Annotated in this window: 56 protein-coding genes and 2 pseudogenes; 18 read left to right on the top strand and 40 right to left on the bottom strand. The window is 71.3% G+C overall.

Annotated elements, in window-relative coordinates:
- Positions 1 to 102: 102 nt before the first annotated feature.
- On the bottom strand, positions 103 to 2712 hold the full coding sequence (pepN, locus tag ACFV2X_RS46875) for an aminopeptidase N (RefSeq protein ID WP_385628351.1): 2610 nt from the start codon (positions 2710 to 2712) through the stop codon (positions 103 to 105).
- A 166-nt stretch (positions 2713 to 2878) separates the two neighbouring features.
- A complete protein-coding gene (locus ACFV2X_RS46870; protein ID WP_370656717.1) occupies positions 2879 to 3229 on the bottom strand; it encodes a chorismate mutase in 351 nt (116 codons plus the stop codon).
- A gap of 281 nt (positions 3230 to 3510) precedes the next feature.
- Between ACFV2X_RS46870 and ACFV2X_RS46865 the strand changes: the two genes are divergently transcribed.
- On the top strand, positions 3511 to 3888 hold the full coding sequence (locus ACFV2X_RS46865; protein WP_385628348.1) for a VOC family protein: 378 nt from the start codon (positions 3511 to 3513) through the stop codon (positions 3886 to 3888).
- Here the strand turns inward: ACFV2X_RS46865 and ACFV2X_RS46860 are convergent.
- Together ACFV2X_RS46860 and ACFV2X_RS46855 are read right to left on the bottom strand one after the other, a co-directional pair.
- Positions 3873 to 4556: an MBL fold metallo-hydrolase gene (locus ACFV2X_RS46860; protein ID WP_385628343.1), complete on the bottom strand. Its 684-nt coding sequence runs from the start codon at positions 4554 to 4556 to the stop codon at positions 3873 to 3875. The genes ACFV2X_RS46865 and ACFV2X_RS46860 overlap by 16 nt on opposite strands.
- 110 nt (positions 4557 to 4666) lie before the next feature.
- On the bottom strand, positions 4667 to 5464 hold the full coding sequence (locus tag ACFV2X_RS46855; RefSeq protein WP_385628341.1) for a S1 family peptidase: 798 nt from the start codon (positions 5462 to 5464) through the stop codon (positions 4667 to 4669).
- Between the two features lie 219 nt (positions 5465 to 5683).
- On the opposite strand from ACFV2X_RS46855, the gene ACFV2X_RS46850 reads away from it, so the two are divergent.
- Both ACFV2X_RS46850 and ACFV2X_RS46845 read left to right on the top strand, forming a co-directional pair.
- Positions 5684 to 6580, top strand: coding sequence for a hypothetical protein (locus ACFV2X_RS46850; RefSeq protein WP_385628338.1), 897 nt, complete (start codon positions 5684 to 5686; stop codon positions 6578 to 6580).
- A gap of 45 nt (positions 6581 to 6625) precedes the next feature.
- Positions 6626 to 7099 carry a PPOX class F420-dependent oxidoreductase gene (locus tag ACFV2X_RS46845; RefSeq protein ID WP_089511383.1) on the top strand — a complete coding sequence of 158 codons (474 nt, stop codon included), beginning with the start codon at positions 6626 to 6628 and terminating at the stop codon, positions 7097 to 7099.
- A gap of 233 nt (positions 7100 to 7332) precedes the next feature.
- Here ACFV2X_RS46845 and ACFV2X_RS46840 read toward each other — a convergent pair whose 3' ends face one another.
- The 17 genes from ACFV2X_RS46840 to hisI form a co-directional block, all read right to left on the bottom strand.
- Positions 7333 to 7524 (bottom strand): hypothetical protein, encoded by a 192-nt coding sequence (locus tag ACFV2X_RS46840; protein WP_385628336.1) that lies wholly within the window; start codon positions 7522 to 7524, stop codon positions 7333 to 7335.
- Positions 7521 to 8468: an ATP-binding cassette domain-containing protein gene (locus tag ACFV2X_RS46835; RefSeq protein WP_385628333.1), complete on the bottom strand. Its 948-nt coding sequence runs from the start codon at positions 8466 to 8468 to the stop codon at positions 7521 to 7523. The genes ACFV2X_RS46840 and ACFV2X_RS46835 overlap by 4 nt, the downstream gene beginning before the upstream one ends.
- Positions 8469 to 8481: 13 nt before the next feature.
- On the bottom strand, positions 8482 to 8916 hold the full coding sequence (locus ACFV2X_RS46830; RefSeq protein WP_385628359.1) for a GntR family transcriptional regulator: 435 nt from the start codon (positions 8914 to 8916) through the stop codon (positions 8482 to 8484).
- Between the two features lie 129 nt (positions 8917 to 9045).
- Positions 9046 to 10506 carry a glutamate synthase subunit beta gene (locus ACFV2X_RS46825; protein WP_385628331.1) on the bottom strand — a complete coding sequence of 487 codons (1461 nt, stop codon included), beginning with the start codon at positions 10504 to 10506 and terminating at the stop codon, positions 9046 to 9048.
- A complete protein-coding gene (gltB, locus tag ACFV2X_RS46820; RefSeq protein ID WP_385628357.1) occupies positions 10499 to 15007 on the bottom strand; it encodes a glutamate synthase large subunit in 4509 nt (1502 codons plus the stop codon). The genes ACFV2X_RS46825 and gltB overlap by 8 nt, the downstream gene beginning before the upstream one ends.
- 329 nt (positions 15008 to 15336) lie before the next feature.
- Entirely contained in the window at positions 15337 to 16068 is a 732-nt protein-coding gene (locus ACFV2X_RS46815; protein ID WP_385628329.1) for a VIT1/CCC1 transporter family protein, read from the bottom strand.
- 170 nt (positions 16069 to 16238) lie between these two features.
- A complete protein-coding gene (gene lgt, locus ACFV2X_RS46810) occupies positions 16239 to 17234 on the bottom strand; it encodes a prolipoprotein diacylglyceryl transferase (protein WP_385628327.1) in 996 nt (331 codons plus the stop codon).
- A gap of 78 nt (positions 17235 to 17312) precedes the next feature.
- Entirely contained in the window at positions 17313 to 18077 is a 765-nt protein-coding gene (locus tag ACFV2X_RS46805; protein ID WP_385628325.1) for a DsbA family protein, read from the bottom strand.
- A 68-nt stretch (positions 18078 to 18145) separates the two neighbouring features.
- On the bottom strand, positions 18146 to 18955 hold the full coding sequence (gene trpA / locus ACFV2X_RS46800; RefSeq protein ID WP_385628324.1) for a tryptophan synthase subunit alpha: 810 nt from the start codon (positions 18953 to 18955) through the stop codon (positions 18146 to 18148).
- Positions 18955 to 20187: a tryptophan synthase subunit beta gene (gene trpB / locus ACFV2X_RS46795; RefSeq protein ID WP_385628321.1), complete on the bottom strand. Its 1233-nt coding sequence runs from the start codon at positions 20185 to 20187 to the stop codon at positions 18955 to 18957. The genes trpA and trpB overlap by 1 nt, the downstream gene beginning before the upstream one ends.
- An 861-nt stretch (positions 20188 to 21048) precedes the next feature.
- Positions 21049 to 21222: a tryptophan biosynthesis modulator TrpM gene (gene trpM, locus ACFV2X_RS46790; protein WP_385628319.1), complete on the bottom strand. Its 174-nt coding sequence runs from the start codon at positions 21220 to 21222 to the stop codon at positions 21049 to 21051.
- A 7-nt stretch (positions 21223 to 21229) separates the two neighbouring features.
- Positions 21230 to 22039 (bottom strand): indole-3-glycerol phosphate synthase TrpC, encoded by an 810-nt coding sequence (trpC, locus tag ACFV2X_RS46785; RefSeq protein WP_385628317.1) that lies wholly within the window; start codon positions 22037 to 22039, stop codon positions 21230 to 21232.
- Between the two features lie 203 nt (positions 22040 to 22242).
- Positions 22243 to 22650: a DUF2752 domain-containing protein gene (locus tag ACFV2X_RS46780; protein ID WP_385628316.1), complete on the bottom strand. Its 408-nt coding sequence runs from the start codon at positions 22648 to 22650 to the stop codon at positions 22243 to 22245.
- A 256-nt stretch (positions 22651 to 22906) separates the two neighbouring features.
- Positions 22907 to 23155, bottom strand: coding sequence for an HGxxPAAW family protein (locus ACFV2X_RS46775; protein WP_089511390.1), 249 nt, complete (start codon positions 23153 to 23155; stop codon positions 22907 to 22909).
- Between the two features lie 110 nt (positions 23156 to 23265).
- Positions 23266 to 23955 carry a TIGR02234 family membrane protein gene (locus ACFV2X_RS46770; protein ID WP_385628314.1) on the bottom strand — a complete coding sequence of 230 codons (690 nt, stop codon included), beginning with the start codon at positions 23953 to 23955 and terminating at the stop codon, positions 23266 to 23268.
- 122 nt (positions 23956 to 24077) lie between these two features.
- Entirely contained in the window at positions 24078 to 25592 is a 1515-nt protein-coding gene (locus ACFV2X_RS46765) for an anthranilate synthase component I (protein WP_385628312.1), read from the bottom strand.
- Between the two features lie 11 nt (positions 25593 to 25603).
- Entirely contained in the window at positions 25604 to 25969 is a 366-nt protein-coding gene (gene hisI, locus ACFV2X_RS46760) for a phosphoribosyl-AMP cyclohydrolase (RefSeq protein ID WP_385628309.1), read from the bottom strand.
- A 135-nt stretch (positions 25970 to 26104) separates the two neighbouring features.
- Here hisI and ACFV2X_RS46755 point away from each other — a divergent pair, with 135 nt between their 5' ends.
- Positions 26105 to 27127 carry a hypothetical protein gene (locus ACFV2X_RS46755; RefSeq protein WP_385628307.1) on the top strand — a complete coding sequence of 341 codons (1023 nt, stop codon included), beginning with the start codon at positions 26105 to 26107 and terminating at the stop codon, positions 27125 to 27127.
- Positions 27128 to 27236: 109 nt separating this feature from the next.
- Positions 27237 to 27869, top strand: coding sequence for a TIGR03085 family metal-binding protein (locus ACFV2X_RS46750; RefSeq protein ID WP_385628304.1), 633 nt, complete (start codon positions 27237 to 27239; stop codon positions 27867 to 27869).
- Positions 27870 to 27988: 119 nt separating this feature from the next.
- On the opposite strand, the gene leuA is transcribed toward ACFV2X_RS46750, so the two are convergent.
- Positions 27989 to 29809 carry a 2-isopropylmalate synthase gene (gene leuA / locus ACFV2X_RS46745; protein WP_385628302.1) on the bottom strand — a complete coding sequence of 607 codons (1821 nt, stop codon included), beginning with the start codon at positions 29807 to 29809 and terminating at the stop codon, positions 27989 to 27991.
- Between the two features lie 240 nt (positions 29810 to 30049).
- Here leuA and ACFV2X_RS46740 point away from each other — a divergent pair, with 240 nt between their 5' ends.
- The 6 genes and pseudogenes from ACFV2X_RS46740 to ACFV2X_RS46715 form a co-directional block, all read left to right on the top strand.
- Positions 30050 to 30775, top strand: coding sequence for a FadR/GntR family transcriptional regulator (locus ACFV2X_RS46740; RefSeq protein WP_385628300.1), 726 nt, complete (start codon positions 30050 to 30052; stop codon positions 30773 to 30775).
- 168 nt (positions 30776 to 30943) lie between these two features.
- Positions 30944 to 31126 (top strand): hypothetical protein, encoded by a 183-nt coding sequence (locus ACFV2X_RS46735; RefSeq protein ID WP_385628298.1) that lies wholly within the window; start codon positions 30944 to 30946, stop codon positions 31124 to 31126.
- A gap of 18 nt (positions 31127 to 31144) precedes the next feature.
- Entirely contained in the window at positions 31145 to 31699 is a 555-nt protein-coding gene (locus ACFV2X_RS46730; RefSeq protein ID WP_385628295.1) for a hypothetical protein, read from the top strand.
- Positions 31700 to 32317: 618 nt separating this feature from the next.
- Positions 32318 to 32812 carry a hypothetical protein gene (locus ACFV2X_RS46725; RefSeq protein ID WP_385628292.1) on the top strand — a complete coding sequence of 165 codons (495 nt, stop codon included), beginning with the start codon at positions 32318 to 32320 and terminating at the stop codon, positions 32810 to 32812.
- 13 nt (positions 32813 to 32825) lie between these two features.
- A complete protein-coding gene (locus ACFV2X_RS46720; RefSeq protein WP_385628290.1) occupies positions 32826 to 33395 on the top strand; it encodes a hypothetical protein in 570 nt (189 codons plus the stop codon).
- A gap of 30 nt (positions 33396 to 33425) precedes the next feature.
- Positions 33426 to 33542, top strand: a pseudogene (locus ACFV2X_RS46715) (GntR family transcriptional regulator); the annotation flags it as partial.
- A gap of 16 nt (positions 33543 to 33558) precedes the next feature.
- On the opposite strand, the gene ACFV2X_RS46710 reads toward ACFV2X_RS46715, so the two are convergent.
- The 3 genes from ACFV2X_RS46710 to ACFV2X_RS46700 all read right to left on the bottom strand — a co-directional run bounded on the left by ACFV2X_RS46710 (position 33559) and on the right by ACFV2X_RS46700 (position 34669).
- The gene (locus ACFV2X_RS46710; protein WP_089511400.1) at positions 33559 to 33900 is read right to left on the bottom strand and encodes a nuclear transport factor 2 family protein; all 342 of its coding nucleotides are present in this window, start codon (positions 33898 to 33900) and stop codon (positions 33559 to 33561) included.
- Between the two features lie 145 nt (positions 33901 to 34045).
- A complete protein-coding gene (locus tag ACFV2X_RS46705; RefSeq protein ID WP_385628288.1) occupies positions 34046 to 34180 on the bottom strand; it encodes a hypothetical protein in 135 nt (44 codons plus the stop codon).
- A 120-nt stretch (positions 34181 to 34300) separates the two neighbouring features.
- Entirely contained in the window at positions 34301 to 34669 is a 369-nt protein-coding gene (locus tag ACFV2X_RS46700; RefSeq protein WP_385628285.1) for an ArsR/SmtB family transcription factor, read from the bottom strand.
- A gap of 163 nt (positions 34670 to 34832) precedes the next feature.
- Between ACFV2X_RS46700 and ACFV2X_RS46695 the strand changes: the two genes are divergently transcribed.
- On the top strand, positions 34833 to 36383 hold the full coding sequence (locus ACFV2X_RS46695; protein ID WP_385628282.1) for an MFS transporter: 1551 nt from the start codon (positions 34833 to 34835) through the stop codon (positions 36381 to 36383).
- Here the strand turns inward: ACFV2X_RS46695 and ACFV2X_RS46690 are convergent.
- Genes ACFV2X_RS46690 through ACFV2X_RS46680 form a run of 3 tightly spaced genes read right to left on the bottom strand, consistent with a single transcriptional unit; the run spans position 36343 to position 39698 of the window.
- Positions 36343 to 37461 (bottom strand): NADH:flavin oxidoreductase, encoded by a 1119-nt coding sequence (locus ACFV2X_RS46690; RefSeq protein ID WP_385628279.1) that lies wholly within the window; start codon positions 37459 to 37461, stop codon positions 36343 to 36345. The two genes, ACFV2X_RS46695 and ACFV2X_RS46690, sit on opposite strands and share 41 nt — an antisense overlap.
- A 39-nt stretch (positions 37462 to 37500) precedes the next feature.
- Positions 37501 to 39081 (bottom strand): MDR family MFS transporter, encoded by a 1581-nt coding sequence (locus ACFV2X_RS46685; protein WP_385628276.1) that lies wholly within the window; start codon positions 39079 to 39081, stop codon positions 37501 to 37503.
- A 17-nt stretch (positions 39082 to 39098) separates the two neighbouring features.
- The gene (locus ACFV2X_RS46680) at positions 39099 to 39698 is read right to left on the bottom strand and encodes an NADPH-dependent FMN reductase (RefSeq protein ID WP_385628274.1); all 600 of its coding nucleotides are present in this window, start codon (positions 39696 to 39698) and stop codon (positions 39099 to 39101) included.
- A gap of 119 nt (positions 39699 to 39817) precedes the next feature.
- Here ACFV2X_RS46680 and ACFV2X_RS46675 point away from each other — a divergent pair, with 119 nt between their 5' ends.
- The 3 genes from ACFV2X_RS46675 to ACFV2X_RS46665 all read left to right on the top strand — a co-directional run bounded on the left by ACFV2X_RS46675 (position 39818) and on the right by ACFV2X_RS46665 (position 43324).
- Positions 39818 to 40573, top strand: a complete 756-nt coding sequence (locus ACFV2X_RS46675; protein WP_385628272.1) for a TetR/AcrR family transcriptional regulator — start codon at positions 39818 to 39820, stop codon at positions 40571 to 40573.
- 231 nt (positions 40574 to 40804) lie between these two features.
- Positions 40805 to 41725, top strand: coding sequence for an MBL fold metallo-hydrolase (locus tag ACFV2X_RS46670; protein ID WP_385628269.1), 921 nt, complete (start codon positions 40805 to 40807; stop codon positions 41723 to 41725).
- A 129-nt stretch (positions 41726 to 41854) separates the two neighbouring features.
- On the top strand, positions 41855 to 43324 hold the full coding sequence (locus ACFV2X_RS46665; protein WP_385628266.1) for a PQQ-binding-like beta-propeller repeat protein: 1470 nt from the start codon (positions 41855 to 41857) through the stop codon (positions 43322 to 43324).
- A gap of 78 nt (positions 43325 to 43402) precedes the next feature.
- Here the strand turns inward: ACFV2X_RS46665 and hisF are convergent, their stop codons facing one another.
- The 8 genes from hisF to hisD form a co-directional block, all read right to left on the bottom strand.
- The gene (gene hisF / locus ACFV2X_RS46660; RefSeq protein WP_089511407.1) at positions 43403 to 44176 is read right to left on the bottom strand and encodes an imidazole glycerol phosphate synthase subunit HisF; all 774 of its coding nucleotides are present in this window, start codon (positions 44174 to 44176) and stop codon (positions 43403 to 43405) included.
- Entirely contained in the window at positions 44173 to 44580 is a 408-nt protein-coding gene (locus ACFV2X_RS46655; protein ID WP_385628264.1) for a RidA family protein, read from the bottom strand. The genes hisF and ACFV2X_RS46655 overlap by 4 nt, the downstream gene beginning before the upstream one ends.
- A complete protein-coding gene (gene priA, locus ACFV2X_RS46650; protein WP_089511409.1) occupies positions 44577 to 45308 on the bottom strand; it encodes a bifunctional 1-(5-phosphoribosyl)-5-((5-phosphoribosylamino)methylideneamino)imidazole-4-carboxamide isomerase/phosphoribosylanthranilate isomerase PriA in 732 nt (243 codons plus the stop codon). The genes ACFV2X_RS46655 and priA overlap by 4 nt, the downstream gene beginning before the upstream one ends.
- A 61-nt stretch (positions 45309 to 45369) precedes the next feature.
- Positions 45370 to 46035, bottom strand: a complete 666-nt coding sequence (gene hisH / locus ACFV2X_RS46645; RefSeq protein ID WP_385628355.1) for an imidazole glycerol phosphate synthase subunit HisH — start codon at positions 46033 to 46035, stop codon at positions 45370 to 45372.
- Positions 46032 to 46196 (bottom strand): hypothetical protein, encoded by a 165-nt coding sequence (locus tag ACFV2X_RS46640; RefSeq protein WP_179285467.1) that lies wholly within the window; start codon positions 46194 to 46196, stop codon positions 46032 to 46034. The genes hisH and ACFV2X_RS46640 overlap by 4 nt, the downstream gene beginning before the upstream one ends.
- Positions 46193 to 46786: an imidazoleglycerol-phosphate dehydratase HisB gene (gene hisB / locus ACFV2X_RS46635; RefSeq protein WP_014180479.1), complete on the bottom strand. Its 594-nt coding sequence runs from the start codon at positions 46784 to 46786 to the stop codon at positions 46193 to 46195. The genes ACFV2X_RS46640 and hisB overlap by 4 nt, the downstream gene beginning before the upstream one ends.
- On the bottom strand, positions 46783 to 47901 hold the full coding sequence (locus ACFV2X_RS46630) for a histidinol-phosphate transaminase (protein WP_385628260.1): 1119 nt from the start codon (positions 47899 to 47901) through the stop codon (positions 46783 to 46785). Before ACFV2X_RS46630 ends, hisB begins: the two co-directional genes overlap by 4 nt.
- Positions 47898 to 49223 (bottom strand): histidinol dehydrogenase, encoded by a 1326-nt coding sequence (hisD, locus tag ACFV2X_RS46625; protein WP_385628257.1) that lies wholly within the window; start codon positions 49221 to 49223, stop codon positions 47898 to 47900. The genes ACFV2X_RS46630 and hisD overlap by 4 nt, the downstream gene beginning before the upstream one ends.
- A gap of 169 nt (positions 49224 to 49392) precedes the next feature.
- Between hisD and ACFV2X_RS46620 the strand changes: the two genes are divergently transcribed.
- Genes ACFV2X_RS46620 through ybaK form a run of 3 tightly spaced genes read left to right on the top strand, consistent with a single transcriptional unit; the run spans position 49393 to position 52271 of the window.
- The gene (locus ACFV2X_RS46620; protein ID WP_385628254.1) at positions 49393 to 50988 is read left to right on the top strand and encodes an oxidoreductase; all 1596 of its coding nucleotides are present in this window, start codon (positions 49393 to 49395) and stop codon (positions 50986 to 50988) included.
- A gap of 33 nt (positions 50989 to 51021) precedes the next feature.
- Positions 51022 to 51762, top strand: a complete 741-nt coding sequence (locus tag ACFV2X_RS46615; RefSeq protein WP_385628251.1) for an LON peptidase substrate-binding domain-containing protein — start codon at positions 51022 to 51024, stop codon at positions 51760 to 51762.
- 14 nt (positions 51763 to 51776) lie between these two features.
- The gene (gene ybaK / locus ACFV2X_RS46610; RefSeq protein ID WP_385628249.1) at positions 51777 to 52271 is read left to right on the top strand and encodes a Cys-tRNA(Pro) deacylase; all 495 of its coding nucleotides are present in this window, start codon (positions 51777 to 51779) and stop codon (positions 52269 to 52271) included.
- A gap of 70 nt (positions 52272 to 52341) precedes the next feature.
- Here the strand turns inward: ybaK and ACFV2X_RS46605 are convergent, their stop codons facing one another.
- From ACFV2X_RS46605 to ACFV2X_RS46590, 4 genes and pseudogenes are all read right to left on the bottom strand, one after another.
- Positions 52342 to 52998: a DUF2567 domain-containing protein gene (locus ACFV2X_RS46605; protein WP_385628246.1), complete on the bottom strand. Its 657-nt coding sequence runs from the start codon at positions 52996 to 52998 to the stop codon at positions 52342 to 52344.
- Between the two features lie 59 nt (positions 52999 to 53057).
- Positions 53058 to 53858 carry an ABC transporter permease gene (locus ACFV2X_RS46600; RefSeq protein ID WP_370656884.1) on the bottom strand — a complete coding sequence of 267 codons (801 nt, stop codon included), beginning with the start codon at positions 53856 to 53858 and terminating at the stop codon, positions 53058 to 53060.
- 118 nt (positions 53859 to 53976) lie between these two features.
- Positions 53977 to 54996, bottom strand: coding sequence for an ABC transporter ATP-binding protein (locus ACFV2X_RS46595; protein WP_385628243.1), 1020 nt, complete (start codon positions 54994 to 54996; stop codon positions 53977 to 53979).
- 311 nt (positions 54997 to 55307) lie between these two features.
- Positions 55308 to 55921, bottom strand: a pseudogene (locus ACFV2X_RS46590) (NYN domain-containing protein); the annotation flags it as partial.

The raw sequence follows: 55921 nt of genomic DNA, 5'->3' as shown, positions 1-55921 counted from the left end.
CCGTCGGGGGCGGCGGCCCGGGGGCGGCGGCAGCGCCCCGGCCGGGGCGCCATCACTCCGGCGCGCCCGCAGGGCCCGCGCGCGGCTCTGCCGCCGGGGCCGCTACGCCCCGCCCTCCGTGGCGGCCGCCTCCTCCTGGGCCCGCTGGACGTGCAGCGCCCGGCGCAGATCGTCGAGCTCGTCGGCGAAGCGGCGGCGCAGCGTCGGGGACACGGACGGGTCGTCGGCGCTCAGGCACTCCTCCCCCAGCCGCAGGGTCGTCTCGTCCACCGTCGTCGGGAAGCCCCAGCGGGCGACCGAGTCGGCGATGGCCGGGCCGCGGCGGACGGCCAGGTCGACGGCGGCCGGGAAGTAGCCGTGGACGTACTCGGCGAGGAGGGCGTGCTGCTCGGGCTGCCAGAAGCCCAGGGCCGTCGCGGTGACGAGGTAGTTGGACAGCTCGGGGCCGTCGGCCTCGAAGAGCGCGGCCCAGGCGGCGCGCTTGGCCTCGGCGTCGGGGAGCGCGGCGCGGCAGCGGGCCGCGCCCTCCTGGCCGGTGGCGCTGGAGTCCCGGGCGAGCTCGGCGTCGATATCGGCCGGGGTGACGGCCCCGAGGACGGCGAGGCGCCGGAGGACCTGCCAGCGCAGCTCGGGGTCGAGGTCCGGGCCGCCGGGGACGGTGTCGCGGCCGAGCCAGTCGCTCAGCTCGGCGGCCGAGGTGGCGCTGTCGACGAAAGTGCGCACGGCGGCGAGCCGCAGCCCGGGCCCTGAGCCGTCCTCGGTGCGGCGCAGCAGATCGCGGCAGGTGGCGGAGATGGTGGCGAGGGCGGCGGCGCGCTTGTGGGCGGGGAGGTAACGGTCGGCGATCTGGGTGCGGGCGAAGGCGAGGACGCCCTGGACGATCGCTATGTCGGTCTCGTGCGGGAGATGGGCGCGGGCGGCGTCGAGGTAGGCGCCGGGCGGCAGTTCACCATCGCGCACCATGTCGCGCGCGGCGTTCCAGACGACGGCGCGGCTGAGCGCGTCGGGGAGGCCGGACAGGGAGCGCAGGGCGGTCTTCCAGGAGCCGGGGTCCAGCCGGATCTTGGCGTAGGTGAGGTCGCTGTCGTTGAGGAGCAGCAGGTCGGGGCGGGGGCCGGTGAACGGGAGGGTCAGCGGGGAGCCGTCGGTCAGCTCGGCCTCGACCCGGTCGCGCAGTACGAGCTTGTGGGGGGCGGCGGGCTCGTGGTCGTACAGGCCGATGGCGATGCGGTGCGGGCGGCTGGTCCCGCCATCGCCACCATCGCCGGCTTCGCCGCTTCCGCCGTGGCTTCCCTTGTGGTGGATCTCGGCCGTCCACTGGCCGCCGCTCGTGGTGATCACCGGCGTGAGGGTGTCCACGCCGTCGGTGCGCAGCCAGCGGTCGGCCCAGGCGTGCACATCCCGGCCGGATGCCTCGGCGAGGGAGTCGATGAAGTCGGCGAGGGTGGCGTTGCCGAAGCGGTGCCGGGCGAAGTGGTTGTTGATGCCGTCGAGGAAGTTCTTCTCGCCGAGCCAGGCGACGAGTTGGCGCAGCGCGGAGGCGCCCTTGGCGTAGGAGATGCCGTCGAAGTTGAGGCGCGCGGCTGCGGTGTCGGGTACCTGCTCGGGGGTGGGGGCCACGGGGTGGGTGGAGGGGCGCTGGTCGGCGTCGTAGCCCCAGTTCTTGCGGCGGACGCCGAAGTCGGCCCAGGTGTCGGTGTAGCGGGTGGTCTCGGTGAGGGTCTGGTAACCCATGTACTCGGCGAACGACTCGTTCAGCCAGATGTCGTCCCACCACTCCATGGTCACCAGGTCGCCGAACCACATATGGGCCATCTCGTGGGCGATGACCATCGCGCGGGTCTGCCGTTCGGCGTCGGTGACGGCGGAGCGGTAGACGAATTCGTCGCGGAAGGTGACGAGGCCGGGGTTCTCCATGGCGCCGGAGTTGAACTCCGGGACGAACGCCTGGTCGTAGGAGTCGAAGGGGTACGGCTCGTCGAAGATCTCGTGGTAGCGGTCGAAGCAGCGACGGGTGATGTCGAAGAGCTCGTCGGCGTCGGCCTCCAGGTACGGCGCGAGGGAGCGGCGTACGTGCAGGCCGAAGGGCAGCCCGGCGTGCTCGGTGCGCACCGAGTGGTACGGCCCGGCGGCCAGCGCGAGCAGGTAGGTGCTGATGGGCGGGGTGGGCGCGAGCTGCCAGCGGCCCTCGTGCGGTTCGCCGACGCGGGTGGCGATGCCGTTGCCGAGGACGGTCCACTCGGGCGGGGCGGTGACGTGCACCTCGAAGACGGCCTTGAGGTCCGGCTGGTCGAAGCCGACGAAGACGTCATTGGCGTCGGACATACAGCACATGGTGTAGAGGTACGTCTCGCCGTCGGCGGGGTCGGTGAAGCGGTGCATGCCCTCACCGGTGCGGGAGTAGCGCATGTCCGTCTCGACGCGCAGCTCGTGCTCGCCCTCGGCGAGCCCGGTGAGCGGCAGCCGCCCGTCGGCGATCACCTCGTCGGCGCCTGCGAGGGGGAGCTCCTGGCCGTCGAGCACGATGCGGTGCAGGGCGGCAGGCATGAGCTCGGCGAAGGTGTCCACGTCCGGCTGGCGCGCGCTGAAGCGAATGGTGGTGGTGGAACCGAAGATCTCATCGCCACGGGTCAGGTCGAGGTCGAGGGTGTAGTGATGGACCTCGATGAGGCGAGCTCGGGTCTGCGCTTCGTCGCGCGTCAGTACGGACATGGAGACATGCTGCCCTACTGCCTGCGGGCGTCACACGCCCGGGAAGAGGTTGCGCGGCGCGGTGCGGTTCTGTGTGGATTTGGGGGTGGTGCGCCGGGGGTGCGGCCTTCCCCTCCGCCCGGCGCCCCGGACCGCGCCCCCTTTGACAGCAGGCCCTGGGCAGTCCTCAGGAGCGCGCGATCGTCTCGTGGTGGCGGATGACCTCCGCGATGATGAAGTTGAGCAGCTTCTCCGCGAAGGCCGGGTCGAGCTTGGCGCTCTCCGCGAGGTCGCGGAGCCGCTTGATCTGGCGGGCCTCCCGGGCCGGGTCGGCCGGGGGGAGCTTGTGCTCGGCCTTGAGGTAGCCGACCTGCTGGGTGGCCTTGAAGCGCTCGGCCAGCATATGGACCACGGCCGCGTCGATGTTGTCGATGGAGTCGCGCAGCCGGGTCAGCTCGGCGCGGACGGACTCGTCGATCTCGTCGTTGGTGCTCATGGTGGCGGCCCCGTCGGTCCCCTCGGTCTCGGTTTGCGTCATGACACGTGACCCTATGCGGCCCGGGGCGCTGCTGTGACCAAGGGACCAGTGCGTGGACCGGGACGAGGTCCGGGGCGGGAGTCCGGCGTGGAGTCCGGGGCGGGGTCGCGGAGACCGCCCCCGACCCCTGTGGGGGGTTGGGGAGGGGCCGAAGGCGGTCGTTCCCCTTGGAGTGCTCTCCCCGGTCGAGCGCCTCCACCGTGGAGGAGTGGGTTTATGGACCCAGAGGTTCCATGTGTGTTCGGTTTTCCTCAGTGCGCCTCGCGCCTATCGTCGAGGGCATGATTGCGAAGCTCCAGTGCACCGTCATCGACTGCCCCGACCCCGTAGCGCTGGCCGGTTTCTACGCCGAGATCCTGGGCTGGCGAGTGGACGCGGCCGATCCGGAGTGGGTGTGGCTCATCTCTCCGGACGGCCAGCGGTTCGCCTTCCAGGCGGCCCCCGACCACAAGCCGCCACGCTGGCCGGACCCGGACCATCCGCAACAGTTCCATCTGGACTTCGACGTGGACACGATCGAGGACGTGGAGCGGGCGCAGCGGGAGGTGATCGCCCTGGGCGCGACCTTCCTGCACGACAGCGGCGGCGAGCGGTCGGGGTTCCGGGTCTTCAGCGACCCCGCGGGCCATCCTTTCTGTCTCTGCTACCGGCAGAGCTGAGCGGCGGCGGCGCGTAGCGCCGCTCCGGCGCCGGTGCGGATCGGGTCGCCGTGGCCGAAGCAGGCGGTCTCCACGTCCAGGGCCGCCTGCTTGTGGAAGGACCTCACGGTGTCCTCGGGGTCGACGTTGAAGACGCCCGGCATCAGCTGCCCGACGTTCGCGATCGAGTCGCCTGTGAACAGGGCGCGGGAAGACGGCAGATGGAGGGCGACGCTGCCCGCCGTATGGCCGGGCACGTGCACGATCCGCGCCTCCTGGCCCCAGTCGAGGGTGTCGCCGTCGGCCAGTTCGCGGTCGACCGGGACCGGGCGGGGCGCCGGGACCTGGGGCGCGTTGGCCTCGTAGAGGGGCCGCTCCCAGTCGGCGAGCACGGGCGGGGGGATCGTCTCCGCCCCGCTGATGGCGGCCACGTCGGCGGCGCCCGCGAGGATCCGGGCGCCGGTGGCCTCGGCCAGGCCGGCGGCCGCGCCGTAGTGGTCCGTGTGGCCGTGGGTGATCAGGATCTCGCGCAGCTCGCCGAGTCCGCGCAGCGCGTCGAGGATCCGCCGCTCGTAACCCGCCCAGCCGCAGTCGACGAGCGCGTAGCCGTCGGGGAGTCGTACGGCGTAGGCCTGGCCGACCGGGAAGCGCAGCATCCGGATGTCCGCGGTGATGGCTGTGATCTCCATCCCGCAGACAGTAGGAACCGGGGCGCGGGGTGCCGAGGCGGTTCTGCCCCTGGCAGACACGCCAGGGGCGAACGCCGGGGCCGGCGGGGAGCCGGCCCCGGGGCGGTGGGTCAGCCGCCGAGCTGGGTGGCGCCCGCCTTGATGTCCTTGGCGAAGGTGCTCACCTCGGTGTAGACGCCGGGCTTGCCGGGGCGGGCGCAGCCATCGCCCCAGCTGACGATGCCGACCTGGATCCACGCGCCGGAGTCGTCCTTGCGGAACATCGGGCCGCCGGAGTCGCCCTGGCAGGTGTCGACGCCGCCGGTGGCCATGATCCCGGCGCAGATCTCCTCGCCGGCGACGAGGTCGCTGTACGCCCTCTTGCAGGTGGTGTCGTCGACGAACGGCACGGTGGCCTTGAGCAGGTAGCGCTGCTGGCCGCCGCCCTCGACGGCGGCGCCCCAGCCCGCGACGGTGAAGTCGCCCTTGTTGTAGGCGGTGGTCTCGGCGATCTTCAGGGTCGGCTGGTTGATGGGCTTGGCGAGCTTGATCAGCGCCCAGTCCTTGCCGGTGCCGTTGTAGCCCGGGGCCTGCAGCACCCGGGTGGACTTGACCTTGACGGCGCTGGAGCTCTGCAGGTCCACCACGCCGGCGGTGGCGGTGATGGAGGTGTTGGCGCCGCTGCCGTCGACGCAGTGGGCGGCGGTGAGCACGATGTCCTGGGTGTAGAGTGCGCCGCCGCAGCCCATGGACAGCCGCACCATGAAGGGGAATTCACCCTGGGCGGCGCGGGTGCCGCCGACGACGGAGGGGCTGGGCTCGGCGCTCTTGGCCTGGGCCAGGGAGGTGCCGGGCATCAGGCTGAACGCGGCGAGCGCGACCGCTCCGACGGCGGCCGATCTCTTGACGGGCTTCCGGAGATTCCGCAACGGAGTTCCTTTCGTGGGGGGTTGAGCTACTTGCCAGGCTCATGCCAAGCAGCGTTGCGATTATCTGGACGCACCGATCGGCCTGACAAGGGTCGCTTTCCGGCCACACCCGTCGGCCACACCGACCGGCCCGGCCTGCGGCGCGATCGGGTCCGGCGCCCGTAAAGTTGAATCAGGGGGACACGAGTCAGGGGCATCCAACGGCTACGGGGTGACGGCGTGGCGGCACCGGGCAGCGACATCGAGCACGGATTCCCGCACCTGGACACCGTCCGGGCCGCGCTCACCGCGCTCTACAAGCGGCTGTCGTACGACGGGGTGCGGACCTACGAGCTCAGCGTGGCCCCCGGCGATGTGGCCTTCTGCGACCAGGACGATCTCTACCTCGGCGTCCAGCGCGTCGCCCGGGTCATGGTGCGGCAGCTGCGCCTCCCGGACGCGCGCATGATCGTCAGCTTCCGCGAGATGCGGCACGCGGGAAACATCGAGCTGGCCGCCGGACCGGAGTACTTCATCGAGCTCAACTCCCGCTTCAAGACACACCGCCGGGACATCGGCGCGGCGCTCGCCCACGAGGTCACCCACGTCTATCTGCACCGGCTCGACCTGTCGTTCCCCGGCACCCGCGCCAACGAGATCCTCACCGACACCACCGCCGCCTACCTCGGCGCGGGCTGGCTGCTGCTCGACGCGTACCGCCAGGACTCCGTCTCCAGCCAGAAGCTCGGCTATCTGACCCCGGAGGAGTTCGGATACGTCCTGGCCAAGCGGGCGCTGGCGTTCGGCGAGGACCCCGCCATCTGGTTCACCAGCCCGCAGGCGTACGAGGCGTACACCAAGGGCCTGGACGTGGCGCGCGGCGACGAGCGGCAGCCGCCACTGGCCGCGAGCGGCTGGGCGGGCCGCCGCCGCTATGCGCGGGACCGCCGGTTCGCGCAGGCCGACCCCGCGGCGCCGCAGCCGGTCGGCCCGGCCGGATACGCCTTCGAAAGCGGCTCCCCGCTGCGCGTCTCCTTCCCCTGCCCGACCTGCCGGCAGCGCATCCGGGTCCCGGTGCGCGGCCGGATCCGGGCCCGCTGCGGGCTGTGCCGCACGGTGCTGGAATGCGACACCTGACCGGTGCATGCCGCGCCGCGCGCCCGACGCCGTAGGCTCGGCCGCATGAGCCCCTCCATCGCCACCAACACCCGGGTCGGCCGCGACGAACTGCTGGAATTCGTACGGCCGCGCCACCGCGCCATCCTGATGACCCGCCGGGCCGACGGGTCGCCGCAGGCCTCGCCGCTGACGTGCGGCGTCGACGACGCGGGGCGCGTCGTCGTGTCGACCTACCCCGAGCGCGCCAAGGTCCGCAACGTACGGCGCGAGGCGGCCGTCAGCATCATGGTGCTCTCCGACGAGTGGAACGGGCCGTGGGTGCAGATCGACGGCACCGCCGAGGTGATCGACACCCCCGAGTCCGTGGAGCCGCTGGTCGAGTACTACCGCAATATCGCGGGCGAGCACCCGGACTGGGACGAGTACCGGGCCGCCATGGTCAAGCAGGGCAAGTCGCTGATCCGGATCACCCCGGAGCGCTGGGGCCCGATCGCCACCGGCGGCTTCCCCGCCCGCCTGGTCGAGGACGAGAAGTAGGGGTCCGGGCGCGGCAGGGTCCGCCTTCGAAGGCGGCCCCTGTCCCCCGTGGCCTGCCGCGCCCGGTCAGCAGGCGCCGGGCGGGCGTAGAGGACGAACACCATCCCCCGGACCTCCCGCCCGGCGCAGCGGCGGAAGGAGCGGTCGAGCACTTCGCGCTTCATCCGCTCCTGCGGGGGTGTCGTCCAGCGGCTGGCCGGGCGGGTCCATCACCACGGCGATCCGCTGGACGGTCAGCATGCGGGTGCGGATACGGGGCGCGGGCAGCTCGATATATACCCGGCCATCTGGGCGCGCTGCCACACGATGTACGCGGCGACCGCCACGACCAGGGCCGGGCCCGCCCAGAGCGCGGCCCGGTGCTGCCGCCACACCAGCCACATCAGTCCCCGAATGCGCGGCCTCCTGGCACCGGCCGTGCTCACGCCCCCAACTCCACGCCGGGCGGGCGCGCGCCCGTGGTGATCAGCGGCGGGGCGTCGGGGGCGCCCAGATAGCCGAGCAGGACCTCTTCCAGGGACGGTTCCGCGACGATCCAGCCGTCCTCGGTCACCGCGGCCGACGGGCGTATCAGCGCTGTGAGCTGACGGCCCGTCGCCCGGGTCCCGACCACGGTGTGGCGGGCGACCTCCCCCGGTGTGCCCCCGTCGGTTCCGCGCGGTCCGGTGATCAGTCGGTGGGCGGCCTGGACGGCGTCGGTGTCGCCCGCCAGGCGGAGCCGGCCGCCGCCGATCAGCAGCAGAAAGTCGCAGACGCCGTCGAGTTCGGCGAGCACATGGGTGGAGACGACCACGCTGGTGCCGCGCTCGGCGGCCTCCGCCATCAGGGCGCCCATCAGCCGGTGCCGCCGCAGCGGGTCCTGATCGGCCATCGGCTCGTCGAGCAGCGACAGGTCGGCGCGTTTACCGAGGGCGAGGGCCAGGGCCACGCAGGTGCGCCGGCCACCGGAGAGGGAGCCGACCCGGGCGGTCAGCGGAACCTCGGCCTCGGCCATGATGCGCTCGGCGGCCGACTGGTCCCAGCCGGGGTTGAGTTCGCGGCCCAGGCGCAGGGTCTCGGCGACGGTGAAGCGTGGGTAGAGCGGTTTGCCCTGGGCGACGAAGGCGATACGCCGCCGCGCCTCGGCGGACCGCGGATCGGCGCCGAAGACCCGTACGGTCCCGGTGGTCGGCGCGAGCAGATCGGCGGCCAGGGACAACAGGGTGCTCTTGCCCGAGCCGTTGGGACCGACCAGGGCGCAGATGCGCCCGGCGGGCAGCCGGAACGTGAGGTCCCGCAGGGCCCAGCCGCGCCGGTACCTCTTGCCAAGACCGGTGGCTTCCAGGGCGGTGGCTTCCAGGGCGGTGGAGGGTTCGTATCGGTCGGTCACCCGTGCTCCCTGTTCAGGGCTGTGCTGTGCCCTTGCCGGTGTCGGTGGTCGGGGCGATCGGGGCGACCGGGGCATCGGCGAAGCGCTCGTCGAGGACCGAGGCGATCAGCGCCGCGACGTCCTCGCGCTCGAGCCCGGCGGCGCGCGCCCGGTCGGCCCACGCGGCCAGTTCGGCGCGCAGCGGCGAGTCGGCGGCGGCGCCGGGCCGGGCCAGGGAGCGCTGTACGAAGGTGCCGAGGCCGGGCCGCGGCTCGACCAGGCCCTCCCGCTCCGGTTCGCGGTAGGCCTTCAGGACGGTGTTGGGGTTGATCGCGGTGGCCGCGACGACCTCCTTGGCCGTGGGTAGCCGGTCCCCCGGCTGGAGCAGACCAAGGCGGAGCGCCTGTTTGGTCTGCTGGACGATCTGCAGAGACGATCCCTGGGCAAAGTCAAGGCGAGCTGATGACAGTAGGTGCGTAAAACCACACGGCGCCCGCCCCCGGTCGGGAAGGGGGCGGGCGCCGTGCGCCGGTCCGTACGCCGTTGTACGGGCGGAGTCCAGGTGGTGCCTGGAGGTGTGGAAGAGGTGCGGAAGGGGTCAGACGGCCAGTGCGCGGTCCGTCGGGCGGATCGGGGCGGGCAGGGCGCTGGTCCCGGCCAGGTAGTGGTCCACTCCGCGGGCCGCCGAGCGGCCCTCGGCGATGGCCCAGACGATCAGCGACTGGCCGCGGCCCGCGTCGCCGGCCACGAAGACACCGTCCACGTTGGTGGCGAAGTCCGCGTCGCGGGCGATGTTGCCGCGGGCGTCCAGCTCCAGGCGGAACTGCTGGACCAGGCCGTTCTCCTGGTCGGTGCCGGTGAAGCCCATGGCCAGGGTGACCAGCTGGGCCGGGATCTTCCGCTCGGTGCCCGGCTTCTGCTCCAGCTTGCCGTCCTTGAACTCCACCTCGATCAGGTGGAGCCACTGCACATTGCCGTCCTCATCGCCCTCGAAGTGGGTGGTGGAGACGGAGTAGACCCGCTCGCCGCCCTCCTCGTGCGCGGAGGTGACCTTGTAGAGCATCGGGAAGGTCGGCCAGGGCTGGGCCGCGGGGCGCTCGTCGCCCGGGCGCGGCATGATCTCCAGCTGGGTGACCGAGGCGGCGCCCTGGCGGTGGGCGGTGCCGACGCAGTCCGCGCCGGTGTCGCCGCCGCCGATCACCACGACGTGCTTGCCCTCGGCGCTGATCGGGGCGGTGACGTAGTCACCCTCCTGCACCTTGTTGGCCAGCGGCAGGTACTCCATGGCCTGGTACACGCCCGTGAGCTCGCGCCCGGGCACCGGCAGATCGCGGGCGGTGGTGGCGCCGGCCGCGATGACCACGGCGTCGTAGCGCTTGCGCAGCTTGGCGGCGTCGATGTCGCGGCCGATCTCCACACCGGTGCGGAACTTGGTGCCCTCCGCGCGCATCTGCTCGATCCGCCGGTTGATGTGGCGCTTTTCCATCTTGAACTCGGGGATGCCGTAGCGCAGCAGCCCGCCGATGCGGTCGGCGCGCTCGTACACCGCGACCGTGTGGCCGGCCCGGGTCAGCTGCTGGGCGGCGGCCAGGCCGGCCGGCCCGGAGCCGATGACGGCGACGGTCTTCCCGGACAGCCGCTCGGGCGGCTGCGGGGTGACGTCGCCCGTCTCCCATGCCTTGTCGATGATGGAGACCTCGACGTTCTTGATGGTCACGGCGGGCTGGTTGATGCCCAGCACACACGCGGCCTCGCACGGGGCGGGGCACAGCCGCCCGGTGAACTCCGGGAAGTTGTTGGTCGCGTGCAGCCGCTCGCTGGCCTCCCGCCAGTCCTCGCGGTAGGCGTAGTCGTTCCACTCGGGGATCAGGTTTCCGAGCGGACAGCCGTTGTGGCAGAACGGGATGCCGCAGTCCATGCAGCGGCCGGCCTGCTTGCTGATGATCGGCAGCAGCGAACCGGGGACGTAGACCTCGTTCCAGTCCTGGACGCGCTCGCCCACCGGACGGGTCTTGGCGACCTCGCGGTCCGTGCTCAGAAAGCCCTTGGGATCAGCCATTGGTCGCCGCCTCCATCATCTTCTCGGTGGTCTCGGACTCGGAGAGCCCGGCTCGCTCGGCGGCGTCCTTGGCGGCGAGCACTGCCTTGTACGTGGTGGGGATGATCTTGCTGAAGCGGGGGAGGGCGGCGTCCCAGTCGGCGAGCAGGGTGCCCGCGACGGTGGAGCCGGTCTCCTCGTGGTGGCGGCGCACCACGTCGTGCAGCCACCGCTGGTCGGCCGTATCGAGCGCTTCGACGGCGTCGATGTTGCCGGCGTTGACGTTGTCCCGGTCCAGGTCGACGACGTAGGCGATACCACCGGACATGCCCGCCGCGAAGTTGCGGCCGGTCGGGCCGAGCACCACGGCCCGGCCGCCCGTCATGTACTCGCAGCCGTGGTCGCCCACGCCCTCGGAGACGACGGTCGCGCCCGAGTTGCGGACGCAGAACCGCTCGCCGACGCTGCCGCGCAGGAACATCTCGCCGCCGGTGGCGCCGTACGCGAGAGTGTTGCCCGCGATGGTCGAGTACTCGGTCAGGTGGTCGGCGCCGCGGTCCGGGCGGACGATCACCCGGCCGCCGGACAGGCCCTTGCCGACGTAGTCGTTGCCGTCGCCCTCCAGGCGCAGCGTGACACCGTGCGGCAGGAACGCGCCGAAGGACTGGCCGGCCGAGCCGGTGAAGGTGATGTCGATGGCGTCCTCGGGCAGACCCGCGCCGCCGAACTTCTTGGTCACCTCATGGCCGAGCATGGTGCCCACGGTCCGGTTGATGTTGCGGATCGCGATCTGCGCGCGGACCGGCTGGGCCGCCTCGGCGCTCTCCGCGTTCAGCGCATCGGACGCCAGCTTGATCAGCTCGTTGTCCAGCGCCTTCTCCAGGCCGTGGTCCTGGCCCACCACCTGGTGGCGCACCGCGCCCTCGGGCAGGTCCGGGACGTGCAGCAGCGGGGCGAGGTCCAGGCCCTGCGCCTTCCAGTGCGCCACGGCGCGGGTGGTGTCCAGCAGCTCGGCATGGCCGACGGCCTCGTCGAGGGTGCGGAAGCCCAGCTCGGCCAGGAGCTCGCGGACCTCCTCGGCGATGAACTCGAAGAAGTTCACCACGAACTCCGGCTTGCCGCTGAACCGCTCGCGCAGCACCGGGTTCTGGGTGGCGATGCCGACCGGGCAGGTGTCCAGGTGGCATACGCGCATCATCACGCAGCCGGAGACCACCAGCGGGGCGGTCGCGAAGCCGAACTCCTCGGCGCCGAGCAGCGCGGCGATCACGACATCGCGGCCGGTCTTGAGCTGGCCGTCGGTCTGCACCACGATGCGGTCGCGCAGTCCGTTGAGCAGCAGCGTCTGCTGGGTCTCGGCCAGGCCGAGCTCCCAGGGGCCGCCCGCGTGCTTGAGCGAGGTGAGCGGGGAGGCGCCGGTGCCGCCGTCGTGGCCGGAGATCAGCACCACATCGGCGTGGGCCTTGCTGACGCCCGCGGCCACGGTGCCCACGCCGACCTCGGAGACCAGCTTGACGTGAATGCGCGCCTTCGGGTTGGCGTTCTTCAGGTCGTGGATCAGCTGGGCGAGGTCTTCGATGGAGTAGATGTCGTGGTGCGGCGGCGGGGAGATCAGGCCGACGCCCGGGGTGGAGTGCCGGGTCCTGGCGACCCACGGGTAGACCTTGTGGCCGGGCAGCTGGCCGCCCTCGCCGGGCTTGGCGCCCTGCGCCATCTTGATCTGGATGTCGTCGGAGTTGACCAGGTACTCGCTGGTGACGCCGAAGCGGCCGGAGGCCACCTGCTTGATTGCCGAGCGGCGCGCCGGGTCGTAAAGACGCTCCGGGTCCTCGCCGCCCTCGCCGGTGTTGGACTTGGCGCCCAGCTGGTTCATGGCGATCGCCAGGTTCTCGTGCGCCTCCTTGGAGATGGAGCCGTACGACATGGCGCCGGTGGAGAAGCGCTTGACGATCTCGCTGACGGGCTCGACCTCGTCGATCGGGATCGAGGACCGCCCGCTCTTGAAGGCGAACAGGCCGCGCAGCGTCATCAGCCGCTCGGACTGCCCGTTCACCCGCTCGGTGTACTTCTTGAAGATGTCGTAGCGCCGGGAGCGGGTGGAGTGCTGCAGCCGGAAGACCGTCTCGGGGTCGAACAGATGCGGCTCGCCCTCGCGGCGCCACTGGTACTCGCCGCCGATCTCCAGCGCCCGGTGGGCGGAGGGGATACCGGAGACGGGGTACGCCTGGACGTGGCGCGCGGCGACCTCCTGGGCGATGACATCGAGGCCCGCGCCGCCGATCTTGGTGGCGGTGCCGTGGAAGTAGCTGTCCACGAAGGACTCGTCCAGGCCGACGGCCTCGAAGACCTGCGCGCCGCGGTAGGAGGCCACGGTGGAGATGCCCATCTTGGACATCACCTTGAGCACGCCCTTGCCGAGCGCCTTGATCAGGTTGCGGATCGCGGTCTCGGCCTCGACGCCCGGCAGGAACGTACCGGCGCGGACCAGGTCCTCGACCGACTCCATCGCCAGGTACGGGTTGACGGCCGCGGCGCCGTAGCCGATCAGCAGCGCGACATGGTGCACCTCGCGCACGTCGCCCGCCTCGACCAGCAGGCCCACCTGGGTGCGCTGCTTGGTGCTGATGAGATGGTGGTGGACGGCGGAGGTGAGCAGCAGGGAGGGGATCGGGGCGTGCTCAGCGTCCGAGTGGCGGTCGGAGAGCACGATCAGCCGGGCGCCGTCCTCGATGGCGGCGTCGGCCTCGGCGCAGATCTCGGTGAGGCGCGCGGCAAGGGCCTCGCCGCCCCCGCCGACCCGGTACAGGCCCGAGAGGGTCGCGGCCTTCAGGCCCGGCATGTCGCCGTCGGCGTTGATGTGGATGAGCTTGGCCAGCTCATCGTTGTCGATCACCGGGAAGGGCAGGGTGACGCTGCGGCAGGAGGCCGGGGTCGGGTCCAGCAGATTGCCCTGCGAGCCCAGCGAGGAGATCAGCGAGGTGACCAGCTCCTCGCGGATGGCGTCCAGCGGCGGGTTGGTGACCTGCGCGAACAGCTGGGTGAAGTAGTCGAACAGCAGCCGCGGCCGCTCGGAGAGGGCGGCGATCGGGGAGTCGGTGCCCATCGAGCCGATCGGCTCGGCGCCGGTCTTGGCCATCGGGGCCAGGATGACGCGCAGCTCCTCCTCGGTGTAGCCGAAGGTCTGCTGGCGGCGGGTGACCGAGGCGTGGGTGTGCACGATGTGCTCACGCTCGGGCAGATCGGCCAGGTCGATCAGGCCGGCGTCCAGCCAGTCGCCGTACGGCTGCTCGGCGGCGAGCGTGGCCTTGATCTCATCGTCCTCGATGATGCGGTGCTCGGCGGTGTCGACCAGGAACATCCGGCCGGGCTGCAGCCGTCCCTTGCGCACCACCTTGGCCGGGTCGATGTCGAGCACGCCGACTTCGGAGGCCAGCACGACCAGGCCGTCGTCGGTGACCCAGTAGCGCCCGGGACGCAGACCGTTGCGGTCCAGGACCGCGCCGACCTGGGTGCCGTCGGTGAAGGTGACGCAGGCCGGGCCGTCCCAGGGCTCCATCAGCGTGGAGTGGTACTGGTAGAAGGCGCGCCGCGCCGGGTCCATGGAGGGGTGGTTCTCCCACGCCTCGGGGACCATCATCAGCACGCTGTGCGGCAGCGAGCGGCCGCCGAGGTGCAGCAGCTCCAGGACCTCGTCGAAGGTCGCGGAGTCGGAGGCGTCAGGGGTGCAGATCGGGAAGACCCGCTCCAGCCCCTTGTCCCCGAACAGGTCGCTGACCAGCTGCGACTCCCGGGCGCGCATCCAGTTGCGGTTGCCCTTGACCGTGTTGATCTCGCCGTTGTGGGCGACGAAGCGGTACGGGTGGGCCAGCGGCCAGCTCGGGAAGGTGTTGGTGGAGAACCGCGAGTGGACCAGCGCGATGGCGGTGGCGAAGCGGCGGTCGGACAGGTCGGGGAAGAACGGCTCCAGCTGACCGGTGGTCAGCATCCCCTTGTAGACCAGGGTGCGCGAGGACAGCGACGGGAAGTAGACCCCGGCCTCCCGCTCGGCGCGCTTGCGCAGCACAAACGCCTTGCGGTCCAGGGCGAGCCCACTGCTGGCGCCGTCGGTGACAAAGAGCTGGGAGAAGGCCGGCATGACGGAGCGGGCGGCCTCGCCGAGCAGGTCGGGGGCGACCGGGACCGCGCGCCAGCCGAGGACGGTCAGGCCCTCCTCGGCGGCGATCCGCTCGATGTGGTCGGCGGCGTCGGCCTCGCCGTCCGGGAGGAACGCGATGCCCACGGCGTACGAGCCGGCCTCGGGCAGCTCGAACCCGCTGACACTCGTCCGGAGGAACGCGTCCGGCACCTGGACGAGGATGCCCGCGCCGTCACCGGACCGGGGATCGGCACCGGTGGCTCCGCGGTGCTCAAGGTTGCGCAGCACGGTCAGAGCCTGCTCCACGAGCTCATGGCTGGCCTCGCCGGTGAGGGTCGCCACGAAGCCCACGCCACAGGCGTCGTGCTCATCGCGCGGGTCGTACATCCCCTGTCGGGCGGGGTGGGACGCGGAACGCATCGGCTCTCCCGTCGTCGTCTACGGCATTTGGGTGTGCCGAGGGACGACGCTGGCCCTCCGCCAAGAAATTTTCGTGCAGGTTACATGATGGGTTGCTTCTCGGAAAGTGGATAGCACGTTCCATCATGCGGACACCGGACACGAAGGGTGAAGTAAGGCAAGGGGGGATCAAAAGATCGCCCCGCCAAAGCGCGAAGCGGGCGACGCTGCCCACGGCGCTACGGCGTTATGCCCGTCGGTAAACGGATTGAAACCGTCAAGTAACGGCGTAATCTTGCGGCTCGCCGTATGGTAAATCAACCCACGGCCGTGCCAAAGAGTATGCCCAAGGCATATGTCACACCGGCCGCCGCGCCACCCAGCGCCAGCTGCCGCAGCCCGCTGAACCACCAGCTGCGGGCGGTCACCCGCGCCACCACCGCACCGCACGCGAACAGCCCGATCATCGCCAGCGCCACGGCCGGCCACAGCGCCGTCGCCCCCAGCAGATACGGCAGCACCGGCAGCAGCGCGCCCAGCGCGAACGAGCCGAACGAGGACACCGCCGCGACCAGCGGCGACGGCAGATCGTCCGGGTCGATGCCCAGCTCCTCGCGGGCGTGTATCTCCAGCGCCTGCTCGGGGTCCTTCGACAGTTGCTCGGCCACCTGACGCGCCAGCTGGGGCTCCACGCCCCGCGACTCGTACAGCGCCGCCAGCTCCTCCAGCTCGTCCACGGGATGCCTGCGCAGCTCGCGCCGCTCCACCTCCAGCTCGGCCTCCACCAGCTCACGCTGGGAGGCCACGGAGGTGTACTCCCCGGCCGCCATCGAGAACGCGCCGGCGGCAAGACCCGCAAGACCGGTGATCACGATCGTCTGGCGGTCCACGGCGCCGCCCGCGACACCGGTCATCAGCGCGAGGTTGGAGACCAGACCGTCCATCGCACCGAATACCGCCGGGCGCAGCCAGCCGCCGTTCACATCGCGGTGGGTGTGGTTGTCACGGTGCGCGATGTGCGGAGGTTCGGTACTAGCAATGACGGACATAGTGCTCCCTTCAGGGGGTGCGGGCGCGGCCGCCCTCAACCCAACAGTTCGAAGGTACGCACGAATTCCCTGCCGCCGCCAGCAAGGAAGGCCGAACTTACCTCGCTGACCTGCGGAAACGCAAAGGCCGCCGAACCCGTGCGGGTCCGGCGGCCTCTCGGCGACGCTCGCTACTTCGAGGCTTCGGCCTCCGGCTTCGACTCCTCGTCGGCTCCGGTCTTGCCCTCGGCCCTGGACTCCGCCTTGGCCTCGGTCTTGCTTTCGGTCTCGGCCTCAGCCTTGCTTTCGGCGTTGGCCTCCGCCTCGCCGCCACTCTCGCCCTGGGCCTGCTCGGCCTCGACCGCTGCGGCGGCGGGCTCCACGATCTCCTCCCGCCCGGGGGCCTTCTTCGCGGAGATCACGAAGTAGGCCACCGCCGCCAGGAAGACGACGATCGCCGTCCAGTTGTTCAGCCGCATGCCCAGCACATGGTGGGCGGTGTCCACCCGCAGGTACTCCACCCAGAAGCGGCCTACGGTGTACGCGGCGACGTACAGCGCGAACGCCCGGCCGTGTCCCAGCTTGAACCGCTTGTCCGCCCAGAGCACCAGCAGCGCCACGCCCACGCACCACAGCGACTCGTACAAGAAGGTCGGCTGGTACGTACCGGCGACGCGCCCTATGTCTGGGTCGGCGTCGATCTTCAGCCCCCAGGGCAGATCGGTCTTCTTGCCGTACAGCTCCTGGTTGAACCAGTTGCCCCAACGGCCGATCGCCTGGGCGAAGGCGATCCCCGGCGCGATCGCGTCCGCATACGCCGGGAGCGGGATCCCCCGGCGCCGGCAGCCGATCCAGGCGCCGAGGGCGCCCATCGCGATCGCACCCCAGATCCCGAGGCCGCCCTCCCAGATCTTGAAGGCGTCCACCCAGTCGCGACCGTCGGTGAAGTACAGCTCATAGTCGGTGATGACGTGGTACAGCCGACCGCCGATCAGGCCGAAGGGCACCGCCCATACGGCGATATCGGCGACCGTGCCGACCTGGCCGCCCCGTTTGACCCAACGTCGGCCGCCGAGCCAGACCGCCACGAAGACACCGAGGATGATGCAGAAGGCATAGCCGCGCAGCGGGATCGGGCCGAGGTAGATCACGCCGGACGACGGGCTGGGAATGTATGCGAGGTTCATGTCGGAGTCGACGCTACCGTGCCGGGCGGTCAATACGGCAACCCACCCGGCGCAACGGCTCCGTAACGGCACGGGTTCCTAGCCCTTCCCGGTGACCATCCGCTTGAGCTTCCGCGGACTCAGCGGCTTGTTCGGGTCCCCGTAGATCGCCTTCCCGTCCAGCAGAACGGTCGGCGTCATGCTGTACCCCGAGCGGGTGAAGACGCTATTGGACTTCCGCACCCACCCGTCGTGCTTGCCCTCCTCGACGCATCTGCGGAACGTCTCGGTGTCCAGCCCCGGGACCTTGCCCGCGAGCTTGATCAGCTTCGACTTGTCCGCGTACGAGTCCTTGGTCTCCGACGGCTGGTTCTTGTAGAGCACATCGTGGTACGCCACATACTTCCCGGCGTCCTGCGCGCAGCCCGCCGCGTTCGCCGCGTACAGCGAGCCGGTGCCGCCCATATTGCCGTCGATGATCGTCACCAGGTGGTAGCGGACCTTCATCCGGCCCTTGTCCTGCAGCTGGTGCACGGTCTTGCGGAAGACGTCCTCGAACTGCTTGCAGCCGGGGCAGCGGAAGTCCTCGTACACGGTCAGCGTCTTCTGCGCGCTCGCCTTCCCCGTCGGGATCACCGTGCCGGTCGCGCCCCGGGGGGCCACTGCCCGGCTGCCGGACTTCCCCGAGTCCCCGCCGCTCTTCGAGGCGACCATGCCCACCCCCGCGGCCACCCCCAGCACGGCCACCACCGCCCCGGCCACGCCCAGGCCGCGCCTGCGCTTGGCGCGGATCCGGTCCTTCTCTCGCTGTTCCCGCAGCCGCTCCCGGGCGCTGCGCTTCCCCTCACGGTTTTTCTCGCTCACGCCACGACAACGAGGCGGAGGAGCCCCACTGAACCCCTCCGCCCCGTATTCGCTCTATCGAGGGACCCCTACCGGGGGACGCGGACGCCCTCCGCCAGCTCACCCGCCAGGTCCCGGACGGCCGTGAGCCCCGTCTCCAGGTCCTCGGCGTCCATCAGCCGCCGCACGAACGCCGTTCCGACGATCACGCCGTCCGCGTACTCGGCCACCTCGGCGGCCTGCCGGGCATTGGACACCCCGAGCCCCACGCACACCGGCAGCGAGGTCGTCGCACGGGTGCGCGCCACCAGCCCCCGCGCCCCCTCCCCCACCGAGTCGCGGGTGCCGGTCACGCCCATGATCGAGGCCGCGTACACAAAGCCGCTGCCCGCCGCGGTGATCTTCGCCAGCCGCTCGTCACTGCTGCTCTGGGCGACCACGAAGACCGTGGCCAGCCCATGCTGCTCGGCGGCCTTCCGCCACGCCTCCGACTCCTGGACCGGCAGATCGGGCAGGATGCAGCCCGCCCCGCCCACCGCGGCCAGATCGGCGGCGAACCGCTCGACGCCGTACCGGTCCACCGGATTCCAGTACGTCATGATCAACACGGGCGCCCCCGTCGCCGCATGCACCTCGCCGACCGTACGGATCACATCGCGGATGCGAACACCGCCCCGCAGCGCGATGTCGTCGGCGGTCTGGATGACCGGACCGTCCAGCACCGGATCGCTGTACGGCAGACCGACCTCGATCACATCGCAGCCGCCCTCGACCATCGCCGTCATCGCCCGCACGCCGTCGCCGACGGTCGGATAACCGGCCGGCCAGTAGCCGATGAGCGCGGCGCGCCCCTCCTCCTTGGCCTTCGCCAGCACGGACCCCAGCAGCTCTGCGCTCATCACTTCTCTCCCTCGTAGAGCCCGAAATACCGCGCGGCCGTGTCCATGTCCTTGTCGCCCCGGCCCGACAGATTGACCAGCACCAGCCCGTCGCCGCCCAGCTCACGCCCCAGCTCCAGCGCCCCCGCCAGGGCGTGCGCGCTCTCGATCGCCGGGATGATCCCCTCGGTCCGCGACAGCAGCCGCAGCGCCTGCATCGCGGCGTCATCGGTGACCGCCCGGTACTCGGCCCGCCCCGTGTCCTTCAGATACGAGTGCTCCGGACCGACCCCCGGGTAGTCCAGACCGGCCGAGATCGAGTACGGCTCCAGGATCTGCCCGTCCTCGTCCTGCAGCACATACGACCGGGAACCGTGCAGAATCCCCGGCTCCCCCTTGGTCAGCGTGGCCGCGTGCTCCCCCGTCTCCACGCCGTGCCCGGCCGGCTCGAAGCCGAACAGCCGCACCGACTCGTCCTTCAGGAAGGCGTGGAACAGCCCGATCGAGTTCGACCCACCCCCCACACACGCCGCGACCGCGTCCGGCAGCCGCCCGACCCGCTCCAGGATCTGCCGCCGCGCCTCCACGCCGATCACCCGGTGGAAGTCGCGCACCAACGCCGGGAACGGGTGCGGTCCGGCGGCGGTCCCGAACAGGTAGTGCGTACGGTCCACGTTCGCCACCCAGTCGCGGAACGCCTCGTTGATCGCGTCCTTGAGCGTCCGGCTGCCCGTCTTCACGGAGACGACCTCGGCGCCCAGGATCCGCATCCGCGCGACGTTGAGCGCCTGGCGCTCGGTGTCGATCTCCCCCATGTAGATCACGCACTCGAGCCCGAACAGCGCACACGCGGTCGCCGTCGCCACACCGTGCTGCCCCGCACCGGTCTCGGCGACCACCCGGGTCTTGCCCATGCGCTTGGCGAGCAGCGCCTGGCCCAGCACGTTGTTGATCTTGTGGGATCCGGTGTGGTTGAGATCCTCCCGCTTGAGAAAGATCCGCGCACCCCCCGCATGCTCCGCGAACCGCGGCACCTCGGTCAGGGCACTGGGCCGCCCCGAGTAGTTGACCAGCAGATCCTCGAGCTCGGCGGCGAACGACGGATCGCTCTTCACCTTGTCGTACTCAACGGCGACCTCATCCACCGCGGCAACCAGCGCCTCGGGGATGAACTTGCCGCCGAAGGCGCCGAAATACCCCTCGGCGGTGGGGATATGACCCTCCGGGTCCGGAACAAAGAAGTCAGACGGCATCTGACGTACTCCTCAGTCGGGGCGGATGCCCCACAGCTCATAACGGACAAATAACCACGATGATCGCTGCGCGACGGCGCCACGCGCGGGAGGTTGCGGGGGGCTTTCCCTCACCCCGCCCCTTCCCGAACTGTGGGCTCCGCCCCCAGACCCCCGGCTCCCCCAGCGGTAGCTGAGGAGACGGCGGGTCCGCGAAGCGCGGGGTGGCACGGGGCTCCGCCCCAGCCCCCAGCGGTCGCTGGGAACCGGGTGGCGTCGGTCAGGGCGCTGCCAGTGGTGACGTGAGACGTCGCCCCGCCCCGGGCACCCCTTCCGGCACCGGACCGGCCTCGGACACCCCACCCCGCCCGGCCGACGAACCGGCCGAAAGAAGCCGGGGCCACCCCGCACCCGAGCCGCATCTGAAGCCAGACACCACCTGAGAGGAAGCCGGAGCAACCAGCCCCACGCCCCAAGCCGAATCCGAAACCGGACCCACCCGAAGAGGAAGCCACAGACCACCAGCCCGGCATCCGGAACCAGGCCAGGCCCGAATCGGAGCCACCCGAGGGGAAGCCGCGCATCGGCTGCGGGTGGCGCGCCCGCCTGCCCTCGACCGGATCGGGACGACCCGCCCCAGAAGCGGAGAAGAGGCGAAGCCCACCCTCACCGCAACCGCGACGGGCCCGGGCCGGGGTCACCGGTCGGGAGTCGCCGACGAGGCGGGAGGGGGTGGGGGTGCAGGGGTGGTGCCCTGGACGCTTACGCATATTTGTGGCGCCAAGTTCCGAGCGACCCTACGTTTCGGGCCATCGGCGCCGTAAATATGCGGTCCAGGGTGACAGCCCCGGAGGCCACGCCCCCGGCACCCACCGCGAACGCTCAGCGCACCCCGCGCAACCTCAACGCAGCGAGCGATCCACGCCATCGGCGCCCGTTGACCTGCCCCGGCTCGCATCCGATGTGGTAGCGCACGCGCCGCCCCCGCACCCGCCTCGCGGGCGCACGGCAGCCACGGGGGCGGCACCCCCGGGCCAGGCGCGCGTACGTGTCCATGGCGGCCTCAGTCCCGCCCGTGCCGCAGCGCCGGGTGCGCGCCCGCCGCGACCAGGTCCGCGACCGCGCCCTTCGGGTCGCGGCCGGTGACCAGGGACTCGCCCACGAGCACGGCGTCCGCGCCGTCGTTCGCGTAGGCGATCAGATCGTGGGGGCCACGCACACCCGACTCCGCGATCTTCACGATGTGGTCCGGGATCTCCGGCGCGATGCGCGCGAAGTTCCCGCGGTCCACCTCGAGCGTCTTCAGGTTCCGCGCGTTGATGCCGATCACCCGCGCCCCCGCGTCCACCGCCCGCGCGGCCTCCTCCTCGTCGTGCACCTCGACCAGCGGCGTCAGCCCGATCGATTCGGCACGCTCGATGAGCGAGACCAGCGCCTCCTGGTCCAGCGCGGCGACGATGAGCAGGGCGACATCCGCGCCGTACGCCCGCGCCTCCCACAGCTGGTACGAGGTGACGATGAAGTCCTTGCGCAGCACCGGGATGTCGACCTTGGCCCGCACGGCCTCCAGGTCGGCCAGCGACCCGCCGAACCGGCGCTGCTCCGTGAGGACGCTGATGACCGCGGCGCCGCCCGCCTCGTAGTCGGCGGCGAGCCCGGCCGGGTCGGCGATCGCGGCGAGCGCGCCCTTGGAGGGGCTGGACCGCTTGACTTCGCAGATCACCTTGACGCTGTCGCCCTTGAGCGCGGCGGCGCCGTCCTTGGCCTGGGGTGCCTTGGCGGCCCGCTCCTTGAGCTCGTCGAGGGTGACGCGCGCCTGCCGCTCCGCGAGGTCGGCACGGACTCCGTCGATGATCTCGTCGAGCACACTCACGCGAGCGGCCCCCTTCCGGACGGGGATGGAGCTTCTGATCACTACCGGCGCAGCGGGCGTCCTCTGGGGGACGAGCACTTCACCAGGCACTGCGATGGTATCTGGCGGAGAACCGAGGTCTCGCATCCGGTTGACGCGGACCTGCACAATCCGCCGCCGTGAACCCGATACGGAACCAACGGGTACCCCCATCAAACCAACGGTCACGGCGTGAGGAAACTTCCGAAGGGGAAGTTCCGGATAACCGTGAAACCGAGAACCACCCCGCCGAGCACCCACCCATGTACGGCCCGCAGCGGGACCACCGGTCCCGCCACCCCCACCGTCCGCCGCCCCCGTACGCAGGCCACGAACCACCGCAGCCACACCACGGCGAACCCGAGGTAGCCGAGGACGGCGAGCGCATTGGCCCCGAGCGCGGTGAACGGTTCGCCGTGAGCGATCGCGTACGCGCTGCGCAGCCCGCCGCAGCCGGGGCAGTACACGCCGGTGAGCCGCAGCAGCGGGCAGGCGGGGTAGTGGCCCGGTTCATTGGGGTCGACGAGCCCGACGAAGGCGAAGGCGGCCACGACCGCCGCGAGCGCGCCCACAGGAGGGCCCAGCCGACGCACCAGCCCGACCCCACGGCCGCCGGCCCCGCGCCCACCGGCCCCACATCCGCCGGCCCCACGGCCGTCCCCCGGAACGTCCGTCGGCGCAGGTGTTTCCTCGGTCACATCGCCGAGTCTCCCCGCGGATACACGAAGGCGCAGCTCAGGGTCCGCGCATCTGCCTCCGTACGGCGCTACGACCGTACGGCCGTAGCGCCCGGACCCCGCGCCGCACCTCGAAACAGACCTGCCGGGTCGCCCCCGACCCGGCCTCGGCCTACTGCTGGGTCTGCGCCTGCGGCTGGGCCGCCCGCTGCGCCTGGGGCTGCCGCTTCGGCGTCATGCCGAGACCGGCCGCGCGCATCGCCAGGCCGACGACACCGCCGAGGGCCACCACGACCATGCCCGCCCAGAAGCCGATCGGGTTGGCCAGCACGACAAACGCACCGGCGACACAGAAGCCGATGAAGGCGATGGTGACGCCGGTCCAGGCGGCCGGGGTGTGTCCGTGGTTGTTACCCGCCATGAATACTCCTCGTTGCTCTACTGCCCCCGGGTTCCGGGCGCGCGGGGCGAACGCTCCCACGTCATTGTCCCCGACGCGCGCAAATGTCTTGAGCGGGGGGTCCTAACCGCTCAGGCCTCGCGGCTCGCCGACCGCTCTGTCGGATCCTCGCCCCGGTCAAGCGCTTTCCACAGCTCCTCGGGCCGCTCCGGATCCCCCGCGGCCCCACCGCGCCGCGCCCGCCCGGCCGGGCCGCGGCTCCCCTTGCCGTCTCCCGCGCGCTCGTACCGGCCGGACATGGCGGGCCAGTGGCGGCCGTAGCCCAGCGCGAGCACCCCGGCGAGCAGCAGCAGGAGCCCGCCCACCATGGCGACCCAGGGCCACGGGGTGTACGCGACGTCGTGGATGGCGCTGTCGGCCAGGCCGGTCGCCTGGGACGCCTTCTCCTCGAGCGCCGCCTTGTCGGACGCGCCGAGCACCGCGCTGACCACGATGCCCGCCCCGCTGAGGGCCAGCAGTCCGGAGACGACCCAGCGCCCGACGCGGTTGACGGCGAACACCGCGACGAGCGCGGCGAGGCCGACGACCGCCAGCGCTCCGGGCAGCCCGGTGATGTCGTCACCGTTGGCATGCTGCGGCAGGGTGCCCTTGGCGACCGCCGCCGTGCCCTTGGCCCAGGTGCGGCTGGTGGCCAGCAGCACGAGCGCGGCGCCGAGCGCGCCGGACAGCAGGGCGACGCCGAGGCTGCGTCTACGGCCGCGCGCGGCTGAGGCGGTGGGCTCGTGATGGGCCCGGGGCTGGGGTACGGCTGCTGCACTCACGCGTACCACTATCCCCCACGGGTCGGACAGCCCCGCCGCGGGGATGCGGTTTGCCTGATTCGACGCCGAAAACCCGGAACGTTATGCGACACCGGGCACCAGGCACCAGGCACCCGAAACGTTCAGCCCCGCTCCAGCCGCCCCGCCGTATGCACGGCCCGCAGCACCGCCGCCGCCTTGTTCCGGCACTCCGCGTCCTCCGCCACCGGGTCGGAGTCGGCGACGATACCCGCGCCGGCCTGGACGTACGCCGTCCCGTCCCGCAGCAGCGCCGTACGGATGGCGATCGCGGTGTCGGAGTCGCCCGCGAAGTCGAGATACCCGACGCAGCCCCCGTACAGGCCGCGGCGGCTCGGCTCGAGCTCCTCGATGATCTGCATGGCGCGCGGCTTGGGGGCGCCGGAGAGGGTGCCGGCCGGGAAGCAGGCGGTGAGTACGTCGAAGGCCGTACGGCCCTCGGCGAGCCGGCCGGTCACGGTGGAGACGATGTGCATGACGTGGCTGTAGCGCTCGATCGACATGAAGTCGACGACCTCGACGCTGCCGGGCTCGCAGACCCGGCCGAGGTCATTGCGGCCGAGGTCGACGAGCATCAGGTGCTCGGCACGCTCCTTGGGGTCGGCGAGGAGTTCGTCGCCGAGGGCGGCGTCCTCCTGCGGGGTGGCGCCGCGGGGGCGGGTACCGGCGATCGGGTGCACCATCGCCCGCCCGTCCTCGACCTTGACCAGCGCCTCCGGGCTTGAGCCCACGACATCGAACCCGTCGAAGCGGAAGAGGTACATGTACGGGCTCGGGTTGGTGGCCCGCAGCACGCGGTAGACGTCCAGGGCGCTCGCCGCACAGGGCGTCTCGAACCGCTGGGAGGGCACGACCTGGAAGGCCTCGCCCGCGCGGATGCGCTCCTTGATGTCCTCCACGGCCGTCATGAAGTCCGGCCCGCCCCACAGGGCGGTGTACTCGGGGAGCTCGGAGGCCGGCAGGGCGGCGGGGTCCGTGGGGACGGGGCGGGCCAGGTCGGCGGCCATCGCGTCGAGCCGCGCCACGGCGTCCGCGTACGCCTCGTCGACGCCCGTGGCGAGGTCGTTGTGGTTGATCGCGTTGGCGATCAGCAGGACCGTGCCGTCCCAGTGGTCGAGCACGGCGAGATCCGAAGTGAGCAGCATGGTCAGCTCGGGCAGCCGCAGATCGTCCCGGCCGCTCTCGCCGATCTTCTCCAGGCGGCGCACGATGTCGTAGCCGAGGTAGCCGACCATGCCGCCGGTGAACGGCGGCAGATGGACAAGACCGCCGAGGTCGCGGGGCGTGTGCAGGGTCTCGATGGTCGCGCGCAGCGCCTGCAGCGGATCGCCCTCGGTGGGGACGCCGACGGGCGGGGTGCCCAGCCAGTGCGCCTGGCCGTCACGCTCGGTGAGGGTGGCGGCGCTGCGTACGCCGATGAAGGAGTAGCGGGACCAGGACCTGCCGTTCTCGGCGGACTCCAGGAGGAAGGTGCCGGGGCGCTCGGCGGCGAGCTTGCGGTACAGGCCGACCGGGGTGTCGCCGTCCGCGAGCAGCCGCCGGGTGACGGGGATGACGCGGCGGTCGGCCGCCAGCTTGCGGAAGGTCTCGAGGTCCATCGTGTGCGCACCCTGGGTCATGGCTGGCGAGCCTACTGGCCGAGCGGCAGGACGTCGGAATCGAAGCAGGTGCGGTCGCCGGTGTGGCAGGCCGCGCCGACCTGGTCGACCTTGACCAGGACGGTGTCGGCGTCGCAGTCGAGGGCCACGGACTTGACCAGCTGTATGTGGCCGGAGGTGTCGCCCTTGACCCAGTACTCCTGGCGGCTGCGGCTCCAGTAGGTGGCCCGGCCGGTGGTGAGGGTGCGATGCAGCGCCTCGTCGTCCATCCAGCCGAGCATCAGCACCTCGCCGGTGTCGTACTGCTGGGCGATGGCGGGGACGAGACCGTCGGCGTTGCGCTTGAGGCGGGCGGCGAGGGCCGGGTCGAGGGCGGAGGGGCGGTCGGAGCCGGTCATGCGACCATTCTGCACTCTCCACGCCGGGGACTGATTCCGCACTCCCCGAGGCAGGGGGCAGGGGTGGGGCCTGAAGTCGGGTCCGTCGCGGAGCCCGATGGCTCGGTTGTCAGTGCGATGGGGCATGCTTCGGGCATGACGTTTCCGCCGTCGCCGAACGACTCCAACCGGTCTGGAAACGGCGGGGGGTTCGGGCCGCCGCCGGAGCAAGGTTTCGGACCGCCGCCCGAGCAGAGCCAGGGACAGGGCTTCGGGCCGCCTCCGGAGCAGGGTTTCGGGCCGCCCGCGCAGCCCGGCCTGCCCGCACCGCAGGGCCAGCTGCCGCCGTCGGGCGGCTTCGGGCCGCCGACCGGCGCACTGCCTCCCGGCGCACCGGCTGCCGGTCCGCTGCCCTCCGGGTCGCTTCCGCCGGGCGCGCTCCCGCCCGGCGCCTTTGCCCCCGGCCCGCTGCCGCCCCCGCCGCCGCGCCCTGGTTCGGGCGGGGGCAGGACCGCGGCGATAGCCATCGCCGCGGTGGTGGCGGGCGCGCTGGTCATCGGCGGGATTCTCATCAGCACCCGCGACGACGGCGACAAGAGCGAGGCATCCGGCAAGGAGACGACATCCGCGTCGGCCGACGCGAAGTCGTCGGACTCCCCCTCGGCCTCGGCTTCCCCGTCGGCCTCCGCCTCCCCCTCCGAGGGAGCGTCCGGCTCGGCGGACCCCGGACAGGGCGCGCCGCTGGGCGGCGGCAGCGACGCCTCCGACGGCGGTACGTCCCCCTCGGCCTCCGAGTCGGGAGGCCCCGGCGACCTGGTGCCGTATGCGGTGCTCAAGCCCGGCGAGTGCTTCGACCACCCCGCGCTGGACAGCAGCGTGACGAAGATCGAGAAGCGGGGGTGCAGCAGTCCGCACGACGGTGAGGTGGTCGCCAACGAGACGCTGACCGGGGACTTCTCCACCGAGAAGGCCATTCAGGACAAGGCGCTCTCGCTGTGCGAGACGGATGCCAAGAAGCGGCTGCAGTCCATACCGAACGACGGCCGGATGTATTACTACTACGCGCTCTATCCGGCGCTGGCCACCTACCGGATCCGGGGCGAGGACCAGGTCTCCTGCGCGTTGACGCTCAGCTCGGGCCCGGGTGGCAAGAAGCTGAGCAAGCCGCTTCCGGGGTGACGGGGCGCAAGACTGACGGGGCGCAAGGGACGCAAGGGAGGATCGCGGCCCAGGGGTGATGGCCCGGCGCCGGTGGCGGGGGCCGGACGGCGGTCGTAGGGTGGGCGGTATGTCCACTCACGCGAGGCGCGAACGGCTGCTGCTGGCCGACCTGTTGGAGACCGCCGGCTCCGATGCCCCGACGCTGTGCGAGGGCTGGACCACCCATGACCTGGCCGCCCATCTGGTGGTCCGCGAGCGCCGCGCGGACGCGGCCGCCGGTCTGCTGATCAAGCCGCTGGCCGGGCGGCTGGACCGGGTCCAGGCCGAGTTCGCCGCGAAGCCGCACGAGGAGCTGATCCGGCTCTTCCGCGAGGGCCCGCCGCGGATGTCGCCGTTCGCCGTCAAGCAGGTGGACGAGGCGGCCAACACCGTCGAGTTCTACGTCCACGCCGAGGACGTCCGCCGGGCCCAGCCGGACTGGCAGCCGCGCGAGATCGACCCGGTCTTCGCCGACGCCCTGTGGTCCCGGATCGAGCGGATCGCCAAGACGGTCGGCCGCAAGTCCCCGGTCGGCCTGGTGCTGCGCCGCCCGGACGGCCGTACGGCGGTGGCGCACCGCGGCACCCCGGTGGTCACGGTCACCGCGGAACCGGGCGAGCTGGCGGTGTTTCTGTTCGGCCGCCAGGACGCCGCCCGGGTCGAGTTGGAGGGCGACAAGGAGGCGGTGGCCAAGCTCCAGGCCGCCAAGCTCGGCATCTGAGCCGACGTCCCGACTCGGTGTCCTGACCCGACGTCCCGACTCGGTGTCCTGACTCCGTGTCCAGCCGAGCACCGGCGCACCGCCCCCCACCGCATCAGCCCTTCACCTCACCCCGGCCATCACAACACCCACACCCGCGCCCGGTTCACGGCGGCCAGCACGGCGTGCACCGACGCGGTGAGCACGGAGGTGTCCTGACCGGCGCCCCACCGCGTGCTGTCACCGACGCGGCATTCGACATAGGCCATGGCGGGGCTGCCGGGTCCGGCGGCGGTCGCGTGCTCGGCGTAGTGGAGGATGTCAACGGCGATCCCGGCACGGGCCAGGGCGTCGGCGAAGGCGGACAGCGGCCCGTTGCCCATGCCCTCGTATTCGCGCTTGTCGTCGCCCGTGCGCAGCTCGCAGACGAAGCGGTGCCGGCCGGGGCCGGTCTCCTCGGTCGTCCATGACCCGAGGGTGACCGGGCCGTCGTCGTGACCGGGGACGAGATACGACGTACGGAACAGCTCCCACAGGTCCTCGGCCGCGGCCTCCCGGCCGCTGTCGTCGGTGGCGGCCTGCACGATGCGGGAGAAGTCGGCGCGCAGCCGCTTGGGCAGGTCCAGACCGTAGTGCGCCTGGAGCAGATGGGCGATGCCGCCCTTGCCCGACTGGCTGTTGACGCGGATCACGGCCTCGTAGCTGCGCCCCACGTCGGCCGGGTCGATCGGCAGATACGGCACCGCCCATGGCGCCTGACCCTCCGGCACCCCGGATTCGGCGGCCCGCCGGGCGTGCTCGGCCAGCCCCTTGCTGATGGCGTCCTGGTGGGTGCCGGAGAAGGCCGTATAGACCAGCTCGCCGCCATAGGGGTGGCGGGGGTGGACCGGCAGCCGGTTGCAGTGCTCGACGGTGTCGCGGATCGCGTCGATATCGGAGAAGTCGATCATCGGGTCCACGCCCTGGGCGTAGAGGTTCAGGGCGAGCGTGACCAGGTCCACATTGCCCGTCCGCTCGCCGTTGCCGAACAGACAGCCCTCGACCCGCTGGGCGCCCGCCAGCACGGCCAGCTCCGCGCAGGCGACCCCGGTGCCCCGGTCGTTGTGCGGATGCACGGAGAGGACGACGTCCGAGCGCCGCTCCAGGTGGCGGTGCATGTACTCGATCTGATCGGCGTACACGTTGGGGGTGGCGCACTCGACGGTGGCGGGCAGGTTGTGGATCACCGGCCGCTCGGGGCAGGCGTCCCACAGCTCCGTGAGGCCGTTGCAGACCTCCAGTACGAAGTCGGGTTCGGTGAGGTTGAAGACCTCCGGGGAGAACTGGAACCGGATGTTCTCGGGGCGCGCCTCGGCGAGCCGGGCCAGATGCCCGGCGGCGTCCCGGATCATCCCGTACACCTCGGCGCGGCCACGGCCCAGCACCACCTCGCGCCAGACGGGGGCGGTGGCGGTGTACAGGTGCACCACCGAGCGGGGCAGGCCCTCGATGGCGGCGTACGTCCGCTCGATCAGATCGCGGCGGGCCGGGGTGAAGACCACCACGGTCACATCGGCGGGGACCGCGTCGCTCTCCGCGAGGTGGCGTACGAAGTCGAAGTCGGTCTGGCTCGCGGAGGGATAGCCGACCTCGATCTCCTTGAAGCCCATCGCGACCTGGAGGTCGAACATCCGGCGCTTGCGCGGGGTGTCCATCGGCTCGGCCAGGGCCTGGTTGCCGTCGCGCAGATCCACCGGCACCCACAGCGGCGCCCGCTCGATCCGGCGGCCCGGCCAGGTGCGGTCGTCGGTCAGCGGCACCGCGACCCTGTCGTACACGGACCGGTAGCGGTGGTGCGGCATGGCGCTGGGGCGCTGAGGGTTCCAGGAGGGGGCGTCGGCGGGGAGGGGCCCGTGCGGGGTGCGGAGTGCCGGGGGTGCGGGGGTGTTGTGCTGGATGGGTTCGTCGTACTGAACAGCCATGAGGCCGGGATGTCCTTCGCTCGATCGGGGTCGACCGGCAAGCACGGCACTCCGCGGCGGGGTGCCGGTCCGGTCAGGCCCCGCCGCGGCAGCCGAGAAGAAGGAGTCCGCGCAGCGACATGCGGGATAGGCTAGCCACATGTCAGGTCCTCAGACAAGCTGAGGACCTGCGGAGTTGGCGACGATGAGACGACGCCCCACGCCCCCAACTCTCCCGACGCTCCCTGAAAGGTGAACCGGATGCCGCTCGCCACCCTCCGCGCCACGCCCCTGATCGATCAGGCGGCCGCGCGGCTGCGCGAGGAGATCACCGGAGGCCACTGGCCGGTCGGCACCCGGCTCCCCGGCGAGACCACCCTGGCCAAAACCCTGGGCGTGGGCCGCTCCACCGTGCGCGAGGCGGTCCGCCTCCTGGCCGGAGCGGGGCTGGTGCAGGCCCGCCAGGGCTCCGGCGTCTTCGTCATCGCCACCGAGCCCGCCGAGGACTGGCCCGCCCGGCTGCGCCGCGCGGCCGTCACCGACGTCTTCGAGGTGCGCATGCTGGTCGAGGTCCAGGCCGCCCGCCTGGCCGCGCTGCGGCGCACCGACACCGACCTCACCACCCTGAACGCGGCCCTGGACGCCCGGAGCGCCGCCGCCGCGGGCGACGACGCCGCGTTCGTGGACGCGGACATCGCGCTGCACGCGGCGGTGGTCGGCGCCGCGCACAACCCCGTACTCACCGATCTGTTCGCCGAGTTCGTCCCCCGGCTGCGGCAGGCCCTGATCGACCTGGTGGACCTGCTCGCCCTGCGCACCGGGGTGGCCGGGACGCCGAACCCGGGCGACGAGGCCCACTCCGCCCTGGTCCGTGCCGTCGAGCGGGGCGACGCGGATACGGCGGGCCGCGTGCTCCAAGCCGAGCTGGAGCAGACCCTGACCCGGCTGCGCGACGGCGACGGCAACGGCGACGGCCACCTCGACTGAGCGACACCGCGCTGACGAATCGAGGCTGACTTTGCCCGGCCGCAGCCGGAGTGATGTCATCCGATTCGACTAGCATGCGTTTCAATTCGCGATGTGGTGCGGCGAGCCAGGGGAGCGACGGCCGCAGCGCCGGGCGCGCTGATGTCCTCTTCGGGAGGTAACGGGGAAATGTCGTTCGACAGCGAGTGGTCTCAGCTCAAGGCCGATGCGACCGGGCAGCAGAGCGCCCATACGCGACTCAACCGGCTTGCCGCGGCCGGCGGTGGGGGCGAGGAGCTGATCGCGGCCTCGTTGCGACACCGGGACGGCTCGGCCGTCAGCGTTTCCGGGATATCCAAGATAGTGAAGTAGCGGAAACGGGGAATGACGATGGGGACTCTCACTTACACGGATCTCGTCGGGGTCGATCTGGGAAAGCTCAGTACCTCGGTCACGGACTGGAAGTCCGTTGTCGACGGTTTGAAGAAGCTGGCGAGCGATACGCGTTCGGGCCTGCTGAAGAAGTCGGAGGGTGCGCGGTGGGCTGGACTCAACGCGGCCGTCACGCATGAATTCGTCCGCAAGACCGCGAAAGAGTTCGAGGACCTGCACAAGGAGGCCAGCAGCATCTATGCCATCCTGGACGACGCGTATGACCAGCTGACCAGGATTCAGTCCAAAGTCAAGTGGCTCGTCGCAAGGGCGCAGGAAGACGGATTCACGGTCTCCGACGACTCCGACGGCACCGTGAGTTTCCATGAGTCCGGGGAGGGCGGGTCGCGGTGGTCACTGGACTCCACGCAGTCGTACACCGAAGCCGTCAATCAAGAAATTCGCCGGGCCGTCACGACCGACCTTCTGGCCCAGCGCGCACTGGCCAAGATCCACGGCGGAGACCCGTCCGACGCGGGCCACGCCCAGTACCACTCTCTGCTGGACGTATAACAGGCGAGTCGTGACGGTGAAGCCCGGTGGCCATGGGAAGCCCAAGGTGTCTGCGCGGCCTTGGCCCGCTCAACCGACTCTTCGGAGGCCGGCCCGCCGGGATTCTCCGTGGCCGGCGCCTGGTTGACCGCGACGAACGGCCGCATGCGCCGCTCGTAGTCGTCGAACGCCGCGCCGTGGCCGCCGTCCGCCCCTCCCCAGCGGACGGCGGCCATCCGGTCGGCGAGCGCCCGCTTCCGCCCCTCGATGTCGCGGTGGTCGATCCACTGCTCCTGGGGCCCGGCCGCCCAGCCGAAGGTGATCCTCGAATCGGAATTTGTCGCGTACGGGTAGGAAAAAGGGACCTTCGCAGTCTCCGAGCCCATGGAACCCGGCGCAGCCGCGGTGTCACGCGACAGCCCATCCCGCACCGGCCAAGAACATTACGGGCGAACCGCCGGATCGATCAGCAATCGAACCCCGCTGACGAATCGAGGCTGACTTTGCCCGGCCGCAGCCGGAGTGATGTCATCCAATTCAGCTAGCATGCGTTTCAATTCGCGATGTGGTGCGGCGAGCCAGGGGAGCGACGGCCGCAGCATCGGACGCGCTGATGTTCTTTTCGGGAGGTAACGGGGAATGTCGTTCGACAGCGAGTGGTCTCAGCTCAAGGCGGACGCGGCCGGGCAGCAGAGCGCCCAAACGCGACTCAACCAACTTGCCGCGACCGGCGGTGGCGGCGGGGGCAAGGACGGCGGCAAGGCCTCCGATCTCATCGTTCACCAGGACGACTTGGGCGCCGTGGGGCACGAGGCCTTCGTCCTGCACGGGGAGCTGCAGAAGACGGCCGACATCGCCGGGGCCGGGGCGGACAAGGACGGCGTGGGGTCGTCCATGCAGGCGGCCAAGTCGATGAGCGACCACAACTTCACCATGGGCGACGAGCTGAGCACGACGGTGTCCGTCTGGACTTCCCAGGTGAACACCATGCTGCAGATGTGCGCCCATATCTCCAATCACCTGGACTACTCGAAGAAGAGTCACGCGAAAGACGACGAGCTGATCGCGGCCTCGCTTCGACACCGGGACGGCTCGGCCGTCAGCGTTTCCGAGATATCCAAGATAGTGAAGTAGCGGAAACGGGGGAATGACGATGGGGGCTCTCACTTACACGGATCTCGCCGAGGTCGATCTGACAAATCTCGTGCTCGCAGCCGACGACTGGAAGTCCGTTGTCGATGGTCTCAAGAAGCTGGAGAGCGATGCGCGTTCGGGGCTGCTGAAGAAGTCGGAAGGTGCGCGGTGGGCTGGGCTCAACGCGACCGTCACGCATGAATTCGTCCGCAAGACCGTGAAAGAGTTCGAGGACCTGTACAAGGAGGCCAGCAGCATCCATGCCATCCTGAACGACGCGTATGACCAGCTGACTGAGATGCAGGACACAGTCAAGAGGGTCGTCCGTACGGCGGAGGTCTATGGGTACAAGTTCTCCGACAACTCCGACGGCACCGTGCGTTTCGATCCTCCTGAGGGTGACGATTCGCGGTTGGCACGGGACATGGCGAAGTCGTACGCCAATACCATCAAAGAAAAAATTAGCCGGGCCGTCACGACCGACCGTCTGGTCAAGCGCGCACTGGCCAAGGTCCACGGCGGAGACCCGTCCGACGCGGGCCACGCCCAGTACCAGGGTGTGCGGGAGATTACATGGGGGTGACGGCCCTGGACCTCCGGCTGTCCAGTGGCACCCCCCGTCATCCTGGTGTGCCGCACGGCCTTCGCGGAGAACGGAGCCGCGGTGGAAGTCAATGAGATGGTGCTCGACGCCGCTTCCTACATCCTGGAATACGACTTCGACGCGTGACCGGGCAGTTCGGTGCTCATGTCTCCCGGACCCGGCCGCCGAAGAAGACCTGGGTCTCGGTGAGCCTTCCGTCCCGTACGGTGATCAGCTCGACGTTGCGATAGCGTCCGCCGGCCTTCAGTTCGTACTCGTAGAGGAGGAAGACGTCGTCGCCCCCGGCGGGGACCGCTTCCAGGACCTTCTGGTACCGGAGGCGGTCGACCGTGGGGAAGCAGCGTTCGAAGAACGCGGCCTTGTCGATGTGGTCGTCCTGCGGGCTCGTGAAGACGAAATCCTCAGCGATCAGCCGGTCCGCGGTGTCACGGTCCTGTGCGAGGTAGCTCTCCATGCATGCGCGGACGACGTCGACGTTGGCCATGGCTGGTCCACCTTCCGGTCCGGGTGACAGTGTCGGTCAGTCTCCTGACCCCTATGAGGGCAGACCGATCCCGCCGCCGGAACTCATCGGCGATCGCCGTCGGCGTATGTCCAGCCGCGCATGCGGCTCATCAGCCACTCCCCCGCTACGTGACCTCCATATCGGCGTGCAGCGTTGTCCGGACGAAGAGCGCGCCGTAGACCGTGCAGGCGAGCGCGCCCAGCGCCGCGGGCACGACCGCGGCGGGCACGGGGATGCGGTGGCCTCCTGGGATTGCCACATCGTGGTGAAGGCCGGCCCCTCTCTCTTCCTGGTCGCGGACTCGGCGATCACCCAGGAGGACAGGGAGGACAGCGGCCCAGGCGGCGTCCGTACACAGCTCGGGGAGCCTCGTCGTGCTCTACGCGCTCGCGGCCGACCGGCGGGCCGAGGTGCCGACGGGTTCGGCGGGGGCGGCGAGGGCCGCGGCAATCAGCCCGGGGAAGCGCCGGTCGAGCTCCTCGCGGCGCAACCGCAGCGTGCGGCGGGAGCCGATGATGCGGGTCCGGGTGATGCCGCATTCGCGCAGGATCCGCTGGTGGTGGGACATCGTCGACTTGCTCAGCCGGAGCCCTGCCTGCTCCGGCAGGAGGGTGCAGGCCAGCCCGTCGCCGGGATCAACGGCGGCCACGGCCCGGACGATCGCCAGCCGGGCCGGATCGGCCAGCGCGGCCAGCACCTTGGACAGCGGCAGATCCTCGATCGCCGGGTGGAAGACCTCATCGCTCATGGCGGCCAGTCTAGTTGAGCATTGCCGGGAGTTCCATACGTGTCGTACTCTTCGTCAGTCATCGAAGCTTTCGATACTTATCGAATTTCTCTGCACCTCGCATCATCTCGCCTCGCACGCCTCACGACTCAGGCCTCACGACTCACGGGGAGACCACGCACCCATGTCCACACCCATCGCGGACCCGCGCCGCTGGCTGATGCTGCCGGTGGTCCTGGCGGCCACGTTCCTGTACGGATTCGACCTCAACATCGTCAACGTCGCCCTGCCGTCGCTCCAGCACGAGCTGCATGCCGGACAGGAGGCGCTGGAACTCGTCGTCGGCGGCTACTCGTTCAGCTACGCCGCGGCCCTGGTGATCGGCGGGCGACTGGGCGATCTGCTCGGCTACCGGCGGATGTTCCTGCTGGGCATGGCCGCCTTCGTCGTCGCCTCGCTGCTGTGCGGACTGGCCCAGAGCCCCGCCGAACTCGTGGCGGCCCGCGTCCTGCAAGGACTGACGGCGGCCGGGATGGTGCCGCAGGTTCTGGCGCTGATCACGGCGACGTTCCCCGGCGACGAGCGGCCGCGCGCGCTGTCGTGGTTCGGCGTGGTGGGCGGCCTGGCCGGCGTCCTCGGGCAGATCCTCGGCGGGCTGCTGCTCAGCGCCGACGTCTTCGGACTCGGCTGGCGGATCGTCTTCCTGCTCAATCTGCCCGTCGGTGTGATCGTGCTCGGCTTCGCCCTGCGGCTGCTGCCGACAGCCCGCCCCGGCCGGCGTCCCGGGCTGGACCCGCTCGGCGCGGTGGCCCTGTCCGGCTCGCTCGCCCTCGCTCTGCTCCCGCTGATCTTCGGCCGGGGCCAGGGCTGGCCGCTGTGGACCTGGCTGTCACTGATCGCCGCCGCGCCGGCGCTGGTGGGCGCGCTGCTGTGGGAGCGGCGGCTCACCGCGCGCGGGGGCACCCCGCTGTTGGACCTGACGCTGTTCCGTGGCCGCGGCTTCCGGCTCGGCCTCGGTGTGAACGCCGCCTTCATGGCCTCCTTCACCAGCTCGATCTTCGTGCTGAGCCTGCTGCTCCAGTCCGGCCTGGGGCTGCCCGCCGGGCAAGCGGGCCTCGCGTTCGGGCCGTTCGCGATCCTGGGCATGACCGGGCCGCTGGTCGGCCGGCGGCTGGTCGCCCGGATCGGCGCCCGCCCGGTCATGCTGCTCGGCTGCGCCGTGGACGCGGTCGCCCTCGTCCTGCTGGGCAGCGCGCTGCACGCGCTGGGCGGCGGCATCTCCGTGCCGTGGCTGATCGTCGGCCTGGGCCTGCTGGGCTTCGGCAACACGCTGGTCCTGCCCTCACTGATCGGTACGACCCTGGGCGGCGTCCGTCCGGAGCAGGCGGGTATGGCGTCCGGCACGCTCAACACCACGCAGCAGTTCGCGGGCACGGCGGGGCTGGCCGCGATCGGGACGGTGTTCTTCTCCGTACTCGGCGACCGCACCGCCCGGGCGGCCTTCGCGGGCGCGGCCGAGAGGGTCGTCTGGATCGAGCTGGTACTCGTGGTGGTGATGGCCGCGCTGATCACCGCGCTGACCCGGCCCGCCGCCCCGGCACCGGCGACCACGAACGCCGAGCCGACGCCCCGTGCGGATCTACGAGCTGTTGACGGCCGCGCCGAGGACGGCTCCGACCCCGAGTCGAAGCAGCTCAGTTCAGGGCGGCGAGCAGGCCCACGTGGAAGGGCCTGAGGTCCGCTGTGCGATCGGTCAGGACCTTGGTGAGCCAGTCGGGGTCGCCGAGCAGCGCGCGGCCGACCGCGGCGAGGTCGAACTCGTCGCGCTCCATCCGGTCGAGCAGTTCTCCGATGCCCGTGACCGCGCCCTGCCGACCCTGGATCACATCGGTGAACTCGTTGTCGAGGCCGATCGCGCCGACCGAGATCGCGGGCTTGCCCGTGAGCTTCTTCGCCCAGCCTGCGAGGTTGAGGTCGGACCCTTCGAACTCGGGCTGGTGGAAGCGGCGGGTGGAGCAGTGGAAGGCGTCGGCTCCGGCGTCCGCCAGCGGGGCGAGCAGGGCTTCGAGTTCCTGGGGCGAGCGGGCGAGCCTGGCGTCGTAGGCGCCCATCTTCCACTGTGAGAACCGGAAGGTGATCGGGAAGTCCGGGGAGACCGCCCCGCGGACCGCGGCGACGACCTCGGCGGCGAAGCGGGAGCGGGCGACGAGGTTGCCGCCGTAGGCGTCGGTGCGCCGGTTGGTCCGCTCCCAGAGGAACTGGTCGATGAGATAGCCGTGGCCCGCATGGACCTCGACGCCGTCGAACCCGATCCTCTCGGCGGCCACGGCAGCCGTGGCATAGGCCGCGACGACATCGTCGATGTCCGTCTGGGTCATCGCCCGGCCGGACTCCGTACCGTCGACGGCGATGCCGGAGGGGCCCATGGGCGGGGCGGCGGGCACGGGCGGGGTGCCGGGCTTGCGGTCCATGCCCACATGCCACAGCTGCGACATGATCTTCCCGCCCGCGCTGTGCACCGCGCCCGTCACCTCGGCCCAACCCGCCAGGGCCCGTTCTCCGTGGATACGGGGGACGCGGTCACTGCTGCCCGCCGATTCATGGCCGATGTACGTCCCCTCGGTGATGATCAGGCCGACCCCTCCCGCGGCCCGCCGGGCGTAGTACGCCGCCACGTCCTCGGCCGGTACGCCGCCGGGCGAGAACTCACGGGTCATCGGCGCCATCACGATCCGGTTGGGAAGGGTGAGGCCACCCAGGCTGAAGGGGCGCAGAAGGATGTCCTTGGCGCGCGTGGCGGAGGTGCTGGGCATGACTGGTCTGCTTTCTCTGTCGGGGTGCGTGACAAGGCTTCAGTCCGTGGCCGTGGCCGCGATTCGCGTCCGGTCCGTCTCTTCGGCCGGATCGGACGGCTCGGCGGCCGCCTTCCCCCGGACGAACCAGGCGAGGGCGAAGGCGGCCGCGGCCAGGACGGCCGTACCGACGAGGACGCCGCGCAGTCCACCGATGAACGCCTCCTGGACGGCGTGGCGCACCTGGGCGGGCATCCTGTCGACCGAGGACGGGGTCACCTCGCCCGTGGAGGTGAGCCTTTCGGCGGTGCGGTGGCCGAGCCGGTCGGCCAGTTCGGCCGTCATCCGGCCGATGTGTAAGGCGCCGAGGGCGGCGACGCCGAGTGAGCCGCCGATCGTACGCAGCAGGGTGACGGTGCCGGTGGCGGCGCCCATGTCGCGCGGCGGGGCGGTGTTCATCGTGGTGAGCAGCGTGCTCTGCATCAGCATGCCGACACCGGCGCCGAACACGACGGGGAGGGCCGAGGCGGCGAACACCGGGGTGCCGGTGTCGAGCAGGAGCAGCAGGAACACGCCGGTGACGGTGAGGGCGGCACCGGCGATCGGCACCACGCGTTCCACACCGCCCCGGTCCATGAGCCGGCCGGTGATGAGCTGCGCCGCCAGCATGCCCATCATCAGGGGCAGGCCCTGCATGCCGCTGACGGTGGAGGAGGAGCCCTGAACGAACTGCATGTACTGGGGCAGGTAGCTCGCCACCGAGATCAGCGCGGCGCCGACCAGGAAGCTGAGGGCCTGGGCGAGGGTGAAGTCGCGGCTGCGGAACAGCCGCAGCGGGATGACGGGCTCCGTCGCGCGCCGTTCCACCCGGATGAAGGCGGCGAGGGCCGCGGCGGCCACCGCGCCGAGCAGCACGATCTGCGGTGAGGTCCAGTCGTAGCGGGTGCCGCCCCAGCCGGCCAGCAGGGTGAGGGACAGGATGGCGGTGGTCAGCAGGGCCGTACCGGGGTAGTCGATCCGTCCGCCGACGCGCGCTTGTGGCAGCCGTACGCCCTTGCCGACGGCGAGCAGCGCGGCGAAGCCGAAGGGCACGTTGACGTAGAAGACCCAGCGCCAGTCCAGGACGTCGGTGATGAATCCGCCGAGCAGCGGCCCGCCGACGAAGGCGACGGGCAGCATCACGCCGATCATCGACTGGACGCGGCCGCGGTCCTGAGCGGGGATCAGTACGCCGATGACGGACATCGCACCGACCATGAGACCGCCGGCCCCGAGGCCCTGGGCGGCGCGGAAGGCGATGAGTTGCCCCATGTTCTGTGCGAGGCCGCACAGGACGGTGCCGATGAGGAAGAGCACCACGGACCAGAGGTAGGCGCCCTTGCGGCCGTAGAGGTCGCCGAGTTTGCCCCAGATCGGGGTGGTCGCGGCCAAGGTGAGCAGGTAGGACGTGACGGCCCAGGAGAAGTGGTCGAGGCCGCCCAGGTCGCCGACGATGGTCGGCAGTGCGACGCCGACGATCTGTCCGTCGAGCGTCGCCAGGAAGATGCCGAGCATCAGACCGAAGATGCCCAGGTAGGGAGGGTTCCGCCGGGCGGGAGGGGGCGTATCCCCCATGTCGCCGGTCATGGCGTCGCCGGTCATGGCCGCGCTCCCCCGCCTCAGCCGGTGTACGGGCGGGCGGCGCGGGCGTCCCGCAGCGCGAGCCCCCACCACGTCAGCTGGTCGAGCAGGGACTTGGCCGCGGCGTCGCACTCCGGGTCCAGGGGCTTGCCGTCCGCGTCGAACTTGTCACCGTAGTTGTGGAAGCTGACCGTGTTGCGGATGGTCACCGCGTGCAGTTCGGCCAGGACGCCCCGCAGGTGTTCGACCGCGCGCAGGCCGCCGGAGATGCCGCCGTAGGAGACGAAGGCGACCGGCTTGGCGTGCCACTGCGGGTTGTGCCAGTCGATCGCGTTCTTCAGGACCGCCGGGTAGCTGTGGTTGTACTCCGGCGTGACGATGACGAACGCGTCGGCCGCCGCCAGCCGCGGGGCGACGGCGCCGAGCAGCGCCATGTCCTCCTCCGACGGCTGCTGCCCGAACGCCGGCATGACGGTCGGGACCGGGGTCTCGACCAGGTCGACGAGGTCGGCCTCCAGGTCCTCGCGCCGGGCGATGTGGCCGGCCGTCCACTCGGCCACCACGGGACCGAAGCGGCCGTCCCGGGTACTGCCGACGAGGACCGCAACCCGCAGGGGGCCGTCGTTGAGGTCGTTCATGGAGAGACTCCGTTCGATGTGTACAACGTATCCAGCGCGATACAACGTACACATTGATGTGTACGTTGTCCACACACGGATACTCTGTACACTGGGCGGCCCTGAAAGGAGCTCACCCCATGCCCCCTCGGAAAAAGCGGGAGCCGCAGACGACGCCGGAGCGGCCCGAGCGGCCGGAGCCTGCCTTCCTGTGGGAGCGGCTGGACCGTCCGGCCCCCGCCCCGCGCTCCACGCTCACCCCCCGGCGCATCGCCCAGGCCGCAGTGGCGATCGCCGACACGGAAGGGCTCGACGCCGTCACCATGCGCCGCCTCGCGACCGATCTGGGGGTCGCGCCGATGGCGGCGTACCGCTATGTCTCCGGCAAGGGCGAGCTCCTGGAGCTGATGGTCGACCATGTGTACGGCGAGATGTCGCCGCCGGAGGGCGCCAAGGACTGGCGGCAGGCCATGCGTACGCTCTCCCAGCGCACCAGATCCGTGCTCCTCCAGCACCCCTGGGTGGCCCGCGCGGCGGTGTTCACGCTGACCCCGAACCAAGTGGCCGTGGTCGAAAGCGCCCTGGCCTCACTCGACGAACTCGATCTGGACGTCGACACGATGATGGCGGTCTGCCGCGCGGTGGACTCCTACGTGAAAGGCGCCGTGGACCGCGAGATCGGCCTCGCGGAGCTGATGCAGGAGCAGGGGTGGGCCAGCGCCGACGAGACGCGCATCGCCCTTGCCCCGCGCATGAACTGGCTGATGAACACGGGCCGCTATCCGACCTACCAGCGCTATATCAACGAGGCGACCCGCAAGGACGACGCGCAGTGGCAGTTCGAGACGGGGCTCGACGCCGTCCTCGACGGGATCGCCACCCGCCTGGGCATCTGAGCGGCCACCACATGCGAGCGGAGTGGCCGAAATACAGCGCCCGCGCCCGCTCCGTCGATAACGGTTCGGCAACCCATGGGAGTAGGCACCGCTAGGGTTCAACTCGGAAACGTCGTCCGTTGCTTTGCCTTCCGTCGCACGATCCATGGCCTGACTCGCCCCAGCGTCAGCCCGTGCCTCGGACCAGTGACGGCATGGGTGTCGCTCCGATCCCCGTGAAAGCGGGAACCCTTGAGCAACCCCACCCCCGGTGTCGAGAGTTCGCACTGGTACGTCGACGATCGCTGTCTGAACTGCAATATCGCCCGTCAGTACGCCCCCGGCCTGATCGGCTACCAGCCCAGCGGGGACTACGGCGGCTCGTCGACCGTCCTGCGCCAGCCCGCGGACGAGGAGGAGACGCGGCAGCTCTACATGGCCGCACACGCCTGTCCGACCCGGTCCGTGCATCCGCCCGCCAATGAGTGGGCCCCGGATTCCGACCCGTATCCGATGGCCCTGGACGAGGACGGGATCGTGCTCCTGTGCGGGCATGCCTCGGCGCAGACGTACGGCGCCACCTCATATCTTCTGCGCCGCCCCGGCGGCACCGCGATGATGATCGACACCCCGCGCTGGCAGCCGGCCCTCGCCCGCCGCTACGAGCAAGCGGTCGACAAGATCACCGATGTGCTGCTCACCCACCTCGACCACGTCGCCCACGGCCGCAAGTACGCCGACGCTTTCGGCGCCCGGCTGTGGATCCACGAGGGGGATCTGCACTCCCGCCCCGATGCCGACTCGGTCATCCGCGGTCAGGATCCGATCGAGATCGGGCCGGGTGTGATCGCTCACCCATTTCCCGGCCACACCAAGGGCAGCACGCTCTTCATCGCGGACGACAAGTTCTGCTTCAGCGGCGACGCGGTCTTCTGGTCGCGCTCCGAGCAGGACCTGGAGGTCGCCGACAGCGTCGTCTACGACTCGATCAAGACGCTGGCCGAGTCCGTGGCGCGCGGCGCGGAGGAGTTGACGTTCGAGTGGGTGCTGCCGGGACACGGCAGCTACCACCGGCTGCCGGCCGACGAGATGCGGCGGCGGATGCGGGCCCTCGGGCAGCGGGCCGCCACGTATCCCGTGCAGGAGGTCGACTACGGGAAGGTCCGCTACTGACGGCGGCCGGAACCTTCTGTTCCTGGTCCCGCCCTGGGTGCAACTCCACGGCGTCGATCGTCGTCTGTCCTTGTGTTCATGCGGGCCGCAGGTCGTGGCCCGATCGGTGGACGGGGGTTGGAACGAACAATGACGTACGAGGACGACAGCGGCGCGCCCGGGCAGGGCGCGCCGAACGGGCAGGGCGGGCCCTACGCCCAAGGCGGAAACGGGCAGCCGGGACTGCCCTCGTATCCGCCGTATCCGCAGGCGCAGCCCGGGGGCGGCCCCGCTCCCGCGGCCCAGTGGCCGCCGCCCCCACCTCCGCCCGTGCCCCCGCGTCGCGGCGGGGGCAAGGTCGCGACCGTCATCGCCATCGTCGTGCTGCTGCTGGCGGGCGGCATGGCGGTCGCGCTGTCCAAGCACAGCGCCTCGGGCTCCGAGGGCTCCGGCGGCCCCGCGGCGCAGCAGTCATCGCCCCCAGCCAACGCGCTGCACCAGAAGTGGCAGACGGAACTGCCCAAGTCGCACATCCTGGGCAACCTCAGCGGGCTGCCCGCGCTGTGGACGACCGAGCGCGGCCCCGTCTACGCCGACGACAACGGCGTACGCGCCTTCGACCCCGAGACCGGCAAGAAGCTGTGGACGGTGAAGACGCCCAAGGGAGCGAGCGAGGTCTGCGCCATCGCTCCGCAGCCGAACTCCGATGGCGTCGGCGCCGCCGTCTACGACGCGGGCGGCAACGACTGCGCGTTCCTCGTCGTCTTCGACACGGAGACCGGAAAGACCCTGTGGTCGAAGAACCTGTCGAGCGGCTACAAGACGGTCGCGCCGCACGTCGAGGTCAGCGATGACACGGTGGTCGCCAGTATCGGCGTGGTCTCGGCGTACTCCATCTCCGGGGGCGACAAGAAGTGGACCGTGCACTCACGCGGCCACGACTGCGGCAATGACATCGTGTGGTCCTCCGGCCACCTCGTCTACTCCAGCAGCTGCAGCGACGCCAAGCCCGAGAACCAGCTGAGCATCCTTGACCTGCGGTACGGCGACTCCTGGAAGTTCCCGAACGAGAAGCGGGACGTGGAGCAGGTGCTGGGGGACGATCCGCTGACCCTGGTCCTGTCCGAGCAGGAGGGCAACGACGACCCCAAGCGCACGCTGCAGACCTATACGAAGGACGGCAAGCCCGACAAGACCTTCCCCCTCACGGGCGCGCTCAAGGACCTCCAGTTCGGCGCCACGACCACCGTCGACCGGGACAGCTCGGTGCTGCTGTCCTACTACGACACCACCTCGGGCATGGCGGCCACCGACCTCAAGACCGGCAAGGTGCTGTGGTCCAAGAAGGAGACGAGGCAGGTGGGCATGGAGGACGGCAAGGTGATCGCGCTCAGGGCACCCAAGACGCTGGGGCAGGATCCGGCGCTCGTCTCCCTCGGACTGCGGAACGGCACGGAGGAGTCCCGGGGCGTGCTGTACACGCCGAAGCACACGCTCCAGCGTGTCGACTCGATGAGCGCCGGCACCTGGGGCGACACGCTCTATGTGATCGGCAATCCGATCGATGACCCCCAGGGCCAGGGCAAGCTCGTCCTGCGCGCCTTCGACATGGGGCGCTGAGGGCGCTGAGAGCGCGCTGAGGCGGGCCGTAACGGAGCGAGGACCGGACGCCCGGCCCGGTCCTCGCCCGGCCGCGGCCTACAGCCGCACCGGGTGCCCCGCCTCCCGCAGGGCCTCCTTGACCTGGCCGATGCGCAGATCGCCGAAGTGGAAGACGGAGGCCGCGAGCACCGCGTCCGCACCCGCGGCGATCGCCGGGGAGAAGTCGGCGAGCTTCCCGGCGCCGCCGCTGGCGATGACGGGGACGGTGACGTGCTTGCGCACCGCCTCGACCATGGCGGTGTCGTAGCCGTCCTTGGTGCCGTCGGCGTCCATCGAGTTCAGCAGGATCTCCCCCGCGCCCAGCTCGGCGGCGCGGTGGGCCCATTCGACGGCGTCGATGCCGGTGCCGCGGCGGCCGCCGTGGGTGGTGACCTCGTAGCCGGACGGGGTGACCGTGCCCTCACCGCAGCGGCGGGCGTCGACGGACAGGACCAGGACCTGGCTGCCGAAGCGCTCGGCGATCTCCCGGATCAGCTCGGGGCGGGCGATGGCGGCGGTGTTGACGCCGACCTTGTCGGCGCCGGCCCGCAGCAGCTTGTCGACGTCCTCCACGGTGCGCACGCCGCCGCCCACGGTGAGCGGGATGAAGACCTGCTCGGCGGTGCGGCGCACCACGTCGTACGTGGTCTCGCGGTCGCCCGAGGAGGCCGTGATGTCGAGGAAGGTCAGCTCGTCGGCGCCCTCCTCGCCGTAGATCTTGGCCATCTCGACGGGGTCACCGGCGTCCCGCAGGTTCTGGAAGTTGACTCCCTTGACGACCCGGCCGTTGTCCACGTCCAGGCAGGGGATGACTCGGACCGCCAGGGTCATGACGCTCGGGCTCCTCGGAATGCTTCTACTTCGACTTCCACCAGGACGCGCGAGTCGACGAAACCGGACACCACGACGAGGGTCGCGGCGGGGCGTACGGCGTCGAAGAGCTCCTTGTGCGCGCGGCCCACCTCGTCCACATCGCGCGCGTGGGTGAGGTACATACGGGTACGGATGACCGATTCGACGCCGAGGTCGAACTTCCGCAGCGCGTCCAGCGCGTTGCGGAAGGCGGCCAGCGTCTGTTCATACGGATCGCCCTCACCCTGTAGGACCCCGCCCACCAGCGGCATCGTCCCGGCGACCAGGACCCGGTCGCCGGCCGCGACGGCCCTGGCGAAGCCGATGGTCTCTTCCCAGGGGCTGTCCGCCTGGACGCGCCGCACGGGCTCGGCTGAGGTCATACGGATACCGCCTCCAACGCCTCTTCCAGGGTGAACGCCTTGGCGTAGAGGGCCTTGCCGACGATGGCGCCCTCCACACCCTCCGGTACCAGGGTCGCAAGGACGCGCAGATCGTCAAGGGAGGAAACGCCGCCGGAGGCGACGACCGGCTTGTCGGTCGCGGCGCAGACGTTCTTCAGCAGCTCCACGTTGGGGCCCTGGAGGGTGCCGTCCTTGGCGATGTCGGTGACGACGTAGCGGGCGCAGCCCTCGGAGTCCAGGCGGGCCAGGGTCTCGTACAGATCGCCGCCGTCACGGGTCCAGCCGCGGCCGCGCAGGGTGGTGCCGCGGACGTCGAGGCCGACCGCGATGCGGTCCCCGAACTCGGCGATGACCTTGGCGACCCACTCCGGGGACTCCAGCGCGGCGGTGCCGAGGTTGACGCGGGTGCAGCCGGTGGCGAGGGCGGCGGCGAGCGAGGCGTCGTCGCGGATGCCTCCGGAGAGCTCGACCTTGATGTCCATGGTGCGCACGACCTCGGCGATCCGCTCGCGGTTGTCGCCGGTACCGAAGGCCGCGTCGAGGTCCACCAGGTGCAGCCACTCGGCGCCCGCCCGCTGCCAGGTGAGGGCGGCCTCCAGCGGGTCGCCGTAGGACGTCTCGGAGCCGGACTCGCCGTGGACGAGGCGTACGGCCTGGCCGTCGCGGACGTCGACGGCGGGGAGGAGTTCGAGGCGTTGCGTGCTCATGGGAGACCTTACGGTGAGGTGCGGGCTGGTACGGGAAGGCCAGGGCGGGTCGGGCCGCCGGTCAGAGCGTGTCGAGCCAGTTGCGCAGCAGCTGCGCTCCGGCGTCGCCGGACTTCTCGGGGTGGAACTGGGTCGCCCACAGCGGCCCGTTCTCGACCGCGGCGACGAACGGCTCGCCGTGCGTGGCCCAGGTGACCTTGGGGGCGCGAATGTTCGGGTTGGTCACTTCGAGCTCCCAGGTGCGGACCGCGTAGGAGTGCACGAAGTAGTACCGGGCGTCCTTGTCCAGGCCCGCGAAGAGCTGGGAGTCCTCGGGCGCCTTGACCGTGTTCCACCCCATGTGGGGGACGACGGGGGCGTTCAGCTGCTCGACGGTGCCCGGCCATTCGTCCAGGCCCTCGGCCTCGACGCCGTGCTCGATACCCCGCCCGAAGAGGATCTGCATACCGACGCAGATGCCCATCACCGGCCGCCCGCCGGCCAGCCGGCGCCCCACGAGCCAGTCGCCACGGGCCTCGCGCAGCCCCTTCATACAGGCGGCGAAGGCGCCGACGCCGGGGACCAGAAGGCCATCGGCGGCGGTGGCGCGGTCGTAGTCACGGGTGATCTCGACGTCCGCGCCGACGTGGGCGAGGGCGCGCTCGGCGGACCGTACATTGCCGAATCCGTAGTCGAAGACGACGACCTTCTTGGCGGCCTTGGCGGCCTTCTTGGCGCCCGCGGTCAATTCCACACCTCCAGCCGAAGGATTCCGGCCATGAGTGACATCGTGGCGCCGATGCCGAGCAGCACGATGACGCTCCTGGGCAGGCCCTGCTTGACGAAGGAATAGACCCCGCCGAGCAGAAACAGGCCGAGAACGATAAAGGCAGTGGAAAGACCGCTCACAGGGCGCCCTTCGTGGAGGGAAGAATTCCGGCGGCCCGCGGATCGCGCTCGCTCGCATAGCGCAGCGCCCGCGCCAGCGCCTTGAACTGGCATTCGACGATGTGGTGGGCGTTGCGCCCGTACGGGACGTGGACGTGCAGGGCGATCTGCGCCTGTGCGACGAAGGACTCCAGGATGTGCCGGGTCATCGTCGTGTCGTAGGTGCCGATCATCGGCGCCATGTTCTCCGGTTCGCTGTGCACCAGATACGGGCGGCCCGAGAGGTCGACGGTCACCTGGGCCAGCGACTCGTCCAGCGGCACCGTGCAGTTGCCGAAGCGGTAGATCCCCACCTTGTCGCCGAGCGCCTGCTTGAACGCGGCGCCGAGCGCGAGGGCGGTGTCCTCGATGGTGTGGTGAGTGTCGATGTGCAGGTCGCCCTCGGTCTTGACGGTGAGGTCGAAGAGGCCGTGGCGGCCGAGCTGGTCGAGCATGTGATCGTAGAAGCCGACGCCCGTCGAGACGTCGACCTTCCCGACGCCGTCGAGGTCGATCTCGACGACGACCGAGGTTTCCTTGGTGGTGCGCTCCACACGGCCCACGCGGGTCATGCGCTTGTCTCCTTCATCAGCTCGCGGACCGCGTCGAGGAACGCGTCGTTCTCGGCCGGGGTGCCCGCGGTGACCCGCAGCATGCCCGGTACGCCCAGGTCACGGACCAAAACCCCCCGCTCCAGCAGGGCCTGCCACGCCGTCTGGGCGTCCTCGAAGCGGCCGAACTGTACGAAGTTGGCGTCCGACTCGGTCACCTCGCAGCCGAGTGCGCGCAGCTCGCGCACCAGCCGGTCGCGCTCGGCCTTGAGCGCCTCGACGTACCCGAGCAGGGTATCGGTGTGTTCGAGCGCGGCCAGCGCGGTGGCCTGGGTGACGGTGGACAGGTGGTAGGGCAGGCGGACCAGCTGGACGGCGTCCACCACCGCAGGGTCGGCGGCGAGGTAGCCCAGCCGCAGCCCGGCCGCGCCGAACGCCTTGGACATCGTCCGGGTGAGGACCAGCCGCGACCGTCCCTCGATCAGCGGAAGCAGGGAGGGGCGGTGGCTGAACTCGCCGTACGCCTCGTCGATCACCACCAGCGCCCCGGCCGCCTTCGCCCGCGCCTTCTGGGCCGCGTCGTGGAGGGCCAGGACGGTCTCGGCCTCGACGGCGGTGCCGGTCGGGTTGTTCGGCGAGGTGATGAAGACGACGTCGGGGCGGTGCTCGGCGATGGCCGCGCGGGCCACGTCGACATCGATGGTGTAGTCGGGGTTCCGCGGGCCGGAGATCCAGCCGGTGCCGGTGCCGCGGGAGATCAGCGCGTGCATCGAGTACGAGGGCTCGAAGCCGATGGCGGTGCGCCCGGGCCCGCCGAAGGTCTGCAGCAGCTGCTGAAGCACCTCGTTCGAACCGTTGGCGGCCCACACATTGGCCACACCGACCTCGTGCCCGGCGGTGCGGGTCAGATACTTCGCGAGCTCGGTTCGCAGCTCGACCGCGTCCCGGTCCGGGTAGCGGTTGAGGTGGCGGGCCGCCTCGGCGACCCGCTCGGAGATCCGGGCCACCAGCGCCTCGGGCAGCTGGTACGGATTCTCGTTCGTGTTCAGCCGTACGGGCACGTCCAGCTGGGGGGCGCCGTACGGGGACTTGCCGCGCAGCTCGTCCCTGATGGGGAGATCGTCGATCCGGGTCACTTGTCCCCTGGCACCTTCCAGTCGAACCTTGCCTTCACCGCGGCGCCGTGGGCGGGCAGATCCTCCGCCTCGGCGAGTGTCACCACATGGCCGGCGACCTCCGCCAGCGCCTCCCGCGTGTAGTCCACGACATGGATGCCGCGCAGGAAGGACTGCACCGAAAGGCCCGAGGAGTGGCAGGCGCAGCCGCCGGTGGGCAGCACATGGTTGGACCCGGCCGCGTAGTCGCCGAGGCTCACGGGCGCATATGGACCGACGAAGATCGCCCCGGCGTTCCGCACCCGGGCCGCGACCGCCGCCGCGTCCCTGGTCTGGATCTCCAGGTGCTCGGCGGCGTACGCGTCCACGACCGCGAGGCCCTGGTCGAGGCCGTCGACCAGCACGATGCCGGACTGGCGCCCGGTCAGCGCCGGGCGGATCCGGTCCTCGACATGCCTGGTCGCGGCGACCTGTACGTCCAGCTGCTTCTCGACCGCCGAGGCCAGCTCCTCGGAGTCGGTGACGAGCACCGAGGCGGCCAGCGGGTCGTGCTCGGCCTGGCTGATCAGGTCGGCGGCGACATGCACCGGGTCGGCGGTGGCGTCGGCGAGGATCGCGATCTCGGTCGGGCCGGCCTCGGCGTCGATGCCGATACGCCCCTTGAGCAGCCGCTTGGCCGCGGCCACCCAGATGTTTCCGGGCCCGGTGACCAGGGAGACCGGGCGGCACTCCTCGGTGCCGTACGCGAACATGGCGACGGCCTGGGCACCGCCCGCCGCGTACACCTCGTCCACGCCCAGCAGCGCGCACGCCGCCAGGATGGTGGGGTGCGGCAGCCCGCCGAAGTCACGCTGGGGCGGCGAGGCGACGGCCATCGAGCCGACCCCGGCCTCCTGCGCGGGCACCACATTCATCACAACGGAGGACGGGTAGACGGACCGGCCGCCCGGCACATAGAGCCCCACCCGCTCGACCGGCACCCAGCGCTCGGTGACCGTGCCACCCGGCACGACCTGTGTGGTGTGGTCGGTGCGGCGCTGCTCGCGGTGGACCAGCCGGGCGCGCCGGATGGACTCCTCCAGAGCGGCCCGCACGGCCGGGTCCAGCTCCTCAAGGGCGCGCGTCAGCGCCTCCTGGGGCACTCGCACCCGCTCGATGGTCACTCCGTCGAACCGCTGCGCGTAGTCGATCAGCGCCGCGGTGCCGCGATGGCGCACGTCGTCGCAGATCGGCCGCACCTTCTCCAGGGCGGCCTCGACGTCGAGCTCGGCACGGGGCAACAGGTCGCGGTCGATCCCGCCCTCCGGGAAGGCGGCGCCGCGCAGATCGATACGGGAGATCACGCGATCAATTGTCTCAGACCCGCACCGGCGGCCTGCCCCCCGTATCAGTGAGTGATACGTACCCCCTAAGTTGACCCTGGAAGTTGACCCTGACCGCAAGCGTTCAAGCGGTTACTCAGCGGGAATGGGGATCCGTACGGGGGTACGGAGAACAGGAGGGGACACGGCTGTGACCGAGCCACGCGACGGCGATCCACCCCCGGGGCTCGACCTGACCACCGCGGAGTGGGGCATGTGGCAGGCGTTCCGCAACGGCAGCACCCACGATCTGCGCACCTCCCACCCCCAGCGCAACGACCCCTCCGGTCCCTACGCCTGGGGCCCCGAGCGCAGTGTGCGCGCCCGGGTCGTGGCCCTGCTGCTGCTCGACGGCCCTCCCCCGCAGCCGGGCCGGGTCGCCGCGCTCAAGCTCAACGGGGTGCACATCACGGGCACGCTCGACCTGGCCGGCGGCACCGTCGAACCGTATGTGGAGATGAAGAACTGCCGCTTCGAGCAGGAGGTGCTGCTCCCCGAGGCCCACTTCACCACCCTCCGGCTGGTCGGCTGCGCCCTGCCCCGGCTGGAGGCGGCCCGGGTGCGCACCGAGGGCGATCTGCATCTGCCGCGCTGTGTCGTGGAGCACGGCATCCGGCTCACCGACGCCCATATAGGCACGGATCTGCTGCTCAACCAGTTAGTGGTGCGCCGGGACCGGCGCGGCCAGTCGATCAGCGCCGACGGTCTGACCGTCGGCCAGGACCTTCAGGCCGAGATGATCGAGTCACACGGCGAGCTGAGCATGCGCGGTGCGCAGATCGGCGTGTCGCTCAGCCTGCGCGGCGCCCAGCTGCGCAATCCGTACGGACGCCGGGCGCTGAACGCCCCGCAGCTGACCGTCGAGCGCAGCCTCTACCTCACCGCCGCCGGGGTGAGCAGCTACAGCAGCGGTTCCACCCCGCCGTACGGCACCAGCAACACGCCGACGCGCGGGACGCGTATCCAGCGCTTCGAATGCGAGGGCGGGATCCGCCTGGACGACGGGCGGTTCAATGACGCGGTCGACTTCGACCAGGCCCGCTTCGTCATGGAGAACGACCAGGAGCTGTCGCTGCGCCGCATCCAGACGCCCGAGCTGCGGTTCGTCGGGGAGCGGCCGCAGCGCGGACGGGTGATCCTCTCCGGTGCGCGGGTGGTCAACCTGGTTGACAAGTCGGTCAGCTGGCCGGGCCCCGGCGGGCTGACCATGGCGGGCTTCTCCTACGAGTGTCTGATCCCGGTCGGCCACTTCCCGCTCGCCCGGCGGCTGGAGTGGGTGGCGGCCGCGACCCCGGAGTTCTCCCGGGGGCCGTACGACATGCTCGCCACGGCGATGCGCACCAGCGGCGAGGACGCGGAGGCGCGCGAGGTGCTGCTCGCCATGGAGCGGCGGCGGCGCGAGACGCTGCCACCGGCCGGAAAGCTGTGGGGATATCTCCAGGACTGGACCGTGGCCTACGGCTACCGCCCCGGCCGGGCGGCGGTGTGGATGGCGGTGCTCTGGGCGATCGGCTCGGTGTTCTTCGCCCACAACCAGCCGGACCCCATCAAGCCGAGCGAGTCGCCGCACTGGAACGCCTCGCTGTACACCCTCGACCTGCTGCTCCCGGTGATCGATCTGGGCCAGGACGGCTACTGGAAACCCGACGGCGCGGTCCAATGGGCGGCCATCGTGATGGTCATGCTCGGCTGGATCCTGGCCACCACGATCGCCGCCGGCGCCTCCCGGCTGCTGCGCCGCCAGTGATCGGGGCGCGCGGGGCCATTAGGCTTAACGCCCGTGACCTCCGCGCGCCTTCCGCTCTTCCCGCTGAACACGGTGCTGTTCCCGGGGCTCGTCATGCCCCTGAACGTCTTCGAGCAGCGGTATCGCGCCATGATGCGCGAACTGTTGGCGATGCCCGAAGACGCACCGCGCCGCTTCGGTGTCATCGCCATCCGGGACGGCCGCGAGGTCGCGCCGACGGCAGTCGGCCTCCCGGACCCCACCGCCGACCCCGAGCGCGGCGCGGCGGCCGGGTTCGGGCCCGATCCGATGAAGTCCTTCCACGCGGTGGGGTGTGTCGCGGACGCGGCCACCATCCGGGAGCAGAAGGACGGCACCTTCGAAGTGCTCGCCACCGGCACCACCCGCTTCGAACTGCGCTCGGTCGACGCCTCCGGCCCGTATCTGACGGCCGAGATCGACGAGCTCGACGAGAAGCCGGGCGACGGGGCCGGGGCGCTGGCCTCCGGTGTCGTACGCGCCTTCCGCACCTACCAGAAGCGGCTCGCCGGGGCCCGCGAGCGGACCCTGGCCGCCCAGCAGGACCTGCCCGGCGAGCCGTCCGTGCTCTCCTACCTGGTCGCGGCCGCCGCCGTGCTCGACACGCCGGCCAAGCAGCGGCTGCTGCAGGCCCCGGACACCGCCACCCGGCTGGCCGAGGAACTGAAACTGCTGCGCGCGGAGAGCGCGGTGATCGGTAAGCTCCCCTCGCTTCCCGCGGTCGATCTGACCCGCCACCCCACCAGCCCCAACTGAGGCCCGCACCGGATATGGCCAAGAAGAAGACCTCCGCCGGCACCCCGGCCACCACCGCCCTGACGGCCGCCGGCACCGCCTTCACGGTGCACGCCTACGAGCACGACCCGGCGGCCCCCTCCTACGGCGAGGAGGCCGCACAGGCCCTCGGCGTGGACCCGGCCCGGGTCTTCAAGACCCTCATCGCGAGCGTCGACGGCGGTCTCACCGTCGCGATCGTGCCCGTCTCCGCCACGCTCGACCTCAAGGCCCTGGCGGCGGCGGTGGGCGGCAAGCGCGCGGCGATGGCGGACCCGGCGGCGGCCGAGCGCACCACGGGCTATGTGCTGGGCGGGATCTCACCGCTCGGCCAGCGCAAGCGCCTGCCCACGGCCCTGGACGCATCGGCGGCCGACCACGAGACGATCTGCGTCTCGGCGGGGCGGCGGGGGCTTGAGGTCGAGCTGTCGCCCAAGGACCTCGCGGCGCTCACCGACGCGGTGCTGGCCCCGATCGCGCGCAACAGCTAGCCCGGCGCAACAGCCGGCCCGGCAGCTGCGCCGTCGACGCACCTCACCCCGCCGGCTGCGCCGGCACACCTCAGCCCGCCGGCTGCGCCGGCTCGTCGTCCCGCGGCCCAAAGAGCGACGTGAGCCCCAGGTGCACCGCCATGGCCGCGAACGACCACGCCAGCAGCGCCGCCTTGGCCCCCAGCTTCAGCGGCGCGTCGAACGTCACGCCCTTGCCCACCGCCTTGGCGTGCGCCTCGATGCTCGCCTCGGGTCCGAGCCACACACCGAGCCGCCAGGCGATCACCGAAGCCAGCACCCCGCCGATCGCCAGCCCCACGACCAGCGCGACACCGCCCCGCCGGAAGAACAGGAAGACGAGCCCCGCGGACACGGCCCCGAAGGCCAGCGCCCACAGCGTGAACACCCCGTCCGCCCCCATCGCCTGCTCGCCCTCGGCGTCCTTCGGGTAGATCCCGTCGCCGATCCAGACCAGCGGAATCCGCGGCGCCAGCCACAGCCACACCAGCCCGAGCAGCACCCCGGACACCGCCACCCCGATCGCCACCAGCGCCGCCTGCACCAGTTCGGCGCGCAGCTCGGGGCCGGGCTCTGAGTAGTCAGGAGCCGAGGGGCCCGGCCCGGAGGGGTCCGGGGCGGTGGGGTAAGGCACTGCACCTCCCAGCGGAGACGGGTCGTGCGGCGAAGGCTGCCCAGGCTGATCGTGCGGAGTCAACGGTGCGGTCACCCCGTCATGGTGCCAGGCCACGGACGTACATCGGGCGGCGGGAGTCCCGCCGCGCCGCGTCAGCGCACGGCCGCGCGCCGATACGCCCAGGTCGCGGCGGTCAGCGAGACCACCGCCACACCCGCGCACACCCCGAGGTCCGCGCAGACCACCAGCCAGTCGGGGTTCCCGTCGAAGGACCGCGCCAACGCCTCCACACCGTACGTCGAGGGCAGCACATCGCGCGCGTACGACACCGGCGCGGGCATCCGCTCGGCGGGCAGCACGCCCAGCAGCAGCGCGGCCGACATGCCCAACTGCCCGCACAGCGTGGCCAGTTCCTGGCGGGGCGCGAGCAGCCCGAGCGCCGCGCCCAGGCCCGCGAGGGCGGCGCCGGACAGCGGGATCACCGCGACCAGCACCCACAGATGCGCCATCGGCAGCTGGAACAGCGCGCTCCCCACCACCGCGGTGACCAGCGTCCCGGGCGCGGTGAATGAGGCGTACGCGGCGGCGGCGCCGAGTACGACGGCGGCGGGCGGCACCGGCAGGGTCGCGTAGTGGTCGAGCCCGCCGCTCGCCCGCAGCTGCCCGAAGTACTGCGCCAGCAGGTTCAGCGCGACGAAGGCCACGACCAGCACGCTGGACCCGGCGACCACGGACCGCGCCTCCATCCCGCCGTCCACGACCCCGCGCATCAGGATCATGATCCCCACGGACTGGAAGGTCGCCACGAACAGCAGCGGGATCCGCGCCACCCGGGCCCGGGACAGCTGCGCCCGGTAGACGGCGGCCAGCGCGGGCAGCAGCCGCGCCCGCGCCGCCAGGGGGGCGGGGGCGGCGTCGCCGCCGGGCCATGGCGCCTCGGCGGCCTGGGCCAGGGCTTCTCCGCCGGACACGGCCTCCGCGGGCACGACACTCACCTTGCGCTGCTCCTGTTCCCCGTACCGGCCGCACCCCGTGCGGGGTCGGCAGTGCTTACGGCAGTGCTTACGGTCGTCACGCCTTCACCAGCCCCTCCACCCCCTCCGAGCGGCCGCCCAGCGCGAGATAGACGTCCTCCAGGCTGGGCGTGGCGAGCGTGAAGTCGTCCAGCGCGGCGAAAGCCGGGCCGCCGGTCACCGTGGCGATCGCGGCCCGGGCCTGCTCCGGGGCCATCCGCAGCGTCCAGCGCCGCCCGGAGGCCAGCGCGGCCTCCCGCAGCGCCGCGACCTCGGGCACCTCGAGCGGCGGCTCCCCGCGCCATACGAGGTCCACCCGGACCTCGTCGGCGACCAGCGCCTTCAGCCCGGCCGGGGTGTCGCAGGCGATGACCCGGCCGCGCTCCAGCACCGCCACCCGGTCCAGGACGGTCTCCGCCTCGATCACGTTGTGGGTGACCAGCAGCACCGTCGCGCCCCGCTCCGCCCGCCGCCGGTCGACGGCGGCCCATACGGCCCGCCGTGCGACGGGGTCCATCCCGGTGGTCGGCTCGTCCAGCACCAGCAGCGGCCGCTCCCCGACCAGCGCGGCGGCGAGGCAGGCCAGCCGCCGCTGCCCGCCGGAGAGCTTCTTGAGCGGGCGCCCGGCCACCTCGCCGAGGCCCAGTTCCCCGATCACCGCGTCCCGCTCCGCGCGGGCCGCGCGGACGTCAAGACCGCGCAGCCGCCCCGTGGTCTCGGCGGCGAGCGCGACGGTCAGCTCGTCCAGCGCGGTCGAGTCCTGCCCCAGATAGCCGAGGAGGCGCGCCGCGCGCTCGGGGTGGCGTACGAGATCGTGGCCGAGCACCCGGACGCTGCCCTCGTCGGGGCGGAGCAGCCCGGTGAGCTGGCGGACCAGGGTGGACTTGCCGGCGCCGTTCGGGCCGAGCAGCCCGAACACCTCACCGCGGCGTACGTCGAGGTCGATGCCGTCGCTGGCCCGGACGGCGGGCGCGGCGGGCACGCCCCGGCGGCGGCGCGCGGCGGGATAGGTCTTGACCAGGCCGCGCACGGTACACACCACATCGCCGCCCGCAGCCTGTTTCGCGCCCGTCCTCACGAGCTATGAGGGTACGCGCCCAATCACCCGTACCTGCTTTCGGGTCGCCCGCAGGGCTGGGTTCCGCCTGCGGGCGAGTGAGCCGAAGGGGCGCGGTCGCCCGCGCCGGAGGCGCTGATGTCACCGTGAAAGGGAGAGCGCGCGGAGGCCCCGAGGCTGCAATCGACATGCGGCTCCGCCGCGCGGAGGGGCCGAGGCTGCGGTCGATATGCGGCTACCGCCGCGTGGTCGACCGTCAACAGGGGCTGTAGCGCCCCCCGGGGGGCACCTCCCAGCGGTAGCTGGGGGAGAACCGAGCCCTCAAAAAAGGGTCAGTCGGCGGGCGGGGCGTGGTCGGCGGCCGTACGGGTGTCGATCTCGCGCCAGAAGCCGGCCCGGATCGCATAGCGGTCGTGCTCGTCGATCTGGTCGTCCTTGTGGGCGAGCAGTCCGAAGCGGGCCGCGTAGCGCAGCAGTTCCCCGTCGATGCGGTGCGGGATGCGCGGGTATTCGGTGGAGAGCTGCTGGAGGTGGCCCGGGTCGGAGAGCCGCTCGATCCAGCGGCGGGCGAAGACCTGACCCACCTCGAAGGGGTCGCCGCTGACGGTGGTGATGTCCTCCTCGCGGTCGGCCCAGCGCTGCTCGGGGCTGGTGAGCTGGGCCAGCATGGGCAGCCCGGCGGTCTCGGGCGGTTCGCCGAGCCCGGTGCCGGAGCCGCGCTCGATCCAGCCCTTGTCGGAGGACCAGCGCAGGGTGGCGCTGGGGGCCGGCTGGGCGCCCGCCTGGCCGCCTGCGGGGCCGCGGCCGAGGTCGGCGAGGTCCTTGGGGGTGGGCACACCTCTGCCGCCGGGGGCGGAGCCCGCCTCCGTGTCGTCCGCGGGGGCGGTGCCGGGGCCGGCGGCGACGGCGCCGGAGGCGCCCGCCGGGGCCGCGGCCCGCCCGGGGG

The organism is Streptomyces sp. NPDC059679 (assembly GCF_042734105.1).
Lineage (GTDB): Bacteria > Actinomycetota > Actinomycetes > Streptomycetales > Streptomycetaceae > Streptomyces.
The sequence above is the reverse complement of the archived record's forward strand: the minus strand, read 5'-3'. Positions and strand labels throughout refer to the sequence as shown.

Coding starts and splice junctions, on each gene's coding strand:
- pepN (WP_385628351.1), bottom strand. CDS start 2,712: ATGTCCGTACTGACGCGCGACGAAGCGCAGACCCGAGCTCGCCTCATC.
- ACFV2X_RS46870 (WP_370656717.1), bottom strand. CDS start 3,229: ATGACGCAAACCGAGACCGAGGGGACCGACGGGGCCGCCACCATGAGC.
- ACFV2X_RS46865 (WP_385628348.1), top strand. CDS start 3,511: ATGATTGCGAAGCTCCAGTGCACCGTCATCGACTGCCCCGACCCCGTA.
- ACFV2X_RS46860 (WP_385628343.1), bottom strand. CDS start 4,556: ATGGAGATCACAGCCATCACCGCGGACATCCGGATGCTGCGCTTCCCG.
- ACFV2X_RS46845 (WP_089511383.1), top strand. CDS start 6,626: ATGAGCCCCTCCATCGCCACCAACACCCGGGTCGGCCGCGACGAACTG.
- ACFV2X_RS46825 (WP_385628331.1), bottom strand. CDS start 10,506: ATGGCTGATCCCAAGGGCTTTCTGAGCACGGACCGCGAGGTCGCCAAG.
- gltB (WP_385628357.1), bottom strand. CDS start 15,007: ATGTACGACCCGCGCGATGAGCACGACGCCTGTGGCGTGGGCTTCGTG.
- ACFV2X_RS46815 (WP_385628329.1), bottom strand. CDS start 16,068: ATGTCCGTCATTGCTAGTACCGAACCTCCGCACATCGCGCACCGTGAC.
- lgt (WP_385628327.1), bottom strand. CDS start 17,234: ATGAACCTCGCATACATTCCCAGCCCGTCGTCCGGCGTGATCTACCTC.
- trpA (WP_385628324.1), bottom strand. CDS start 18,955: ATGAGCGCAGAGCTGCTGGGGTCCGTGCTGGCGAAGGCCAAGGAGGAG.
- trpB (WP_385628321.1), bottom strand. CDS start 20,187: ATGCCGTCTGACTTCTTTGTTCCGGACCCGGAGGGTCATATCCCCACC.
- trpM (WP_385628319.1), bottom strand. CDS start 21,222: ATGGACACGTACGCGCGCCTGGCCCGGGGGTGCCGCCCCCGTGGCTGC.
- ACFV2X_RS46775 (WP_089511390.1), bottom strand. CDS start 23,155: ATGGCGGGTAACAACCACGGACACACCCCGGCCGCCTGGACCGGCGTC.
- ACFV2X_RS46765 (WP_385628312.1), bottom strand. CDS start 25,592: ATGACCCAGGGTGCGCACACGATGGACCTCGAGACCTTCCGCAAGCTG.
- hisI (WP_385628309.1), bottom strand. CDS start 25,969: ATGACCGGCTCCGACCGCCCCTCCGCCCTCGACCCGGCCCTCGCCGCC.
- ACFV2X_RS46755 (WP_385628307.1), top strand. CDS start 26,105: ATGACGTTTCCGCCGTCGCCGAACGACTCCAACCGGTCTGGAAACGGC.
- ACFV2X_RS46750 (WP_385628304.1), top strand. CDS start 27,237: ATGTCCACTCACGCGAGGCGCGAACGGCTGCTGCTGGCCGACCTGTTG.
- leuA (WP_385628302.1), bottom strand. CDS start 29,809: ATGGCTGTTCAGTACGACGAACCCATCCAGCACAACACCCCCGCACCC.
- ACFV2X_RS46740 (WP_385628300.1), top strand. CDS start 30,050: ATGCCGCTCGCCACCCTCCGCGCCACGCCCCTGATCGATCAGGCGGCC.
- ACFV2X_RS46735 (WP_385628298.1), top strand. CDS start 30,944: ATGTCGTTCGACAGCGAGTGGTCTCAGCTCAAGGCCGATGCGACCGGG.
- ACFV2X_RS46730 (WP_385628295.1), top strand. CDS start 31,145: ATGGGGACTCTCACTTACACGGATCTCGTCGGGGTCGATCTGGGAAAG.
- ACFV2X_RS46725 (WP_385628292.1), top strand. CDS start 32,318: ATGTCGTTCGACAGCGAGTGGTCTCAGCTCAAGGCGGACGCGGCCGGG.
- ACFV2X_RS46720 (WP_385628290.1), top strand. CDS start 32,826: ATGACGATGGGGGCTCTCACTTACACGGATCTCGCCGAGGTCGATCTG.
- ACFV2X_RS46710 (WP_089511400.1), bottom strand. CDS start 33,900: ATGGCCAACGTCGACGTCGTCCGCGCATGCATGGAGAGCTACCTCGCA.
- ACFV2X_RS46700 (WP_385628285.1), bottom strand. CDS start 34,669: ATGAGCGATGAGGTCTTCCACCCGGCGATCGAGGATCTGCCGCTGTCC.
- ACFV2X_RS46695 (WP_385628282.1), top strand. CDS start 34,833: ATGTCCACACCCATCGCGGACCCGCGCCGCTGGCTGATGCTGCCGGTG.
- ACFV2X_RS46690 (WP_385628279.1), bottom strand. CDS start 37,461: ATGCCCAGCACCTCCGCCACGCGCGCCAAGGACATCCTTCTGCGCCCC.
- ACFV2X_RS46685 (WP_385628276.1), bottom strand. CDS start 39,081: ATGACCGGCGACGCCATGACCGGCGACATGGGGGATACGCCCCCTCCC.
- ACFV2X_RS46680 (WP_385628274.1), bottom strand. CDS start 39,698: ATGAACGACCTCAACGACGGCCCCCTGCGGGTTGCGGTCCTCGTCGGC.
- ACFV2X_RS46675 (WP_385628272.1), top strand. CDS start 39,818: ATGCCCCCTCGGAAAAAGCGGGAGCCGCAGACGACGCCGGAGCGGCCC.
- ACFV2X_RS46665 (WP_385628266.1), top strand. CDS start 41,855: ATGACGTACGAGGACGACAGCGGCGCGCCCGGGCAGGGCGCGCCGAAC.
- hisF (WP_089511407.1), bottom strand. CDS start 44,176: ATGACCCTGGCGGTCCGAGTCATCCCCTGCCTGGACGTGGACAACGGC.
- ACFV2X_RS46655 (WP_385628264.1), bottom strand. CDS start 44,580: ATGACCTCAGCCGAGCCCGTGCGGCGCGTCCAGGCGGACAGCCCCTGG.
- priA (WP_089511409.1), bottom strand. CDS start 45,308: ATGAGCACGCAACGCCTCGAACTCCTCCCCGCCGTCGACGTCCGCGAC.
- hisB (WP_014180479.1), bottom strand. CDS start 46,786: ATGACCCGCGTGGGCCGTGTGGAGCGCACCACCAAGGAAACCTCGGTC.
- ybaK (WP_385628249.1), top strand. CDS start 51,777: ATGGCCAAGAAGAAGACCTCCGCCGGCACCCCGGCCACCACCGCCCTG.